Below are 52,838 nucleotides of genomic sequence, written 5' to 3' on the forward strand. Positions count from 1 at the left end.
AAACCTGGCTACGTCGCGAACTGTTCGATGGCGATCGGCCGTCTGACCGGTTCAGGGAAGCAGGACCGTACCCATGCCCAGCACCGCGCAGATGGCCAGGATGCGCAGCATCGGCCATTTGAGGGTGAACGTCATGACCAGCGCGGCCACCGTGATCGCCAGAGCCACCGGGCTCACCGTGCCCGGTTCGGGCAGCTGGACGTGGAGCGGGCCCGCCTCCCAGATGAAGGTCCTGGCGAACAGGGTGTGCTCGGCGAAGTACAGCGCCAGGTTGGCGATGACCCCCACGACCGAGGCGGTGATGCCGGTCAGCGCGGCGCTGATGGCCTGGTTGTGCCGCAGCCGCTCCACGTACGGGGCACCGAGGAAGATGAACAGGAAGCACGGCACGAACGTGACCCAGGTCGTCAGCAGCGCCCCCAGCAGCGCGCCGCCCCACGGCGGCAGCGCCCCGGGATCGCGGTACGCGCCGAGGAACGCCACGAACTGCACCACCATGATCAGCGGCCCCGGCGTGGTCTCCGCCATGGCCAGGCCGCGGACCATCTCGCCGGGGCTCAGCCAGGCGTACGTCTCGACGGCCCGCTGCGCCACGAAGGCCAGCACCGCATACGCGCCGCCGAAGGTGACCAGCGCGGTGCCGGAGAAGAACAGCCCCTGGGTGGTGAAGACGCTGTCGGTCCCGGTGAGCAGCGCGACCGCCGCCACCGGCAGCCACCACGCCACCAGCCCGACCGCCAGGACCCTGCCCGCGGAACGCCGGCTCGGCCGGGCGTGGTGCAGCGCGTCGTCGGGGATCAGCGGAGCGGGCCCGCCGTCGCCGCCGTGCCCGTTACCGGTCTTGAAGGCGTGCGGCGCCAGCTTGTGAGCGGTCCGGCCGACGAGCGCGGCGACGGCGATGACGACGGGGAACGGCACGCCGAACAGCGCCAGCGCGGCGAAGGCGGCCACGGCGGTGACGACGAGGATCGGGTGCGTGAGCGAACGCCTGGCCACCCGGATGACGGCCTGAGCCACGATGGCCAGCACCGCCGGGGCGATCCCGGCGAACAAGGCGGTCACCACCGCGGTGTCCTGCCACAGCACGTAGACCGCGGACAGGGCCAGCAACGCGAGCATGCCCGGCAGCACGAACAGCGTCCCGGCCACCAGGCCGCCGCGCGTGCCGTTCAGCAGCCAGCCCACGTAGATGGCCAGTTGCTGGGCCTCCGGGCCCGGCAGGAGCATGCAGTAGTTGAGCGCGTGGTTGAACCGCTGCTGGCCGATCCAGCGCCGCTCCTCCACGAGCGTGCGCTGCATGACGGCGATCTGCCCGGCCGGACCGCCGAACGTCTGCAGCGAGATCAGGAACCAGGCGCGTACGGCCTGACGGAACGGGATCACGTCGGCATGGACGTCGATGCTCACGGCCACCTCATGAGGGCAGGCGAACGGACCGGAAGATCCGCCACAAGGTCAGGTCGTATCCGGTCTTGGCGACTCCCGCGATCACGAACGGCAGCGCCAGGCCGAGAGGCAGCAGCAAACCCGCAAGTGCGGGGCCGGCGGGCCGGGTGAAGTAGCGGGCGGTGTTCGTGACCGCGGCCGCCGCGGTCCGTTCCTCCGCCGGGACCAGCGCCATCACGTACGCCTGCCGGGTCGGCACGTCCATCTGCGACAGGCACGCCCGGGCCAGTAGCAGCGCGATCGCCCACGGCAGGGCGGGTGCGAACGGGACGGCGGCCAGCAGGAGGTTCGACGGCAGATGCGTGAACACCATCGTGCGCAACAGCCCGATCCGGCCCGCCACCACCGGCGCTGCCAGCAGGGAGGCGGTCTGCAACACACCCAGCGCGGCGAAGGTGATCCCGATCGTCTGGGTGGTCGCGCCGTAGCGCACGCTGAGCCAGTAGCCGATGTACGCCTGCACCACGAACCCCCCGGCCAGGCTGTCCGCCGCGAACAGTGCGGCCAGCCGGGCCACCCACCCACGGGACCGGGCAAGCAGCCGAGGACGGGTCAGGCCCGTCGCCGGCGCCTCGACGCTCGCGGGCAGGAGGGCCGCCAGCGCCGCGCCAGCGACCCCGGCCACGATCAGCACACCGCCGAGCAGCCGGCGATCCGCGGGAAGCGCCCCGAGCAGCGCACCCAACGTCCCGGCGGCCGCCGCGACCGCGTTGTACAGCCCGAACCCGCGTACGACCTCCCGCCGCGGACGCCCCGTGCCCGCCAGCATCACCTGCTCCAGCGTGGTGAACGGCCCGGACTCGATCACCTCGACCGACAGCGCGCCCGTCATCACCACCGCCGCGAGCAGCCACATGGGTGCCCCGGCCGCGATGACGATCCCGCAGCAGGTCAGCGCACCGTAGAGAGCCGCGTACGTTCGCCGGCGTCCGACCCGATCGGCCCAGCGTGCCAGCGCAAGGCTGGAGGCGAACGTGCCGGCCAGAACGGCCGCCAGCACCAGCCCCACCTCGGCCGGCGACAGCCCGTCGGCCCGCAGGATCACCCCCAGCTGAACCGCCGCCACGCCGTACCCCAGACCGCGTAGCGCCTGGGAGGCCAGCAGGATGCCGACAACATTGCGGATCACGACGGCTCGCGCCCCAGCAGCAGCGAGCGCCGGTAGAACTCGTACAGCCCGTCGAAGACCGGCCCCGTGATCTCCAGGACGCGCGGGTCGTCACAGATCATCGACAACCCGCGCAGAACCACGTCCAGTCCTGCGGCTTCTGGCGCGTCGAACTTCTCGTCGTCGATGTCGGCCTCGTGTACGATCTCGGCCAGCTTCCACAACACCGGATCGTCCAGTTCGTACCGGCGCAGGATCGTCTCGAAGCTGCAGTCGCCGCCGTGGTGCGACAGCTCCACCCCGCGCATGTCGAACGGCGTGGCATCGGGCGGGACCTCGGCGGGATCCCCCACGAACACGAACTCCGCCTCGGCATCGACCTGGCGACGGATCAGCCAGGCACACGCGGCCCGGTCGATGTGCACTCCCGCACGCGTGGCCCACCTCATACGGCGCCCTCCGTCGCCTGGGCCAGAACGCGTACCGCCTGCTGCGCGGCCTCACGCTCGGCGGGCGGAAAGTAGTCGCGGCGGCCGATCCTGCGCAGCTCGGCCTGCAGCCGCTTGACCGCCCGGCTGCGCTCGCCGGGCCGCGCCCGCGCCGCCGCCCCGGCCTCCGTGATCACCGCGCGGTATTCCTCCGCCCGCGCCAGGCGCATGTCCGCGGCGATGGCCCTCTCCTGCGCCACGTTTCCGGCAGCGGCCAGCCAGATGCTCGTGCTGCCGCCCATCTCGCCGATCTCCTCGGCGATCCACTCCAAATGCTCACGGGTACGCGCGTCGGCAGGCAAAGCGACCAGCCCGTCGCCCAACCGCGCCACCCCGAGCCGGTCCAGCTTGCGCCAGATCGTGATCCGCAACGTCGAAGGCCGGCGCGGGATCCGGTACGCCAGCAGCACCCACTGCCCCACCGTGCCCGCCATCAGACCTCCTTCGCTGCAACCACAGTTACAGTAACCATGGTTGCACTCCAGCGTCCAGGCGAGAGCCGTCAAAAGTGGGCAAGATTGAGCTCACGCCGGCGGTACGGGAGTCACGTCCCGAGGTCTGGCATCACGCGAAAGACAGTCGGCGGCCCTTGAACCGCGGGTGCTTGGTCTCCCAATATCGCCAGCCTTCGACCCTGGCGGGCACGTTGGCGATTCCGGAATCGATCCGGACGTGGCGGCACGTGCCAAGGACGGCCCAGGCCGACCACCCGATGCGGTAGCCAAAGACGCGGTACGACAAGTTGCCGTACATGTCCTTGCTGACCTTTCGCTCATATTTGTGCCCGCCGAAGACCTTGTGCGCTTCTTGAAGATGGGAAAACCCCATCCTTCGTAGTTTGCGCACCAGGTCGCCGGTGCTGATCTCGGCTTGCCCGTCGTTGAATCCCTCGATGGCGGCGCGCACCTGGTGCTCCCGTGTGACCTGCACCTTCATCGACCCGCCGGGGCCGTCGATGTAGCGGGTGCGGGGCACGAGAAAGTTCCTCGGGGAAAGCCGATCGGCTCTGATGAAGGTTCGCGGCGAACACCGGCCGCGGCCAAGGTCGAGGCTGTCGTCCTGGTGGTCGACGCTGTCTGCGTGCGCCGAAAGAGGCAAGGCGGCGGCCACGACCATCGAAAGGCAGCCGCCCATGGTCGACATGGTCATTCTTCTGGTCGAGAGACGCGCCTTCGGCCTGCCGGGAGCGGCTACGGCTGCCGTTCGGGGAATTGGCGTGAGCATGTACCACTCCTCCGAAATACCGGCCATGATCGCGACTGCCCCGGAGAGCGACGTTCTCCGAGACTCGTACGATGTTTCCAGCCGCCGTCAGCTGCTCCGTGACGCCACGCCGCAGGCTTATCCCATTCAGGAGAAGAGCCGGTGAAAAGTGTGAAGATCAAGTCGTCTGTCCACTAAGAACAATGCTGTCCCGTCAGCCACCCGTTCACGACGCCGCCCGCACGGGGCCGTTCGCAGGTTGGTCGCCACACTCGCCTCAGCCGCCACGGGGAGATCCTGGAAGCGGCAGCCCGCAAACCTTTACCTGGCTCCGAACCTGCTACCAGCAAGGCGCTTCGGGCCCGATCCACCGGGGATCGGATTTGCCCCACTTGCACCACCCATGGGGGGATATATACCTTTATGTATCCGTGATAAGCGCAGCGGCCGGCATTTCCGCCGCTGCGTTGCCGTTTCGTTGACCAGACCGTACGCCGCCCCAAGCGCTGCGTACGGCCGCCGAATCCGCATCCCCTGCGGAACCGGGGACCCATTCTCTTCCGGGGTGAATCGGACGCCAGCCCAGGCTGCGCCCGTAGGGCACTTCCACGCCCGAACCCGTCAGCTAACCCGGTAGGCGGCATGGAAGCAAGGAGTCAATACCCTCATGCCCAAGCCCCGGCTTGCCGCACTCACCCATGCCCTCAAGAGCCACCGCGCTCTTCCCGCCAAGCGCCTGAGCCTCGCCATCACCGGCGCGCTCCTGGCCGGGACCGCCGCCTTCACGGGCGCGACCGGCACCGCGCTCGCTTCGACCGCCGACCACGACTCGCGGCACACAACCCAGCAGGAGACCAGGGCGTTCACCTACGGCGTGGACGTCTCCAGGTACGAGGCCCAGTACGACTGGGCCGCCAGCCCGGCCCAGTTCGGCATCATCAAGGCCACCGAGGGCACGTCCTTCCGCGACTCCTCGTTCGCCCGCCACTGGCGCGAAATGGGCAAGAAGGGGATCGTGCGGGGGGCGTACCACTTCGGCCACCCCCGCAACAACCCCATCGCCGAGGCGGAGTACTTCCTCGCCATGGTGAACTCGCAGCCTGCCAAGGCCGGCGACCTGCTGGTCCTGGACCTGGAGGCCACCGACGGCAGGTCCGTCGCCGAGGTCAACGCCTGGGCCAAGGCCTGGCTGTCGCACGTGAAGGCCAAGACCGGAATCACCCCGATGATCTACAGCGGCTGGAACTTCGCCAACACCTACGGCAAGGGCCTGGCCCAGTACCCCTTGTGGGTCGCCCACTACAGCAAGGCCAAGGGCGCCATCACCCCGCCCGCCGACTGGAAGTCCTGGGCCATCCACCAGTACACCGACTCCCCCATCGACCAGAACGTCTCCGCGCTGACCCCGGCCCAGCTGCGCGGCCTGGGCCGCCCCGCCGTCTGAGCCGCCGCACCACCGGGTCCCGCCGATCTCCCTGGTTTCCGTTGTCAGTGAGCACCGGATCCACGGCGGGTCCCGATGTCGTGACGACGGCGGCGGAGTCGTCGCCCCTCGCGCCCCGGGCAAGAATGGGCACGTGATCGAGAACGCTTTCCGGATCGACGACATCCCCACGAAGGAACGATTCGACCGCTGGCGCGAGCGCATCTGCAGCGGGTCGGACTTCGAGATGACCAGCGATCACGCGCAGGACTTCTACGCCGACGACCACGAGACGGAACTCGGCCCCCTGCGCGTGGCCAAGAAGACCTTCGCGCCCATGCACATGTGGCGCAACCCGACCCCCACCCGTGACTTCGCGCACGACGAGGCGTACCAGCTCCAGCTCCCCTTACGGGGCACCCTGCGCGCCACCTGGAACGACACACAGGTCGCCTCCGGGGTGGGGGACCTGTTCGTCCACGACATCTCGCGCCTGCAACAGTGCGACTTCCTGACGCCCGACGGCAGGACCCCGTTCCAGCACGCCACCGTCATCATCCCCAAGCCGCTCCTGTCGCTGCCGACCGGCCGCATGGACCGGATCCTCGGCCGCAGCATCCCCGGCGACGACGGGATCGGCGCCCTGCTGGCCGGTTTCGTCGCCACTCTGACCGGCAAAGGCGCGGGCTCCTACCGCCCCGCCGACGGCCCGCGCGTGGGCATGGCGCTCCTCGGCCTGGTCGACGCGCTGTTCGCGCACGCCCTCGAAAGCGACTCCGCCTTTCCGGCCCGCGCCCTCACCCTGCGCGTCCAGGCCTTCATCCAGCAGCACCTGCGCGAGCCCGGCCTCACCCCCGGCGCGCTCGCCGCCGCGCACCACATCTCCCCCAGCTACCTGCACCGGCTCTTCCAGGAGCAGGGCACGACGGTCTCCGCCTGGATCAGGACCCAGCGCCTCGTACGCGCCCGCCGCGACCTTGCCGACCCCGTCATGCGCGACACCCCCATCCACGCCATCGCCGCCGGCTGGGGCTTCTCCCACCCTGCGGACTTCAGTCGCGCCTTCCGCAAGGCGTTCGGCATCTCACCCAAGGACTTCAGGCACGACGCCCTTCGCTGAGTCCGGCACCGAGATGGTGTGCGTGCCACAGCCGGCCCCGCGCGAGAAGCGTCAGCCGGCCGGACACGGGGACGGGTCTATTTCACGATCAGCACCGACTCGGCGCGGGGGACGAGTTCGCCGATGATCGGGTGGCCCGGGATCTCGCCGGCGACGAGCAGCCCGCCCGAGGTCTGCGCGTCGGCCAGCAGCAGGCGTTCGTCTTCCGGAAGGTCACCGAAGTCGCAGTGAGGCGCCACCCAGTCCAGGTTCCTGCGGGAGCCGCCGCTGACGTACCCGTCGCGGACGGCCTCCCGGGCGCCCGCGACGTACGGGATCGCGGTGCTGTCGATGACGGCGGTGACGCCGCTCGCCCGGGCGAGCTTGTACAGGTGGCCCAGCAGGCCGAAGCCGGTGACGTCGGTGGCGCAGCGCACCCCCGCCGCCACGGCCGCGCGGGCGGCGTCACGGTTGAGCGTCGTCATCACGGCGATCGCCTCGGCGAACACCTCACCGGTGGCCTTGTGCCGGGTGTTCAGCACGCCCACGCCGAGCGGCTTCGTGAGGGTGAGCGGGACACCGGGCGCGCCGGCGTCCACGCGCAGCAGGCGGTCGGGGTGGGCGCGGCCGGTGACGGCGAGGCCGTACTTGGGGTGCGGGTCGTCGATGCTGTGACCTCCCGCGAGATGGCAGTCGGCGGCCCGGGTGACGTCGAAGCCGCCGCGCAGCACCTCGCGAGCCAGTTCGAGGGGCAGGACCCCGCGCGGCCAGCCGAGCAGGTTGAGCGCCATGACCGGCTCGCCGCCGACGGCGTACACGTCGGAGAGCGCGTTCGTGGCGGCGATCCGGCCGAAGTCGTAGGCGTCGTCGACGACGGGAGGGAAGAAGTCGGTCGTCGCCACCATGGCGTACGCGTCACCCGGCACCTGGACCACGGCCGCGTCGTCCCCGTGGTCGATGCCCACGAGTAAGTCCCCCGCCGGGGATGCGCCGGAGCCGGTACGGGCGAACCCGGCCACCAGCGTCTCCAGCTCGTTCGGGGGTATCTTGCAGCTACAGCCACCGCCGGTGCCGTACTGCGTCAGTCTGAGCTCGTTCATGAAACTATGATCACCTCTGGAGGCGTATAGGTGCCTGGTGGCCCTCCTGGTCTTCAAAACCAGTGGCGTTGAGGATCTCAGCGCGGCGGGTTCGATTCCCGTCCGCCTCCGCTCATCGAGCAGCGGGGGAAGCCGTCAGTGGATCAACGCAGTCGCGTGCCGCGGACCGACAGCATGCTGTCCGACCCGCGGCTCGTCGCCGCCCAGGAGGCACTCGGGCGCGAGCTGGTCAAGGCCGCGGTGCGGACGGCGCAGCAGCGGGTTCGCGAGGGCGTGCTCAAGCCGGACGAGGCGGTTGACGCGGTGCTGACGCTGCTGCCGGCGACGGCCAGCGGCATCGGCTCCGTCATCAACGCCACCGGCGTGATCGTGCACACCAACCTGGGCCGGGCGCCGTTGTCGCGTGCCGCGGTGGCGGCGATCGGGGCCGCCGCCGACTACGCCGACGTGGAGTTCGACCTGGCCGAGGGCGGGCGGGCGCGACGGGGCCGGACGGCTCTCGCGGCGCTGGCGGCGGCGGTCCCGGAGGCGGCGGCGGTCCATGTGGTCAACAACAACGCCGCGGCGCTCGTACTGGCCGCGACCGCCCTTGCCCAGGGCAAGGAGATCGTCATCAGCCGCGGCGAGCTCGTGGAGATCGGCGACGGCTTCCGCATCCCCGAGCTCCTCCAGTCGACCGGCGCCAGGTTACGCGAGATCGGCGCCACCAACCGGACGTCCCTGCGGGACTATCTGGACGCCTGCGGTCCGGAGACCGGATTCATCCTCAAGGTGCACCCGTCCAACTTCCGCATCGAGGGCTTCACCTCCGAGGTGTCCGTCGCGGAGCTGGCCACGGCGGGCCCACCGGTGGTCGCCGACATCGGCTCGGGGCTCCTGCGGGCAGAGCCGCTGCTGCCCGGCGAGCCGGACGCCGCCGGCACCCTGCGCGCGGGAGCCGCGTTGGTCACCGCCAGCGGGGACAAACTGCTGGGCGGCCCGCAGGCGGGGCTCCTGCTGGGCGACGCGGCGCTGGTGGACCGGCTGCGCCGCCACCCCCTCGCCCGGGCGCTGCGGGTGGACAAGCTCACCCTCGCCGCGTTGGAGGCCACGCTGCGCGGCCCGCGTCCGCCGGTGCAGGTCGCGCTGCACGTACCCGCCGAAGAGCTCGCCGAGCGCGCGCGGCGGCTGGCCGGGCGCCTGGGCGACCGCGCGGAGGCGGTGGAGACCGTCGCCAGGGTCGGCGGCGGCGGCGCCCCCGGAGTGGAACTGCCCAGCGCGGGAATCGCCGTGGACGGCCGGCTGGCCGTACGGCTGCGCACCGGCAACCCCCCTGTGGTGGGCCGGGTCGCCGGCGGGCGGCTGATCCTCGACCTGCGCACGGTCGACCCCGGCCAGGACGAGACCATCGCCGCGGCCGTGGAGCGCGCGTGCATGTGATCGCCACCGCCGGCCACATCGACCATGGGAAGTCGACGCTGGTCAGGGCGCTGACCGGGATGGAGCCCGACCGCTGGGCGGAGGAAAAGCGCCGCGGCATGACGATCGACCTCGGGTTCGCCTGGAGGACGCTGCCCGGGGGTGAGCGGATCGCGTTCGTCGACGTGCCGGGGCATGAGCGGTTCGTCACCAACATGCTGGCCGGGGTGGGGCCGGTCCCGGCGGTGATGTTCGTCGTCGCCGCCGACGGTGGCTGGCAGGCCCAGTCCGCCGAGCACCTGGCCGCGCTCGACGCCTTGGGCGTGCGGCACGGGCTCGTCGTCGTGACCCGCTGCGACCTGGCCGACCCCGTGCCCGCGGTACGGCAGGCACGGGAGCGCCTCGACGGCACCGGGCTCGCGGGGGCCGAGATCATGACAGTGAGCGGGCTGACCGGCGCGGGCCTTCCCGAACTGGAGGGGGCGCTGGCCGAGCTCGTCGCCGGGCTGCCCAGCCCGGACGTCGAGGGAGCGGTCCGGCTGTGGATCGACCGGGTGTTCACCGTCAAGGGCGCGGGGACCGTCGTCACCGGCACGCTCACTCAGGGGACTCTCCGCATCGGCGACGAGCTGGACGTCGACGGCCACCGGGTCAGAGTCCGCGGGCTGCAGACGCTCAACCGGGAAGCGGACGTGGTCCACGCGACCGCGCGGGTCGCCGTGAACCTCCGCGGCGTCGACCGTGCGGCCCTGTCCCGCGGCATGGCGCTGGTGACGCCTGACGCCTGGCTGCGGACTCAGGTCGCCGACGTCCGGCTGGCGCCGGACGCGGGCCGGCGCGGTGCGGCCACCCTGCATGTCGGTTCGGCGGCCGTGCCCGTCCAGGTCCGGGCGCTGGGGGCCGGCACGGCCCGGCTCACGTTCGACCGGGCCCTGCCGCTCAGGACGGGCGACCGCGCCCTGCTCCGCGAGCCGGGACGGCACGAGATCACCGCCGGCGTCCACGTGCTGGACGTGCGCCCGGCTCCGCTGCGACGCCGGGGGGCCGCCGCCGCGCGGGCCGCCGAACTCGGCGAGGCCGGCCTGCCCGACGCCGTCACCCTGCTGCGCTGGCACGGCGTCCTGTCGGGGGCCGAGCTGTCCGCGATGGGCTGCCCACCGGCCGGCGAGCCCGTGACCGGCGACTGGTTCGCCGACCCCGAGCACTGGTCGGCTCTGCGGCGCAGCCTGGCCGACCACGTCGCGCGCCGGCCCCCGCTCGATCCGGGTGTCACGCTGGAAGCCGCCGCGCAGGTGCTCGGGCTGCCGGACCGCAGGCTCGTGGAAGCGCTCGTCGCGCCGCCGCTGGCGCTGCGGTCGGGGCGCGTGGTGCCGGCCGGCGACGCCTTGCCCGCGCCCATCGCCAGAGCGGTGGCCGAGCTGACCGCCCACCTCGGCGAGCGGCCGTTCGACGCCCCGACGCCCGAGCGGCTCGCCGAGCTCGGCCTCACCGGCAAGGCGCTGGCGGCGGCGGTCCGCTCGGGCGCGCTGACCTCGATCGGGAAGAACGTCGTGCTCCTGCCCGATGCGCTGGACCGGGCCGCCGACACGCTGGCGCGGCTCGCCTCGCCGTTCACCGTCAGGGACGCACGGCTCGCCCTGGCGACCAGCCGCCGCGTCGTCCTCTCCCTCCTCGAACGCCTCGACGCGCGCGGCGTCACCCGGCGCATCAGCGACGACCTGCGGATCTGTCAGGCCCGTCACGGCTCGGCGACACCTGCGGCCCGTACGGACGACCGCCCGCGCTGAGAGCGCTGGGAACCGGGCTTTCGGTCAGCTGTCAGACTTTTTGGACACCATATTGACAGCCATGATCAAGGCGGCTCACACTGAATTCGCGCACCGGGCGGCGTACCCAAATTTCCGGATATCCCGTGAAATGCCCGGTGATGTTTCGTTTTCGGCGGAGGCCTTATGTCAGGTGAGCAGCGTCGTTTCCTGTCCAGACGAAACCTTCTCAGAACCGGCACAGTGGCGACGGTCTCCACAGTAGCCGCCGGGGCTCTGGCGAGCGAGGCGCTCGCGTCGGCCACGACGGTCGAAGAGACCGCCAGAGTGACCGAAATCGCGTCCGGCACGGTCACCGCCGTGGCCGAGCGCGACGGCCGTACCTTCAAGAGCGTCTCCTACACCGGGTTTCCCGAGGGCGTGCTGCCGCGCGTCGGGGACCTCGTCACCGTCACCGACCGGGTCTCCGAGCTGGGGCTCGTGGCCCTGCCTCTGTGCGCCTGGACCACGGGTACGCCGAGCCGCGACAGCAAGGGCGTCGTGAGCCTCAACGGCGTCAAGGCCGCTCCCTCACAGCAGCTCAGCGCCGCGGGACAGAGCTCCGTCCTCGTCGCGCTCATGGGCACGACACTGCCGGACGCTCAGGTGCTCGACGTCAGATCGCCCAGCACCGCCTGATGCCTGAACTTCTCTCCCTCCTGGTCCGGTTCGCCGCGGCCACCCTCCTCCTCTACGCCGGAACCCGAAAGCTCGCCGAACCGCGCGAGTTTCGCCTTACCCTGGCCGCCCTGGCGGTTCCCGGGAAAGGCGCGCTGGCGTACGCCGTGCCGTTATTGGAAATCGCGACCGCGATGATGCTGGCAGCAATGCCATGGCCCGTGCTCACCGCTCTCATGGTGGGCGTTCTCGGGCTTTCCTTCGCGGGCGCGGGCGCCATGGCGCTGCTCGGCGGCAAGAACATCGGGTGCGCGTGCCTGGGCCGTTCTTCGCGGCCGCTGGGCGTCAGGCAGCTCGCGTACCTGCCCCTGTGGGGCGCCCTGGCCGTGCTGGTGCTGATGGACCAGAGCGGGCTGCGCGCCGAGCAGGGATTGTGGACTCTGGCAGCCCTGGCACTGGGCCTCGCCGTCCTGGCCGGGCTGCGAGGCCTCCCCCTCGCCCGGGAGAACCGCGTGTTCACCCGGGCCGTCGTCAACAAGGACGCTTCGTGATCGCACTCACCATAGCCGTCTGCATTCTCACCATCGTTGTGTTGATCTGCGTCCTGGCGCTGGTCGACCAGTACCGCACGCTCGAAGTGGTGCGCACCGAACTGGGGCTGAACGACACCCCCGAGGCGCTCGCCCTTCCCGAGGGACTGCCGACGCCGCCGTCCTCAGCCGGGCTGCCGGCCGAGTTCGACGGGCACGAGCGCCTGATCGTGCTGTTCCTGTCAACGATGTGCTCCACCTGCCAGACCATCGCCAAACGGCTCCGCGGCGAGGTGCCGCACGGTGTGCGGCTCGTCATCGAAGCACGCTCACACGAGGACGCCGAGACGTGGCTGGCCGCGGCGAGGATGCCCGCCGACCGGGTCATCGTCGACGAGGAGGCCAAGATCGCCACCGCGCTCGACATCACGGTGGCACCCTCGGCCGTCGTGTTCCAGGACGGGAGAGCCGTGTCCGCCCAGACCATCCCGTCGTTCCGGCAACTCGAAGCACTCCTGGCCGCGCCAGAACTCATCACCATCCCCTGACAGACAAGCGGGAGTGGCATGACCACCATGCAGAACGCCGAGCCGGAGACCATCCGCACCATCAAGGAACCACTACGTCGCGCCGGCATGTACACCGCCGCCGGCGCCATCATCGCCGGGCTGGCCACCCTCCTCCAGCCGAAGGAGGCCAAGGCCGACCCGCTCGGCTCGCCGTGCTGCGCGCTGGCGACGAGCCGGTGGTGCCCGTATCCGGTGGACCGGCCCCGCTGGTACTGCCCGTCCGGATACAAGCGCACCTACTGGACCTGCAAGGACGGCAGCGGCCGCACGGTGTACTGCGGCGAGTGCACCACGTCCTCCTCATGCTGGTCCGGCTCGTACTACTGCTCCATCTGGTACTACTGATCCAGGCATGCTGACCTACTGGGTGCTCTCACTGGCGGCTGTGGCGGGCTTCGCCCAGCTGTACAGTCCTTGAGGCCAGTCATTCATCGGAGTGATCCGCCCCTTCGTGCAAGGGGATTCTGAGCTCGGCCGGCAACGAGCCCGGTCGTTCATCCTCATTCTCACCGCCGCGCACGTCTCGACCGCGACTCTGACGGTGTTCGTCCTGTCGCAGTTGGGTCAGCTGGTCTCCGGTGTGCTTTCCGCCTCCGCGGTCACCGTCATCCTGGGCGTCGCGAGCGTCGCCGGCCTGGTGGTCGACATCCTCGCGGCCGCGCGGGGACGCATGTCCTTGGGCCTGCGTCGCCAGACTGCCAAGGAACTGGCGCACACGACGGACACCTGGTGGGTGACACCGCTGCTGTGGGGTGGGGACACGGGCATCATCGGTACGACCTACCGGGTCTCGTTCACGTCGTGGGTCGTGCTGCTCGCGGCCCTCACGGGAGCGGCGCCTCCATGGCTGGGCGCGGTCTACGGCCTGGCCTTCGCGATACCGCTGATCCTTTCCGTCAGCCTCGGCAGCCCGACCAGCACGGGGCTCATGCGCAGCCAGCGCCTGTGGACCAACGTTCGAGGCGCGCAACTGCTCGGAATCGTCGTCATGCTGGCCCTGCCCCTGTGGACGGCCTGGACATGGTGACACGACGTTTCCGGTCGATCATCCGGGTCGCGGCATCCGTGGCCGTCGCCGCTCTGTGCGGCGGCGGGTGCGGTGCCGCGGCCCGGCCCGATGCCGAAGGAGAGGCACCTGCGGTGTGTGACGACACCATCCGCGCGGCGAAAGAGCTTCCACCGGCGCTCCTGGACGCCGGCATCGAACGAGCCGTGGGCGAATCCGATATCTGGTTCATCGCGCCGGATGACGCCACCTGGGGCGCTTCCGTGGAGCCGGCCGGCAGCGGGTTCTACGCCAAACGCCCGCTGTGGACGTCCAGCGACCAGCCGCCGTCCGTGACGGTCACGGCGGTCGGGACGGACGCCAAGGGACAGGCCAGGCTCAGCCCCACGTCGGAGGGGCTGCCGGGGCCGCTGCCGATGGGCGTCAATTTCCCCGCACGCGGCTGCTGGAAGATCACGGCCACGTCGGAGAAGGGCCGAGCGGAGATCATCGTCAAGATCTGAAAGCCCTCGAGCGCTCCCGGAGAGGACTAAGATCACGAACGTGCCCGGTGGCACCATCGGTCTTCAAACCAACGGCGCGTTGGATCCCCCCACTGGAGTCTCGTGAGCATCGACACGTTACTGGCTCGGGCACGTACCGGGCTGCGCCGCCTGCCGCCCGCCGAGGCCTGCGCCGCGGCGAGCCGTGGCGAGGCCTTCATCGTGGACACCCGGCCAGAGTTCCAGCGCCGCAGCGGCGGCGAGGTGCCCGGCGCCATCGTGATCGAACGCAACCATCTGGAGTGGCGGCTCGACCCGCGCTGCGACGCGCGGATCCCCGAGGCCACCTCGGCGGACATCCGCTGGATCATCCTGTGCGACGAGGGATACTCCTCCAGCCTCGCCGCCTCGTCCCTCAGGCAGATCGGGCTGGCGAACGCCACCGACGTGATCGGCGGCTTCCAGGCGTGGACCGCGGCCGGGCTCCAGGTCACCCGGCTCGCCGCCCCCACACGGCCGCGAGGTCCGGGCGAACCCGGCATCGACGAGAGGCTGACCTCCGCCTGTGGGTGATCGCTGATCGACCTGTCATCCGGATTCACCCGATTCCGGATTGCAGGAAGGCGTGGATGACCCGGCGGGATGCCACGAGGTAGACGGCCACGATCGGCAGAGTGGTCAGCATGGCCGCGGCGATCAGCGGCCCGGGGTTCGCGCCCTCCTGGTTCAGGAAGAGCTGCAGCCCCGTCTGGATCGTCGTGTGCTCCACGGTCGGCGCCACGAGCGTCGGCCACAGGTACTCGTTCCAGATGTTGATGAAGGTGAGGATCGCGATCGCGCCGAGCGCCGGGCGCAGCAGGGGGATGGTGACGAATCTCAGCACGGACCACTCCGAGGCGCCCTCGACGGTGGCCGCCTCGAAGAGGCTGGCCGGGATGGCGCGGACGTGCTCGCGCAGCAGCAGCACCGCGAGGGCGCAGCCGGACAGCTGCGGGATGATCAGCCCCCAGTACGTGTCGCGCCAGCCCAGCCCCGACACCATGAGAAACTGCGGCACGATCACGACCTGCGGGGGGATCAGCAGCGCCCCGGTGACGAGCGCCGTGGCCAGCCGTTCGTGCCGCAGGCGGAAGCGCGCGAAGGCGTGCGCCGCCGGGATCGCGACCAGGAGCTGCACGAGCGTGCCGCCGCTCGCCATCGCGAACGTGTTGACCAGCACCTGCCCGATGGGAAAGTCGAGCAGCGCGACCCGGTAGTTCTCCAGGACGGCGGGCGAGGGCAGCGGCTCGGTGCCGTAGATCTTGTTGGCCGGCTTGAAGGACGCCGACAGCGCCCACAGCACGGGGAAGATCATCACTGCGACCGACGTCAGCAGCGCGGCGTGCCAGCCCAGCCGGCGCACGCCTCTGTCATACGCGCGCACGCCGACTCCTTCCGACGAGGGTGACCGCCCCGAGGGCCAGCACGATCACGACGCCCGCGGCGGAGGCGGTGCCGATGTCGAAGAAGGTGAACCCGTAGGTGTAGAGCCGGTAGTAGATGTTGTCGGTGGCGCCGTCGGGGCCGCCCTGGGTGAGCACCGCGACGTTGGTGAACACCCACTGGCCGGCGAGCACGACGCACAGCAGCGTCAGCAGCACGGTGGTGCGCCGCAGTTGCGGGAGCACGATGCGCCGGGTGGTCTGCCACTCGGTGGCGCCGTCGACCCTGGCGGCCTCCAGGCAGCTGCGGTCCAGCCCGGTCAGGGCCGCGCCGAACAGCAGCATGTTCAGCGCCGCGATCTTCGCCGCGGTGATCACGACGATCACCGGCAGAGCGGTTCGGGCATCGCCCAGCCAGTTCGGCCCTGGCAGTCCGAGCCCGCCGAGCACCGTGTTGACCAGCCCCTGCAACGGGTTGAGGAGGAACCGCCAGGAGATGGCGGTGGCCACGGGCGCCAGCATGACGGGCAGGAAGAGCAGGGTCCGGTAGACGTTCGAGGCGCGTCCGGGCCGCTTCCACAGCAGGATGGCCAGCCCGAGCGGGATCACCGTGGCGAAGGGCAGCATGGCGAGGATGTACAGCAGCGTGCGGACGACCGCGTTGGCGAACTCGGGCTGGGTGGCCAGCCGCACGTAGTTCCCGGCCCCCTCGAACGCCCGGTCGGGCGAGGTGAGGTCCCACGAGAAGAGGCTCAGCACCCCGGTGGCGACCATGGGGGCGTACATCCAGACGATCAGCGCCAGCAGTGCCGGAGCGGGGAAGAGCCAGGCAGCCGCGGGGCTCATCCGTACCGTGGTCATTGCTGGGGCAGCGCGCGGATCTTGCCCGCCACCGCGGCCAGCGTCGTGGCGGGGTCGGCGCCGCGGAACACGATGGGCTCGACGGCCTGGTCCTGCAGCATGACGACCGCCTCGTTGGCCCGCTTGCCGGCGAAGGAGGTGTACGGGGCCACCGTGCCCAGCTTGGCCAGCGACGGCTTGAGCAGCTGGTTCTTGGCGAAGTACGGGCCGAGATAGCGGTCGTCGTCCACGATCGACTCGCGCAGGGGCAGGTAGCCGATCTTCGAGGTGATGATCGTGTAGCCCTCCTCGCTGCTCAGGAACCGGATGAACTCCCACGCCGCCTGCCGGTGCGCGGCGTCCTTGGCGAGCACCGCGAGCCCGGCGCCGGAGTAGGTGGGGCGCGCGGGTTTGCCCGCGAAGCCGGGGAAGGCGCCGGTCCGCAGCTCGAACGTGCCGGTCGCCGTCTTCTCCAGCGAGGCGAGCAGGGCCGTGCTGGTCACCAGCATGCCGAGCTTGCCGGCGGAGAAGGCCGCGACGGCGTCCTCGGTGGCGACGGCGGGCTGCGCGCCGGAGGCCGTCAGGTCACGCATCGCGCTCAGCGCCTGGACGGCGGGAGGCTGGTCCAGGGTGACCGATCCGTCGGCGCCCACCAGGCCGCCGCCGTTGCTGGCGATGATCGACTGGGTAAGGAAGTCCGACTTGCCGGAGTTGGCGATGTCGAAGTAGGCCCCCTGGGCGCCTGCTTTCCTGATCTTCAGGGCCGCTTCCTTGACGTCCTCGACGGTCGCCGGCGGCTTGGCCGGGTCCAGCCCCGCCCGGCGGAACAGGTCGGCGTTGACGTACAGCATGGGGACGGACATGGTGTACGGCATCGCCCACACCTTGCCGCCCTTCGCGACCGCCTTCATGATCGCCGGTGAGATCCCGGCAACGTGCCGCGACCAGTCGGGGGCCGGCGGGATGTCCTGGACGGGCACCAGGGGCAGGCTGGACATCGCCTCGCCCATCTTGCTCCAGCCGATCTGGGCCACGTCCGGCGGGCTGCCGGCCGCGGTGTCGGTGCGGAGCTTGACGAGCACATCCTTCGTCGCCACTCCCTGCGGCTTGACCCGGATGTTCGGATGCGTGCGCTGGAAGGCGTCGATGAGTTGCTGGGTGCCCTGGCCGCCGAGGTCCGGAGTGCCGTAGTTGTACGAGAGAAAGCTGATCGTGATCGGGCCGTCGGCCTTGGGGGCGGCGGCGGTCGCCCCGCAGGCCGCGGTCAGGCCGAGCAGCACGGCGACGGCCACCGGCCGGGCCCCGGCACGGGCGCTGAGCTTCATGCGTCGTCCTTCGAGATCTCGTACGAACTGCCTGGAGCGGCCACCAGGACGGGGCCGCCGAACTCCCCGGCCGCCTCCGCCGCACGCGCGGCGAGGAAGGCGGGCTCGGCCGAGGGGAGGTGGGTCAGGACCAGCCGGCCCGCACCCGCCCGGTGCGCGGCGCGCGCGGCGTCGGCGGCGCTCAGGTGCCCGTGGTCGCCGGTGTCGGTCTCGACCAGGGACGCCTCGGCCAGGAACAGGTCGACGCCGCCGGCCAGGGTGACCAGCGCGTCGGTCACACCGGTGTCGCCGGTGTAGGCCAGGCCGGCCTGCGCGGACTCGACGCGTACGCCGCAGTTGGGCAGGGCGTGCCGCAGCTCGTGCAGGCCGATCACGCAGTCGCCCACCTCGAACGTGTCGCCCGGCTCGTACTCGATCACGTCGAAGGCGACCTCGAACGCCTTCTCCAGCAGCGGCAGGGTCGCCAGCGGGAACAACGCCGACAGCGCGTCGAGGAGCCCGCGACCTCCCACGGGGACGTACAGGGGAATCGGCGGCCGGAAGTCCACGGTCGCGGAGGCGGCGAGCGGGTTCCCGAGTTGGTCGGCGATGATCTTCTTGCCGATCGGCAAGAGGTCGTGGCAGTGGTCGTTGTGCAGATGGCTGAGGACCACGGCGTCGAGCGCCGCCGGCGGGCACACGCCGCTCAGCGCGGTGGCGATGCCTGGTCCGCAGTCAAGCAGGATCTTCGTGGAGTCGGTGGTCACCAGATAGCCGGAACTCGCCTGTCCGTCGGACGGCATTCCCGCCCGGCAGCCGAGCACTGTCAAGCGCATGATGGGGGTCCTGTCTCTCCGTGTTCGCAGTCGAAAACGTAGGCGGGCCCCTCGAGAGCGGCAACGAGCGGATCGCGAACGCGCGATCGGCTCAGCCGATCGCCGGCGGATCGCGAAACGTGCGATCGGCACAGCCGATCGTCAGGCGAACGGGCCGGCGTGCCGCAGGCAGTCCAGGAACGCGCGGACCGTGGGGCGGGTGTCTCCTGATCGCCAGGCGACGCAGACGCCCAGCATCGGCGTGGGATCGACGAGCGGCAGCGCCACGAGGTTGTCGGCCATCGAGTGCGGCAGCCGGATCCTCGACGCGAACGCGACGAGGTCGCCGCCCTGGACCGTGATCGCGGTCGCGGTCGGATCGTCCATCTCCTCGACGACGTTGAGGGGCGTGCCGGACCGGACCGCCGCGTCGACGATCGCGTCGTGCATCGCCGGGCTGTGCTCGCGGCGCAGCATGACGCAGGGCTGCCGGGCCACCTCTCCCATCGGCACGACGTCGCGTCCCGCCCAGGGATGGCCGCTGCGCACGATCGCCACCAACGGCACCTTGAACATCTCGCGCGAGCCGAACTCCGCGGCGGGCGGCCGGCCGAAGAGCAGGCCGAGATCCAGCTCCTTCGCCTTCAGCGCGGCGAGCTGAGGACCGGTGAGCTTCTCCCACAGGCTGGCCTTGACCTGCGGGTATTCGGCGCGCAACCGGGCCAGCGTCTTGGGCAGGACCAGCTGCCCGGCGGCGAAGTTGAACCCGATGCTGATCGCCTCCATGGCCCCGGCGGCCGTCTGCCTGGCCGCGCGCATCGCGTGCTCGGCCTGCTCGATCACCCGCCGCGCCTCGACGCGGAAGGTCTCCCCGGCGGGCGTGAGCGCCACCCGGTGGGAGGTCCTGGCGACCAGTTGCACGCCCACCTCGCGTTCCAGCTGCCGCAGTCGCTGGCTGACGGACGACTGCGCCAGGTGCAGGCGCTCGGACGCGCGTCCGAAATGCAGTTCCTCCGCGATGGCGAGGAAAACGGTCAGCTGCCGGAGTTCCATATCAGCCCCTCCGGGCCCAGGCTAGGAGCGCAGGGCGAACCCGGCATGAGCCTCAGGTTGAGCGACAGGCAACAGCAGATGAGTTCGGCCCCGCTCCACGGCCCACCGCTCGACCCGCCGGCGCAGCGAGCGGCTGGGCGGCAGCGGTGACCACGACCTACTGCACCGGCCTTCGAGGAGGTCCGCTGCCCTGCTCGCGGGCGGTCAGCCGTTGACGGCGGCGTGCTCGCCGACGTACGCGTCCCTCATGGCCAGCCGTACGCCGGTCAGGCGCGCCTTGACGGTCCCGTCGGCGGTGACGAGCGCCGCGTCCACCTCGGCCACGAAGGTGGCGTGCTTGATCATGAGAGCCCTTCATTATCCGTCCGCTGCCTGCGACTTTGACCTGCCGCGACGGGCCGGCACATCCGTGCGGCTCCCCTGACCGCCACGGAGGGGCACGGATTCGCCACGAAAGGATCACCGAGCCACAATGGGAGGCATGGTCCCCAGCGAGCCTCACGAGCTCTCGCCTCGCGAGGTCGAGGTGCTGGCCGGGGTGGCCGAGCAACTGACCAACGCGCAGATCGCCCGCCGGCTGCAGGTCTCGGTCCGTACCGTGGAGAGTCACGTCTCCTCGCTGCTACGCAAGTACGGCGTGGCCAGCAGGACGGCCCTGGCGGCCATGAACCGGCACCGGTCGTCGTCCTCGGTCAAGCCGGGGCACATCGCGCAGATCCCGGTCAGCCACACCTCCTTCGTCGGACGCCGCGAGGAGCGCCAGGAAACGCTGGCGGCTCTCGCGCACGCCGCGCCGGTCTGCCTGGTGGGGCCCGGCGGCGTCGGCAAGACCCGGCTGGGGGCGGTCGTGGCGCAGGCGGCCTCGGCGTCGTTCCCCGCCGGCGGGGCGTTCGTCGATCTTGCCCCGATCGGCGCGGGGTTCGTCCTGCGGGCGGTGGCCGACGCGCTGGGCCTGGCCGAACGTCCTCCCCAGCCGCTGGCGCGGGCGGTCGCGGACCGGCTCGCGCTGGGACGGTCGCTGCTGGTCCTCGACAACTGCGAGCACCTGCTGGAGGAGGTCGGCGACCTGGTCGAGAGCCTGCGTGCCGCCTGCCCGCAGGCGGGCATCCTGATCGCCAGCAGGGAGCGTCCGGGCCTGGCCGGCGAGCGGGTCATCACGGTGCCGCCGCTGGCGGGCGAGGCGGAGTCGCTGTTCCTGGAGCGGGCGCGCGCGGTCGATCCCGCGTTCGCCGCCGAGCCCGCCGCGATCGCCGAGGTGTGCGCCCGGCTCGACGGGCTCCCACTGGCGATCGAGCTGGCCGCCTCGCGCGTGGCCGCGCTCGGGATCGACGCCCTGCTGGTCGGCCTGCAGGATCGGCTGCGGCTGCTGTCGGGGGCGCGCGGCAGGCCGCAACGGCACCGTTCGCTGCGCGCCGTGATCGGCTGGAGCTACGACCTGCTGGAGGAGGAGGAACGCAGGCTGCTGCGTCGCCTGTCGGTGTTCGCCGGCGGGTTCGACCTGGTGGCGGCCACGGCGGTCATGCCGGACATGGCGCCGAGCGCGGTGGCCGACATCATCGGGCGGCTGGTCGACAAGAGCCTGGCGGGGGTCGCGGGCGGCAGCAGGTGGCGGTTGCTGGAGACCATCAGGGTCTTCGCCGCCGACCGGCTCGCCGACAGTGGCGAGACCGAGGAGGCGCTGGGGCTGCGGCTGCGCTGGGCCGCCCGTACGGCGGAGACGCTGGAGTCGCAGCTCGGCGGCAACTGGCAGGCGCAGTTCGAACTGGTGGCCGACGACCTGCGGGCCACGCTCGCGGACACCCCGGCCGCGCCGGACCGCGACGCGCACCGCCTGGCCCGATCACTGGCGCACCTGACGTTCACGCGACGCAACCACCGGGAGGCGATCGACCACTACCTGGCCGCCGCCGACCGCGCCTGCTCCGCCGCGGACTGCCATCAGGACCTCCTCAACGGCGCCGACGCCACCGTCTCGATCGCCGACGGGCGGCCGGCGCTGAGCCTGTTGCTACGGGCCGCCGAACAGGCGGGTGATGCCGGCACGCGTACGGCCACGCTCGCCTCGGCGCTCACCCTCACCTACCGCTACCTGGGCGGGGACGACCTCGTTTCCGTACGCGCCCACGTCTCGGAGTCGCTCCAAGCGGCGGGCTCGGTATCGAGTGATGCCCGTACCGCGGCGTTGCTCGCGACGGCGTGGGCCTGGCATCGGGGTGGCCCGGAGCTGGCCCGCTCCGCCGCCGACAGCGCCCGCGCGTGCGGCGACACTCTCGTTCTGCTGGGCGCGCTGGACGTGCTCACCCTCGCCCATGCGCAGGCCGGCCGCATGCGTGCCGTTCAGCGGATCTGCCAGGAGCGGCTCGCCCTCATCGAGGGGCTGCCGACACATGAGCCGGCCGCCGCGGCCGAGATCGTCGACACCTTCCACTCCGCCGCCCGTGCCGCGTTGTGCGTCGGGGACCTACCAGCCGCGATCGCCCTGGCGGGCCGGGCCGAGCGCGAGGACCCCGTCGGCGAGCACCCGTACCTGTCCATTCCCAAGCTCATCAGACCGCTCGCGTTGAGCGGACGGTTCCCGGAGGTCTTCGAGCAGGCACCGGCCATGTGGCAGTCCTGGCACCAGGCGGGCCGGCCGCGCAGCACCTGGCTGTCGACCGGCGTGTACGCCGTGGCGCTGGCCCATGGGCTGGCGGGCAGCGGCGAGTTCGACCTGTGGCGCTCGCGCGCCCTGGAGATGGCCGGGGCCCAGGACGCGGCCACCGCACCGGTGCTGGCGGCCTTCGCCGTGTTCGTCGACGCGCGGGTCGCCGTGCACACCCGCGCCTACGGCCAGGCCGCCACGCTCGTCGACCGCGCCTTCGCCTCCTTCTCCAGCCGCTGGTACGAGTCCTACGCCCGCGCCGCCGGCGCCGAACTGGCCGTCGTCGCGGGCCTGCCCGGGGCCGCCGAACAGGTCGCCGCCGCCTTGCCGTACGCGCGGCAGAACACGTGGGCCGCCGCGGGGCTGGCCCGTGCCCGTGGCATCCTGCACGACGACCCTGACGCGCTGGCGGAGGCGGTCGAGCTGTGGACGTCGATCGACGCCCGCTTCGAGCGCGCCTGCACGCTGCGCCTGCTGGCCGGCCAGGAGCAGGCTGACTCCCCGTCGCGTGGACGCCGTTGATCGGGGAGAACACCGCGCGAGTGATCCGCGACCTCGGCATCGGCACCGTACCGGTGGGTTCCATGGCCGCCACGGGCCACGTGAGTGCCGGCGGTCACCTATCTGGGGGCGAGCTGGTGGTGCGACACCACGACCTGGCCGTCGAGCACGTGTGAGTCGACGAGCCGCAGCTTGTGGCGCTGCTCCGGCGCGGCGAACAATCGCCGGCCGCCGCCGAGCACCACCGGGTGTACGGCGATGTGGTACTCGTCGATGAGCTCCAGCTCGGTCAGCGCCGCGGCCAGCGCGGCGCCGCCGGTGAGGAGCAGGTCCCCGCCCTCCGGCCGCGCCTTGAGAGCGGAGACCTCCTGGGCCAGGTTGTCCTTGATGACGCGGCTGGTCCACTCGTCGCCCGGGTAGGTTCGGGAGAACACGATTTTCGGTGTGGCACGCCAGAACGGCGCGAAAGCGGCGACGTGCGCGTCGTCCGACATCGACTCGGCGTTCGGCCAGAATCCCACCATCATCTGCCAAACCGGACGCCCGAACAGCAGGGTGTCGACTCCCTTGTCCAGATTTTCGGAGTACGCGGACAGCTCCGGGCCCATCACCGGCCAGTCGAACTCCCCGTTGGGCCCGTCGATGAACCCGTCCACCGATGCGTGCACCCAGTAGATGATCTTGCCCATTGTTACCTCGCTTGTCTGTGCGGTCATAGGTAGGTCGGAGCCGGCTGCTGTTCGTTGACGCGCGGCCAGAACTTTTTTCGTGCGGAACAGAAGCTGTGGGGATCCGGCAGGAGGCACGATCGGGAGATCGTGCCTCCTGCGGCTGGACGTCGACATCAGGCCGAGATCATGATGATCCACCAGTCGGGTTCCACGACGCCTCCCTTCCGCATCGTTGTCGTTGCCTGCGACTTTGGCCGGACGCGACAGGCGGGGACATCCGTGCGGTCCCCCTGACCGCCACGGAATGGGCACGGATTCGCCACGGAAAGACCCACGGAGCCAGGCCGATCAGTCGGAAGGGCGGCACGGAGACCCTGGCCGCCGACGGGATCCACCTCCTCGTCCCGCCGACCCTCTCGGATCTCGATCAATCCTGAGGGTCCGCCGGTCAGGACTTGAAGGCATCGATGACGTCGTCCCCGTATGGGTCCCGCGCCGTCCCACCGGCACGTGGAGCCTCGATGGCGGTGGCCTCAACGTTCCAGCCGGCGCCCGCCCTACCACGCTGAGCTGCGGCTTCACCCAGATCTGGAGTCACGTCGGCTGATCAGGCGCTCGAGCTGCGGTGTCATCGGCGCCGGGCTGGTTCCCTGGCCGAGGGCCGGAAACCAGCCGCGGACACCGACTGGCGATAGCGGATGCGCGCGGGTAAACCGTCCCAACCGGGGTGGCGCCGAAGCTCATGCGGCCTCTCCCAGGGAGCGATGGGCCGACGACCGCGTCTCCGGGCTGCCCCGGCGCTCATGGAACGAAGCGGCCCGGGCGGGCGCCCGGGCCGCTTGCGCCGCCGTGGGTCAGAAGTAGGGGGTCCAGCCGGGGCCGATGGCAGTGGCGGGGCCGAACTTGTTGCCGCCTTCGCCGTTCCAGACGTAGAGAGTGCCGCCGGTCATGGCGGCGAGGTCGTCATGACCGTCCCTGTTCACATCGCCCAGAGACGTGAGCGTGCCGTCATAAGGCGCCCAGCCACCACCGATCTCTACTGCGGGACCGAACTTGTTACCACCTTCACCGTTCCAGATATGCAGCGTGCTGCCGCTCTTGATGGCCGCGATGTCGCCGATGCCGTCATTGTTGAAATCGCCGCCGACGGGCTTGCTGAACGCCGACCAACCGCCGCCGACGCGGACGGCCGAGCCGAACTTGTTGCCGCCCTTGCCGTTCCAGATGTAGAGGGTGCCATCGGTGATGGCGGCGATGTCGTCGTGACCGTCCTGGTTGACATCACCCAGAGACGTGAGCGTGCCGTCATAAGGCGCCCAGCCACCACCGATCTCTACTGCGGGACCGAACTTGTTACCGCCCTCACCGTTCCAGACGTACAGCGTTGTGCCGCTCTTGATGGCGGCCAGATCGCTGATGCCGTCATTGTTGAAATCACCGGCGACCGGTTTGCTGAACGCCGACCAGCCACCACCGATCTCCTGCCGGGCGGCGAAATTGTTGTCGCCCTTGCCGTTCCAGATGTTCAGCGTGCCGGTGGTCTCGGAGAAGATGTCACCGATACCGTCAGCGTTGAAATCCGCGCCGGACGTGTTGCTGCAGCCGTTCCGGCTCTCGACGTTGCGCCACTCGCCGCCGGGGGCGGGGCCGTACGCCTTGCCGTCGAACCTGGCCGTGACGCGCTCGGCGCCCTCGAACCCCCAGGAGACGCTCCCGTCGCCGTCGGCGTCGTAGCCCTGCTCGTAGTGCAGGTGCGGGGTTCCGTTCGAGGTGGGGCCGGTGTGCCCGACCCGCCCGATCGTCTGCCCCTGCGTGACTCTGTCGCCCACGCTCACAGCGCGCGACTGCAGGTGAATATAGGTGGTGAAGTTGCCGCCGCCGTGGTTGATCTGGATCATGTTGCCGGCGTTGCTGTGGTAGTACGACTGGTTAACCGTGCCGGAGGCCGGGGCGACCAGCAGCGAGCCCTCGGTGTCCGATTGCGGCTCGCGGACCATGTCCACGGCGGGGGCGTGCGTGGAGTCCCAGGTGTTCAGCCGCCACTTCTGACCGCAGGGGAAGGGCAGCTGGTAGTTCGGGGCTGCTGCGGCGGGAGCCGATATCGCGACCAGGCCACCGGCTATGACGGTCAGGAGCATGGCCGCGTTTGCTAAGCGCCTTCTCAGCATGTCGTTCCTTTCACACGAGGGTTCGGGAAGGCTCTTGACAGTAGGTTTTGGCGGTATAGACCCGGTATGTTGCGGAAATGCCGCGGTCAGAGCTGCGGAAAGCGCGGTGTGGGTGCCAAGCACTCGGCCGTCCTGTGCGACCCTGCGTGTACTCGTGGATCAGCCCGCCGAGGCGGTCACGTCGGATGACCATGGCGAGCGTTGGGGATGAGGATCCGATCGAGGGGTTCGCGGCGCAGGCCGCCGCCGGGTGGAGGGGCGGGTGGCGGGCCGACCATGGCTACGGCGTTCGAACGTCCGCCGCCGTCGTACCAGAATGCCGCGCGATCAGGCCCTACCGCGCCGGGGCCGCCTCAGGCATCCCCAGTCGCGTCCGCCAGGTCTGGGGCATTCTCGGCGTGGCCTTCTCACCTTCCTGACGTACGACGCAGAAAGGTCCATTCGTCCAGGCCGGCGCTTTCCACCGCAGTCGGTTGCGAGACTCCCCTCCGTCAACGCTGTCGTCCCGGTGTCTGGGCGCTCAGGACTCCGGAAGGAGGTCACCCAGATGATGCCAGGCCGAGTCCGTGTCGGTACGCGTCCAGGACGAGGCCGTGGAAATGATGGACCGCGTGCTCCGACAGCCCGGACCCTCCGGGATCGTAAACGATCTTTCCCTGGTTGAACGCGGGAGTGCGCATTCCGCGCTGGACGCTCTCCACCAAGGCGATGTCCTCCACCTGGAGAACCTCGTCGATGTAGCGGATGCTGTCCAGTTCGGCCGCGTTGGGCTCCGTGGTCTCCAGGTAGAAGTCCCAGGTCTCACGCGTTCGTTCCGGCCCGTCGGGGATGATCTGCAACACCATGAAGTTCCCACGGCCGGGGTAGCGCAACAGGCAGGTGTTGGGCCACAGCCACCAGACCGCGTGCTCGGTGACCGTGGCCTCCGACACGTCGTAGGCGGAGTTCTCCGTCGTGCCCGCCTGGGCCATGTGGCTGGAGTAGATCCCGTACGTGGTGACCTTGTAGGTGCTCATGTCGACCAGGGACACGAAGTCTTTGTGGGCCACGTGGCAGTGGTAGCACTCCAGGAAGTTGTCGACGACGTTCTTCCAGTTGGAGGCGATGTCGTAGGTGAGCCGGCGGGCGAGGGTCAGCTTGGCCACGTCCGGCGCCCGCGCCTCGATCTCCGCCTCCAGATCCCCGGCCTGCACCTGGAGAGGGACCGCCTCGGGGGCGAGGTTGACGTAGACCATGCCGCCGAACTCGGTGACCTGGATCCGGTCCAGGCACACCGTGGAGGGATCGAAGCCGGGCATGCCGCCGGTGTTGCGCGCCCGTCTCAACCGGCCGGTCAGGTCGAAGTTCCAGGCATGGTACGGGCACACGATGCTGTGCCGGACGCCGGCACCGGACAGCAGTTCGTGCGCCCGGTGCTTGCACACGTTGTAAAACGCCCGCAGGGTGCCTGTCTCGTCCCGGACGGCGACGATCGGCATGCCGGCGACCGTGCCCGTCACGTAGCTTCCCGCCTCTCGCAGCTTCTCCACGTGGCACAGCCACTGCCACGTACGAGCGAAGACGGCTCGCTGGTCGACGTCGAACCACTTCGGATCGGTGTAGGCATCGGCGTGCAAGGACAGCGACAGTGCGGGATCAGGGTGGTATCCGGCCGAGATGTGATCGAAGGCGGGGATCGAATCCGGTGTCACCGTACCTCCAATATGGGCACCGAAGGCCTGTGTGCCCGGGCGGGTGGCGAGCGAGACGGCGCAGAGGTGGTTCCGGTCCAGATTGAGATTAATGATCCAGACGGTGACGGTTCAAGACCCCTGACCTCGGCGCGGTCGACATCGCACCGACGAAGGGCCCTCTCCTCAAAGCCGTGTCTAGGATCCAAACATCCCTATGGGACTACGGAACCGCGACGCCGGCCTTCCACACAGAACCGGTTCCCCTCAGGATCGGCGAGCACTACGAACGCGGGCAGTTCAGGCCGCGCATTCTCTGGGTAGTGCGGCCAGTCAACACGTTGCGCACCCAGCGCGACCAACCGATCGACCTCTTCGTCGAGGTCGCGATCCCCCGCGTTGAGATCGAGATGTATCCGGGGAAACTCCTCAGCAGGACTCTCGCTCAAGTCCATGGCAAGGGCGACGCCGGTCATGCCGGGCGGAGGCTCCACGACGATCCAGTCATCGCCCTCAAAGCGTGATGGCCGCCGTACGTATCCGAGCGCTTGTCGCCAGAACTCTCCGGCCCGGGCATCATCCGTGACGCCCAACGAGATCTGCCCGATCGTGGTCATACGCGGAGGCTATCGAGGCGCCGCGATCGGGACTGTAAAGCCGGCGGCGGATCCGATGATCAAGGAAGGGACACTTGATGTCCGAGCCTCCCGCCCGCGCCGCTCCAGTGCAGCCTCGATCCGGGTGACCGCCTGCTCCCGGTCGCGCTGTCTTGACCGCGGCGGCCAGGGCCTTGGATCTGCGGGGTCCGCAGCGGCAGCGGGGGTACCTTCTTGGCCGGGTCGCCATGGCGCGGCAGCTGCGAGGCGGCGTGTGCGCAGATCCAGGTGAACAGTGCCGATATTGGTGAGCTTCTGGATGGCTTCTATCGGTTTGCTGGGCTTGCTCTACAGCGGCGGTTTCTAGGGTCGTAGTCGTTCCCTTGGCGCTTGCGACCGCACGATGTGCCTCGCGGCGCCGTCCCCCACCTTGATGGAGGCTTCGTCGATGAAGGCCACAACCCGGGTCCTTGCCGGTGTTCCGCTTGCCGTGGTGCTGTTCGGGCTCATCGGCTGCGGCAGCTCGCAGCAGCCCGCTGCAGCACCGGCGGCCGGCGCGCAGGCCCAGCAGGACGGCGGCCGGCCCGCCGAGCAGGCGGGCGAGAAGAAGGAAGAACCGCCACTGACCGGTGAGGTCAAGCAGAAGGCCGAGCAGGCGGCGCTGGCCGCCTACCCGGGCACCGTGCTGAAGTCCGAGCACGACGCCGAGAAGCCCGGCATGTACGCGGTGGAGGTTCAGCAGGCCGACGGCAGCGCGGTCGAGGTCTACCTGGACAAGAGCTACAAGGTCGTCGACACCAAGAAGGAAGGCACCGAAGAAGACGAGGACTGACCGGCGGCCGCTCGCCTGCCCGGTGGGCAGCGCCGCCCCAGGCGTGACGACTGTCATCAGCTGCGATGGAAGGAGAACAACATGTCAGATCCCCGCGCACCCCGTCCGCCGCGTCCGGGACACGTGTGCTCCCGCTCCGCCGGACCGTCGCCGCGCAGGCCTGCGGCGAGGCGGCCGGCCAGTCCGCACGGCAAAGCGTCGGCGATGGCCGCCGTGACGGCACCGACTCCAGCGTGCGCCGCTGGACGGTGCTGGCCTTCGCCGTCGCGGCGGTGGCGGTGCCTGGCTTCACGGTGGTCATGACGATGGTGAGCGAGTCGGCCTCGCAACCTGGCCCGTCGGTGACCTGGTCACGGGGCGACATACCGATCGGGGTGTCGCAGGAGTCGTCGGCCGACCCTGCCGACAAGGTTGCCGCGACGCCCGATCAACGGTCGCGCTGGCCCGCCTTGAACACGCCGCCACCGCGCCCGAGCCGGTCGACCTGGACGCGGTGCTCGCCGACCGGGCCGCCGCCTGGACGGCCCTGGCCGCCGAACACCACGTGCACATCACCATGACCGGCCCGCCCGCGGGAAAGGTGCAGGCCGTCCCGGGAGCCCTGGAGCAGATCGTCGACAACCTGGTCTCCAACGCGCTGCGCATCGCACCGCCCGCGAGCACGATCACGCTGCACCGCGAGCCCGCCACCGCAGCTGACGGCACCCCGTACGTCCAGCTGCATGTGATCGATCAAGGGCCGGGCATGACCGCGGCCGACCGCGCCCGCGCCTTCGACCGGTTCTGGCGCGCCCCTGGCACCACCCACCACGACGGCACCGGCCTGGGACTGCCGATCGTCCAGCAACTCACCCACGCCGGCGGCGGCCGGATCACCCTCAACCCCGCCCCCGGCGGCGGGTTGGACGCCACCGTCTTCCTCCGCCCCGCAGCCTCGGCGGCCACGCCTAACCTTCCGGCCCAGCACCGCCTGCCGCGCCGATCCCGCGCCGGCATACGTACCCGTTGAGGTTCCGCACTGCCCGACGCCTCACACCATGAGCGGCCGGGGCCGACTGTCGGTCAGGAGGTCAGGAGGTCATGCGGGCCTGGCGCCACATGGTGAGGCCGAGGGCGACGCTCCACAGGGGCATGACGATGGAGGCGAGGAGTCCGTACAGCAGGACGCCGGGGAAGAGCTCAGGCTGGAACAGCAACGCGACCGCGGCCGCGAAGCTCAGCGCGCCGGCGAGCAGGCCGGCCCAGGCCAGCCAGGACGGGTAGCCGTCGCGGCGCAGGGCTGGGGCGAGCAACATCAGCGGGACGGCCCACAGGATGGCGATCGAGAAGAGCGAGGTGCCGCGCAGCATGGCGAAAGCGGTTTGCGCGGCGTGTTCGAGCTGGGGCTGTTCGGCCGGTGCGGCTGCGGCGTAGGCGTGGGCGAGGTCCTGGCCGGTGACGCCGTCGATGGTGAAGTCGGTGATGAAGAGGGCCGCTCCGATGAGGGCGGCGGCCCGCGCCAGGCGGCCGAGTGCGGCTGCGGTGGAGTGGGTGAGCGTGCCGGTCAGGTTGACGATGCCGGCGGTCCACAGCAGGACACCGACCACGGTGGCGAGATGGACACCGGCGTAGAACGAATGGTGATCGATGAACTGCAGCGCCGCCGCGGCGTCGGCGGCGGGCAGGTCGCCGTGGGCGAACCGGAAGACGGCGATCATCAGCGCACCGGCGATCATGGTGAGGCCGCCGAGCCGGAGAGTGGGCCGGCGGCTCTGGAGCAGGGCCGTCGAGGTCATCGTGGGTCGCCTCCTGGCAAGGGGGGTCTGGATCCGATGCCAGCAGCTTGACGCCCGGGTCCCCATCACGTCGCCGGTCCGAGGGCGGCTTTCCGCTTACGCGTTCGGCCGTATGCGCGAGCATCCGCGTACGTAGCCGGACGTAGGCGTCAGCCGGAGTGTCCGGGGCGGACCAAGCCGGCCTCGTAGGCGAAGACGACCAGTTGCGCGCGGTCGCGGGCGGCGAGTTTGACCATGGCCCGGGAGACATGGGTGCGGGCGGTGGCCGGGCTGATCACCAGCCGCTCGGCGATCTCGTCGTTGGACAGGCCACGGCCGACGAGCGCGACGATCTCCCGTTCTCTGTCGGTGAGCAGCGGCAGGGCTCGCGCGGCCGGCCCGGCCGGTGAGGGGCCTGTCGCGAACGCCGCCACCAGGCGGCGTGCGGCCTGCGGGGCCAGCAGGCTGTCTCCGGCCGCGGCCACCCGGATCCCGCGCAACAGCTCGGCCGGTTCGGCGTCCTTGAGCAGGAATCCGGCGGCGCCGGCCCTGATGGCCTCGAAGACCAGTTCGTCCTCGTCGTAGGTGGTGAGTACGAGCACCCGCACCGCGGAGAGATCCGGGTCCGCCGCGATCGCTCGCGTGGCCTGCAGCCCGTCCATCACCGGCATCCGGATGTCCATCACGATCACGTCAGGCCGCTGGGCACGGGCGGCGGCCACCGCCTGCCAGCCGTCCCCGGCCTCGGCGACCACTTCCAGATCCGGCTCGTACGCCAGCAGCGCGCGCAGCCCGGCACGGATCATGACCTGATCGTCGGCGAGCACCACCCGAAGCACGCTCACGCCGCCCCTCCCAGCGGCAGGCGGGCATGCAGGGCGAACCCGGCACCGGTCTCCGCACCCGCACGCATCTCGCCACCTATCGCCCTGACGCGCTCGGACATTCCCCGCAAGCCGTGACCGGGAGCGCCTACCGGCCCCGAGGCGGCCACGCCGTCGTCCGTCACATCGATCTCCAGCCAGTCGTCGACGCCCCTGAGATGTACCCGCGCGTGAACCCCGTTTCCGGCGTGACGCATCACGTTGGTCAACGCCTCCTGCACCACCCGATAGGCGACAGAGCCGATCGCGTCGGGAACCGCCAGGCCGTCCAGGGCGATGTCCGCCTCGACACTCAGGCCGCTCGCCCGCGCGCTCACGAGCAACGCCTCCAGGTCGGCGACGCCGGGCGCCGCCTCCTCGCCCGGCTGCCGGACCACGGCCAGCGCTGCCCGGGCCTGTGCCAGGGCGTCGGTGCTGATCTGGCGGATCCCGCGCAGCGCTTCCCGCGCCTGCTCCGGCTGCCGGTCCACCAGGTGCAGCCCGACACCGGCCTGCAGGCTGATCGAGGCCAGGCTGTGAGACAGCACGTCGTGCAACTCCCGGGCGATCCGCAACCGTTCCCGTACGACCCGAGCCTCGGCCTCCTGTTCGGCGAGCCGCCGGCGGGTGTGCGCCCACCGTGCGGCGACCACTGCCACGACCGTCCACGCCCCTGCCACCGCCAGCATCCTGCCCAGATGCCAGCCTTCCGGTGGGCCCGTGGCGACCGCGATCGCCCCACCGCCGACCGCGGCGAGCGGAACCCATACCCTCGCCCTGCTGACCTGCGAGACCAGGACGCCCAGCCCGGCGAACGCGCCCAGGTACACCGGCCAACCGGCGAACCGCATCCCCAGAAAGGCCGCCGCCGCACCCACCGCGAGCGAGAACGACAGCAACGGGGCCACCCGCCGCGCGGCAAGCGCGGACCCGGACAGCACCAGCAGCGCCGCCCCGAGGGCTGTCATCGGCCGGGCCTCAGGCTGGACAATGCGAGCCTCGGCAGAGACCGCGACCATGAACGCCGACAGCATCACCGCCGCGGCCACGTCCAACCCGGGCAGGGCACGCATGAGCAGCCCTGCACTTCCAGCGGCACGATCAGCAGGCTTGGTCACGCAGAGCCTCCTCCAGCACCGCCCACGATTACGCCATCATTCCGCTTCTTGAGGGCCGGCTTCTTGAGGGCCGGCTTCCTGAGGGCCGGCTTCCTGAGGGCCGGTGGATGCTCTGTCCAGCCCGGTTAGCCGGGCCAGAACGGCGAAGCCGTCGTCGGTGCCGGGCCAGTGCCTGCGTACCGCGGGCAGCCCGGCGCGGCGTACGACAGAGCGCAGGACGGCGGTGACGATGATGGCGTCGTCAGCGTAGCCGAGCAGGGGGATGAAGTCGGGCACCAGGTCGATGGGGAGGGCCAGGTAGGCCAGCAGCAGCGCCAGCCGAACCCGCACGCCGCGCGGCAGGTCGGGGTCGGCCGCCAGGCGGCGCACCAGCCGCAGCACGTCCGGCAGCAGCCGCAACGCCTCACGCAGCAGGCCGCCACGGGGCCGGACGATCGCCAGCGCGCCGATCAGGACCACCCAGGCGACCAGCAGCGCCACGACGATCCCGATCAACAGGTCCCAGCCCCAGGAGCCGGTCATGCCTCCTCACCCTCACGTACAGCTGATGGCCCGATGCCGATCGGGGCGGCGGGGGCTTCAGCCGCCAGCGCCAGCTGCTCAAAGGCAGCCAGGTCCGCGGACGCCTCTTCGACCGCCGCCCGCGCCGCCACGCCGACCGGAGCGGCGAAGTAGTCCCGCGCGTCGATCTTGGCCATCCAGGAGCGGAAGCGCTCCAGATCCGCCTCCGACTCCTCGACCTCGGCGTAGGTGGCCCGGCCCCGCTCCCTCTCCTCGGCCAGCTCGGCGCGGAAGGCGGGCAGGCGCTCCAGCACCTCGGCGTACTCGGCGTCGCGGGCGGCGTTGAACTCGCCGATCACCTGCCGCTCCTCAGCCGCTTCGGTGAGGTCCAGGCGCAGCAGCCGGCCCGTGCCGCCCTGCTGACGCACCCGATCCAGCAACCGCCGCACCTGCCGCAGCGTCTGCTCCCGCTCAGGCAGCAGACACACCGACTGCTGCAGATACAGCGCGCCCATCGAGCGCAGCTTGCGCCACACCTGCACCCGCACAGTGGGAGCGGCCCCGGCGGTGGACACGCTGACCAACAGCCAACCCCGCTCCTCTGTATTGCCCGTCACGCGCTCATGTTACATCCGTAACATCTCACAGCATGCACTCGTTGATGAGGCCGCCAAGGATGGTTCGGCGGGCCAGGTCGACCGGGGATGGCGGTCCGGTTTCGGCTTGAGATAGGCAAAGTCGCCCGATACTGCGGTGCGGCCGGGCGGTGTTGTAGTGCTCCAGATACTGGGTGAGGATCCGGCGCAAGTTGCGGGGGCCTGAGTGGTCCACGGGCCTGTGGTTCCCCGTCCTCGCACCACAGGCACAGGTCGGAGTCGACCCAGTCCCGCCCCGCGGGCTCGGGGACGGCCGCGCCGGCGGGGACGTCGCGCGGGACGTCCTGGACATCCTGGGGGACGTCTTGGCCGGCGTGGTCGGCGTGAGCAAGCCGACCGCCACTGGCCCCAAAACTCCGCCACCTCAGCTCGGCCGCCGAGCTGTGCCCACTCCAACGGGGTGGCGTCGTAATCGTGATCCCGTAGTCACGGTGGCGATCAGGGCGATGTCGTTTCGGTCGTGGTCCGGCTCGCATAGTGGCGAGCGAGGGCGTGGAAGGCTTCCTTCGGCTCCCACGGCATGCCGGCGTAGGTGGTGCCCTGGGCGCCGTCGAGCATCTTGACGATGCCATAGGAGCCGATGTCGAGGTCGTCCGTGGGGTTGGCGCGGTGCGGGAGCTCGAACCCGGCGAAGCTGAACCAGAAGACGGTGTCCATGCCGACCTCGTCGAAGATGGCCAGCAGGTCGTCCATGTAGCGGACCTGCTCGCCCTCGTCGCGTTCGGTGCCGGGCTTGACGCGGCCGTTGTCGACTACAGTCCAGCCGCCCGCGCCCCAGTCGGCCGCGCCGCGGAAGGTGCAGCAGCCGGCCTCGGTGACAGCGACGGGCTTGCCTTGGGTGAAGTGCTCCTGTACGTCCTGGCGGAAGGTGGCGGCGTTGTGCCGGTTGCGGTAGGCGTCCACGCCGATGATGTCGAAGGGGGTCCAGTCGACGTGCTCGATGGGGATGGAGGCGTAGCTGATCGAGCCGCCGAAGCGGGGGCGTACGGAGGCGGCAACCTGGGAGAGGAATGCGTTGACGGGGCCGGGGAGAGCGGCCAGCGCTGCGGCGCGCTCCTCGGGTGTGGCGCGCAGGGCCTGCATGCGTTCGGTGAAGGTGTCGCCGGGCAGGTAACCGCGGGCGAACAGGCTCAGCTCGCACCCGGTGACGAGCACGACGTCGGCGCCCTGGCGGCGATGGTGAGTCGCTCGGGGTCGCCGCCGGTGATCCGGACGGCGTTGCAGTGCAGGTCGTCGGCGATGATGCGCATCTCACGCGCCACTGTCGCGGGGTCGAAGAGGCTGCGGCTGCTGTCGCCGTTGGGGAAGGTGCCGGTGTCGTACTGCACGCCTTTGCCAGGCATGAAGGCTCCCTTAAGGGTCAATATGTACCTTAAATCAGAGCATAAGATACATGACGTGCCTAACACGGAGACGGACGGTACTCGGGGCAGACGCCGCCGGGGCGCGGAACTGCAGGCAGTCCTCCTGGAGGCGGCCTGGCAGGAATTGTGCGCCGTCGGCTACCACGCACTCACCTACGATGCCGTGGCCGCGCGCGCCCGGACGAGCCGGACGGTGCTCTACCGCCGCTGGCCGCATCGACGTGACCTGGTGCTGGCCGCCATGCGTCACCAGGTGCCGGCACCTCCGCCCGTACCTGACACCGGCTCTTTGCGCACCGATCTGCTGACCCTGCTTCGCCTGGTCAGCTCGCGCATGATCGAGCTCATCCCTGTTCTTCAAGCCGTCGGCGACGGCCGGACAGATGACAGCGATCTCACCGACTACCTGCGCGAGCGCGTCAGCCAGGCCGGCATGCGCGAGATGGACGCCCTACTTCAACGTGCTGTGCTACGCGGCGAGATCAACCACGCCCGTACCCCGGCTCGAGTCGCCGCCGCACCCTTCACGCTCGTCGCGGTGGAGACGCTCCTCCACCACCGCCCGCTGCCCGACGCCGCACTCGCCGAGATCGTCGACCAGATTGTCCTGCCCTTGCTCGCAAGCCACGATCGAGACAACGCATAGGAGGGGCTCTGTCCCAGCGGCGGGACCAGGAGTTGCCGAGGAAGGGTAGACGAACTGGGTCAGCCTGCCGCCTTGCCTGCCAGGATGATGCTGGTGACAGGAGCCGCACCGAACTCGCGACGGGCCGCCCTGCCGTCGAACAACCAACGGCGCGGGCCGAGATGCCAGAAGCGGGAACCTGATTACGCACTAATCGGCTTGCGCCTCAAGCAGCTTGAGGTACCACAGTGGCCCCATGAACGACTACGAGCTGTACCCCATCGGCGACGCCGCGCGCCGCAGCGGCCTGAGCGTGAGCGCCGTCCGGTTCTACGCCGACACCGGGCTGATCAAGCCCACGGACCTGAACGAGGCCGGCCACCGGATGTACGACATCCACGCCATCGCCCGGCTGGAACTCGTCCGCACCCTGCGCGAGCTGGACACCGACCTGGAGGAGATTCGCCGCCTGCTCGAAGGCGGCACGACCCTGCACGACCTGCTCACCACGCACCTGGAGTTCGTCGAGCGCCAGGAGCGCACCCTGCGGGCCAGGCGGGCGGTGCTCAGAACCCTGATCAAACAGGGCGGCACCGCTCAGGCCGACCTGATGCACAAGCTCGTCTGGATGACCGACGAGGAACGCGAACAGACCATCGACGATTTCTGGAACGACGTCGGCGAGGACCTGGACGTCCCCGAGGGCTTCGTCGACCGGTTGCGGACGATGCGCCCGGTCCTGCCCGCGGACCCCACGGCCGCCCAACTCGAGGCGTGGATCGACCTGGCCGACCTGGTGTCAAACCCGGCGTTCCGCGACACGGTCCGCACCTACCTGCAAGCCACCTGGTCCACACCGGAGGCCCGAGTCCTGGCGACCGAGCCGTTCCAGGACTTCATGCACGTGAGTGGGGCCCCGCTCATAGAGGAACTCCTCGCCGCGTACCGCGCCGGAGAGTCTCCCCGGTCCCCCTGGGCCCAGCAGGCTGTCACACGCTTCATGGAAGCGGCCACCGCGCTGTCCGACACACCGCTCACCCCCGAAGTCCGAAACCGGATGGCCGACGGATACCGGCAGATGCCCGACATCATGCGCCAGATCGCCGAAGAGGAAGCCACCTCCGAGAGCCCCGTCTACGACGACGCTCACGGCCGGTACCTGTCCCTGGTGGCGCTGATCAACGGGACCGCGACTGAGGAGCGCCATGACTCCGTGCCCTATGCCTGGATCGCCGACGCCATGCGCGCCGTGGACCCGTCAACTCCCTAGCTGGTCTGATTGGTGTGTGGCTTGAATGGCCGAGGCCACGCCCGGGTGGATGGCGAGGGCGGTCCACCCACCGATGATCAACTCGACCTTGAACTTGGGCTTGGGCTGCACCAGCGCCACCCCATCCCGTGCAGCACACCCATGCTCCCACCGCAAGCCCGGAGCCGCTGTCACTTCTCAGCGACATCGTCTTCCAGCAGAAACGATCGCTGTCGCAGCAGACCGGCAAACGCTGTCACCAGTCGCCGACAGAATCACGAGTCCGAACCCATGTCTCCGACGACGGGACCGTCATCATCATCGACGACCGCGCGCCCCAGGAGGTCCAAGAGCCGGCGGCCCGCCGTTCCGCCGATGCCGTATCGGCCCTCATCACCCGAGATCGTGAATGTGGTTTTCGGGCGTATGAGGGTTGAGGGCCGACCTTGGCGACCTTGGCGATCGTCACCGCCGCCTCACCCGCCCTGGACGGGGAGACTCGCCCGCGTCAGGCGCGTCCAGCAGGCGACCCGCGAGAGCAGTGAGGCTGAGCCCTTTCAGGTCGGGGATCAGGACGCCCGCGATCTCGTCGACATGCCGGCGCCACGTGTCGGGCACGGCGGCGGCTCCGGACGCCGCGCCGCACAGCGCGCCCACCATGGCAGGCATGCTGTCGGACTGACGCGCGACCAGCGCGGCCGAGCCGAGGGCCGTCGCGAGGTCGCCGCCCGCCAGCTCGGCCAGGACGAAGGCCGTGGGCAGGGTCTCGGCGGCCACTCCCCCGTGGCTGTAGACGGCCGGGCTGAGCTGCTCGACCAGGCCGGGGACGGCGTCGAAGGCCGAGCGGGCCGACTCGCGGATGCGGGCCGCCCTGGCGAGGTTGCGGGCGGTCCAGCTCCCCTCGGGGATGGCGCCGGCCGCCTCTTGCAGCGCGTCGCGCAGGGAGGCGCCACCCACCAGCGACGCGATGGCCACGGCCATGGCCTGGGCGGCCCAGACCCCGTCCTCGGCGTGGGTGATCTCGGCATAGCGCGCCGCGACCTCGGCGGCCGTGGCCGGGTCGCCGGCGTAGTAGAGGCCGATCGACACCGCGGCGGGCACGGCGCTGTCGGAGTAGTGGACGGGATTGTCGTTGCCGGTGGCGGGCGGCGTCAGGCCCCTGGCGCTGTTGATGATCGCGGAGCGTTCGGCCACCCCGGTCCAGACGTCGTCCGACATGTGCTTGCGCCATTCGGCGAAGAGCGTGGCCGAATCGTGTCGCGGCGCGCCGAGGAGCACCAGCGCGGCCACGGCCGCGGTCTCGGCGTCGTCCGTGGGAGACAGCGGGAGGTCGTCACCGATGCCGGGCGTGAACGGCAGCAACGGGCGCGAGACCCGCTGTTCGTCCAGCGCGGCCGACAGCCGCCAGCCGGTGGCTCGCACCCACGCCGATCTGGCCCTGCGGTGGAACTGGGCCGGTAGTCCCGCGGCATCGCCCGCGGCCAGCCCGAGCAGGGCGCCGACCGCACGCTCCTGCCGCATGCCCTGGGTGCCGGCGAAGTCAGCGCGCATCGAGGGCCACCTCTCTGGGCGCCGGGCCCGGTTGTCCGGCGGCATGCAGCCGGTCGGCCAGCTCGACGAGGTCCGTGCCGGCGGTGGCGGTGATGCATCGTCCGCTCACGTGTGCCACCTGCGTCCGCCACCGTTCGGGGATGGCCTGGGCGCCGTGCAGGGCGCCCGCCATGGCGCCGACGATGGCGGCGATGGTGTCGGAGTCGCGGCCGATGTTGACCCCCGCGAGCACCACCCGGGTGAAATCCCCCTGATGGGCGGCGAACAGGCCGAAGGCCAGCGCGACCGCCTCGGGGGCGGCGTCGGCCCAGGGGTAGTGGAACAGCGGGATCTCCGCGTACAGCGCTTCCTCCGCCGCCTCTGGTGAGCCCGCCGCGGCGGCCACGTCGAGCGCCCGGGCCACCAGCCGGGCCGACCACGAGTCCGGCGGCAGCGCGCGCACACCCGCCTCGATCACGTCGCGGTGGTCGCGCGCGGTCATCGCGACGGCGACGGCGGCGGCGACCGCCTGGGCGCAGAAGACGCCGTCGCGGGCGTGGCTGACCGAGGCGTCGACGGCCGCGATCCTGGCGGCCTCGTCGGGGTCGCCCATGCAGAGGATGCCGACGGGGGCGACCCGCATCGCGGCGCCGTCGCTCCACATCTCGTAGCTGTCGCTCCCGCTCTGCGGCGGCCGCAGCCCCGAACGCAGGTTGGCGAGGGCGACCATCTCGCTGAAGCCGGCGCCGTGGAAGCCGCCCTGCTGCGCCGCGACCGCGTCCAGCCAGACGCCGGCCACGTCATCGGAGGTGATGCCCCTGCCGTGGGCGAGCAGGCCCCGGGCGCAGAGGACCGCGTACTCGGTGTCGTCGGTGCCGGCCGCGTCCTCGGTGAGGAAGTCGGTGACCCTGCCAAAGCGTGCTCGGATCTCAGCGGGTGTCATGCCTTCGGTGGGCGCGCCGAGGGCATCGCCGACCGCGAGGCCGAGGAGCGCGCCTCGGCACCGGTCCAGGGTGGTCACTCACTCTCCAAAAGTCGCATCGTTTTGCATGATGCCGCACACGCTAGCAGCGCACGCTCTCTCACGAACAGGAGTCTTCCTGCGACGATCCCTGGAAACCGGATCGTTACTCTGCCCTCTTGACCGGAGAACGGAGCGCACTCCATGCTACGACCCAAATCGTTTTGGATTTTGGGAGCGAGATGAAGGAAGCAGGCGGGCGCCCTGACATTGCCGCCGTCGCCGCGGCCGCCGGAGTCAGCGTGACGACCGTGTCGCACGTGCTGACCGGCCGCAGACCGGTCAGCGCCCGCACCAAGGCCAAGGTGGAGGCGGTCATCGAGGAGCTCGGCTACCGGCCGAACCCGTCGGCCCGCAGCCTGCGCACGCACCGCAGCGAGTCGATCGCGCTGATCGTCCCCGACCTGACCAACCCGTTCTATCCGCTGGTCGCCGCGGGGCTGCAGGACGTGCTGATGTCGAACGGCTATCTGCTGTCCGTCACCGACGCGGTGCTGCCCGGCCGCGCGCTGCCCGAGGTCATTCGGCACGTTCTGGCCCGCAGGGTCGACGGCATCGTGCTGGCCACCTACGGCGCCACCGACAACGACATCGACAAGATCCGCAAATCCGGCACCAAGCTCGTACGGCTGGGCGGCCGGTTCCGCGCCGAGGTCGGCGACATCGTCAGGGCCGACGACGCCAGCGGCGTGCACGACGTGGTCAGCCACCTCATCGACCGGGGATACCAGCGCATCGCGTTCCTCAACGGCGAGCCCCACGCGCACCCGAGCCAGATCAGGCTCGAAGGGTACGAACGTGCGCTACGCGAGGCCGGCCGGCCGATCCTGCCCGAGCTGATCCACTCGGGCACGTTCACCCGGGCGGGCGGCGTGGAAGGGGCCAGAGCCCTGCTGTCCCGCTCGCCCCGCCCCGACGCCCTGGTCTGCGCCAACGACCTCATCGCCGTCGGAGCGCTCGACGTGACCAGGCAGCTCGGCCTGTCCGTCCCCGGCGACGTGGCCATCACCGGCTACGACGACATCGAGGCCGCCTCCCTCATCACCCCCGCCCTCACCACTGTGCTCAACCCGGCCCGCGAGATCGGCAGGACCTGCGCACGTCTTCTGCTCGACCGGCTGGCCGGCGAGTACGACGACACGGCCCGCGAGATCGTCCTCGCTCACCGGCTCATCGTCCGCGACTCGTCCTAGCCGTCCGTAAGGAGATCCCCCATGTCCGTCAATCTCGCCCGCCGTGACTTCCTCAAGCTGAGCGGCGCCACGGTGGCCGCCGGTTGGGCGCTCGCCGCGTGCGGCAGCTCGTCCTCGTCCTCCGGCGCCAAGAGCGTCACCTACTGGGCCGCCTTCGCCACCCCCGACAGCGAGAAGTACTTCCGCCAGAACCTCGTCGACGCCTTCAACAAGAGCGCCAAGGACATCCGCGTCAAGATGGACGTCAAGCAACTCATGACGCTGGGCAACCTGACCAACACCGCGGTGGCGGCGGGCAAGGGCCCCGACGTCGTCTACGCCGACGGCCCCTCGGCCGCCCTGTCCTTCGCCAAGAGCTCCAAGACCGTGACGCTCGACGAGTACGCCACCAAGTACGGCTGGCAGGACAAGCTGCTGCCCTGGGCCTACGAGGTCAGCAAGATCGACGGCAAGCTCCACTCCGTGCCCGTGGGCTACGGCTCGCTGGTGCTCTACTACAACCCCGACACCTTCGCCGAGCACGGCTGGAAGGTGCCGACCACGCTGGCCGAGTTCGAGACCGTGTGCGCCGCCGCCAAGGCCGCGGGCCTGATCCCGGTCGGTGCGGGCAACAGCGGCTACAAGGCGCAGAGCGAGTGGTACCTGACCTGCGTGCTCAACGCCGCCGTGGGCCCGAAGGCGATCCACGAGGCGCTCACCGGCGCGCGCAAGTGGGACGACAAGGTCTTCGTCGACGCCATCACCATGTTCAAGGCGCAGATCGACAAGGGCTGGTGGGGCGGCGGCGCCGACCGCTACTTCACCAACACCGACACCGACATGTTCACCGGTCTGGCCTCCGGCAAGGTCGCGATGTACATGACGGGGACGTGGAGCTTCGACTCGGCCGACACGTTCTTCACCGGCGGCAAGAAGTGGGACTGGGCGCCGCTGCCCTCGCTCGCCGACGGCGTGCGCCCGGGGGTCTTCCCACTGGCCATCGGCACCACGCTGTCGATCAACGCTCGTTCGGAGAACCCGGCGGGAGCGGCCGAGTTCATCGACTACCTCATCGCCGACCCCAAGCGCATGCTCGACTTCCTCGCCACGACCGGCACCAACCCGCCGCCGCTCAAGGTCTCCGCCGACGCCTATCCCGCCGGGATGGACGAGCGGGTCGCGCGGCTGTACAAGGCCATCCCCGAGACCACGAACCTGGGCTACGCGAGCTGGAGCTTCGTCCCGCCGAAGACGGACACCTATCTCTACACCGAGTTCGACAAGGTCGTCACGGGCGCGATGTCCCCCGCCGACTTCTGCGCCGGACTGCAGAAGACCTTCGCCGCCGAGCTCGCGGCGGGCGCGGTGGCCAAGCCGTTCGCCCCCGAGTCGTGAGCGGGTCCCGTGCCCGCGCCCGGCTGACGGCCTGGCTGTTCATCGCTCCGCTGCTGCTCGTGAACCTGCTCGTCGTCGCCGGCCCCGGCCTGATGTCGGTCTACTACTCCTTCACCGACTGGGACGGCCTCGACGAGGCGCACTTCGTCGGGCTCGCCAACTACGTGGCGCTGTTCGGCAGCCCCGACTTCCGCGGGGCCCTGCTGCACAACCTGCTCTGGACGGCCTTCTTCCTGGTCGTGCCGATGTCGATGGGGCTGCTCGGCGCGTTCCTGCTGTCCAGGATCCGGCGCGGCCAGATGTTGTTCCGGTTGCTGTACTTCATCCCGTACGTGATCGCGACCGTCGTCTCGGCCGCCATCTGGCGGCAGATCCTCAGCCCGACCAGCGGTCTCGCGCCCGCCCTCGGCAGCCTGGGCCTCCCCTGGCTCAACGACGTGAACTTCCTCGGCGACGGCCGGCTCGCCCTCGGCGCGGTGGCCTTCATCAACAACTGGCAGTGGTGGGGCTTCCTGGTCGTCATCTTCCTGGCGGCCATGCAGTCGATCGAGCCGTCGCTCTACGAGGCCGCCAGGATGGACGGCGCCGGGAGCTGGCGGGAGTTCTGGCACATCACGATGCCGTCGATCCGCCCGACCTTCATGTTCCTGTCGCTGATGACCGTCATCTGGTCGTTCCTGGTCTTCGACTACATCTACATCCTGACCCAAGGAGGTCCCGCCGGCGCGACCGACGTGCTCAGCACCGTGATGTACCGTGCCGCGTTCAGCGAGCAGCAGGCCGGCTACGCCGCGGCGATCGGTGTCATCCTGGCCCTGATCAGCGCGGTCACCGTCGGCGGCTACCTCTACCTGCGCCGCCGCCTGAGGTGGGAGATATGACCCGGCGCCCGTTCGCCTACCTGATCCTGACCGTCCTGGCCGTCTACGCCCTCGGCCCGATGCTGGTCTTCGTCCTGGCCTCGCTGAAGACTCCGAGCGAGATCAGCGACAGCCCCCTCGGCCTGCCCGGCGAGTTCCGCTGGGAGAACTTCGCGACGGCCTGGGCCGATGCGCACATGGGCGCGGGGCTGGTCAACAGCGCGATCATCGCCGTGTCGACCGCGGCGGGGGTCTGCGTCATCTCCGGCTGCGCCGCCTACGCGCTCGGCCGGCTCGACCTGCCCAAACCCGGCCTGTTCATCCTCTACCTGCTGGTCGCCAGCTCGCTGCCCATCCAGCTGTTCCTGGTGCCGCTGCTGTCCCTGTGGACGAAGATCGGGCTGTACGACAGCAGGTTCGGTCTGATCGTCATCTACTGGGCCATCTACAGTCCGTTCGCCACGTTGCTGATCCGCTCGTTCCTGCTCGCCGTCCCCCGGGAGTACGAAGCGGCGGCGCGTCTCGACGGCGCGGGAGAGGTGCGGCTGTTCACCCGGATCGTCTTCCCGCTGATCTGGCCGGGCGTGCTCACGGCGGGGCTGATCGCGGGGCTGCAGGCGTACAACGAGTTCCTGCTGGCCGTGACGTTCATCCAGGACAGCGACAGCCTGCCGGTCTCGCTGTCGCTCTACTCCTTCCAGCAGGGCTTCTCCCCCGACTGGGCACTCGTCAGCGCAGCCGGTCTGATCATGGTTCTGCCGCCGCTGGTGCTGTTCCTCGCTCTGCAACGCCGCTTCGTCGAGGGTTACACCTCCTCGGGGATGTCAGGCTGAGCGCCCAAGTCGCTCAGCGCGCCCCAGACCGTTGATCCCGCAGTGTGCGTCAGGCAGACGTGATCGAGGAGGCAGGAGTCGTCCGGCCCTGACGTCCCGCCCAGCTCCCCTGGGCGGGCTGCCCGTCGCCTTCGCCCTGACCGGCGCCAAAGCCGACGCCTGGCCCTGACCAGCGCGATCTGGCACAACCACAACACCGGCCGGCCCACCGCCCGATCGCTCACCGCCTACGACCACTGATCCCACAGCACCCCTTGGAACCAACCATCCAGACGTCGGCCACGAGCCGCCGCGCCGTGTCGTCGGATGTATATTTACCAAAATGCCGAACGACCAGCGCACGTCACTGGACCTTCACGAGCAGCCTGGGCATCTCACCCGCCGTCTCCAGCAGGCGCACAAGTTGTTGTGGGCAGAGCTGGTCGCCGATGATCTGACTTCACCTCAATTCGCCGTGCTCAACCTTCTTGAGCAGCACCCGAACATCGACCAACGCCGTCTGAGTGAGCTTGTCGGGATGGACCGCTCGACCACTGCTGAGATCGTCCAACGGCTACTGGCGCGGCAGCTGCTGACAAGGGTGAAGGACGTCAGGGACGGCAGGCGCAACGTGCTGCAGTTGGATCCGCGGGGAGCCCAACTCTTGCGCCGCACGCTGCCGGCCGCGGCCGAGGTCAGCAGGGCACTCGTCGCGGTTCTCAGCGATCGGGATCGCCGGGAGTTCCTCCGCATCCTCAACCTCTTGGTCGAGGCTCACAGCGAGCGGTTGAGCGACATCTCGGTGTCGTGAACACGCTGAGCTGAAGGAGATCACAGCGAGACAGGCCGAAGGAAGCCTTGGCTGATGCCCCGTCCGCCGATATGCTCAGTGTACTGAGTATCTTCGAAGAAGGTCGTGAGCATGGCTTTCGCGGAACGAGTCGTCATCGTCGGCGGTGGAATCGGAGGACTCGCGACAGCGCTGTCCCTGTCTCGGTCAAGGGGCGCCGGACATATCAAGGTGCTGGAACGAGCTCCTCAATTTGCTGAGATCGGGGCAGGTCTGCAACTGGCGCCGAACGCGCTGCACGCACTGGCCCAGATCGGGGTCCCCGAGGAGGCGATCGCTGCGTGCGGGTTCCATCCGAGCCGTCTGGCGCTGATGGATGCGTTGACCGGACAGTTGATCACCGCCCTGGACGTCGGCGAGCCCTTCCTGCGCCGCTACGGGCGACGCTACACCGTGATGCATCGCGGTGACTTGCTGCAGCTCCTGCTGGACGAGGCCGCCAGCCGCAGCAACATCGAGCTCTGCGCGGCGACGACCGTTGTCGGCGCCGCCGGCAACGGCCGTGCCGCGACCGTCGACACCGCGGACGGCGCCAGTCACCACGCTGACCTCGTCGTGGGCGCTGACGGTCTGCATTCGGTGCTCCGCGACATCATCATGGGTGAGAGCGAACTCGTCTTATCCGGCTACGTGTCGTATCGGGGCGTTCTGCCCTTCGACCGGCTCGCCGATGTCGCCGGCGGTGAGGATATGTTGATTTGGTGCGGGCCGGGGATGCATCTGGTGCAATACCCGATTCGGCGGGGCGAGCTGTACAACCAAGTTGTGTGTTTCTGCAGCGACCGATACAGCCCGGAGCATGACAATTGGGGAACAGCCGGTGAGATCGACAGTCACTATGAGAATGCGTGTCCCGCAGTGCGTGCCGGCGTCGAATTGATCGACCGTGAACGTAGCTGGAAGATGGCCGACCGCGCGCCGGTGGCTTCCTGGATCAGCGGTCGGCTGGTACTGCTGGGTGACGCCGCCCACCCCATGCTGCAGTACGTCGCCCAAGGCGCCTGTCAGGCCCTGGAGGACGCCGCCTGCCTCGGCCAGTCGCTGGCGCGGTCGGCGACCGTGGATGACGCGCTGTCCACCTACGTGAGAATCCGGGCGCCGCGCACGGCGCGCGTGCAGCGCAGCGCCCGCATGTTCGGACAGTTCCTGCACCTCGACGGCATGGGTGCCGCAGTTCGCAACTTCCTGCTGCGGAGACGCTCAACCGACGACTACTCCGAGTCCGAGTGGCTGCACGGCTATCGCTGAGGGCCGGTCGGATTCACTCGTTCAGCAACGCGCGGTGTCTATCGCCTGGCGTCGGCGGGGTTGCGTTCGAAAACTCATGTCCATAGGGCGATGCGGCAATTAGGTCACCGGTGCCCCCGCTGCAACCGATCCAGGAATTCGACCGCCTCGTCGACCTGACGCGCGGACCCGCTCCCGCGGGGGATATGGCATCGCCCAGCCAGTCACCGAACATGGGATTGCCGGAGTTGCCGAACGGGTGGTGGCCGGGCATCGTTCCTTTCACATCCCCCGACAGATCTGGCGGCCCGCGCCGAGTTCCGCCCACCACCGAGCGGCGCTGCACGAGTGGTGAGAGGCGCACGAGACCGCGGAGGACCTCCCCCTCGAGTTCCCAGACACTTCCCTGGTGTCATGCGGGCCAGGTCGCGCTGCCGCACGGCATAGCCGGAGTCGTCCTGCGGCCACCAGGCCGGCGCGCTCTGCTCGACGGGTCTGTAGTGTGCGGCAATGACAAGAAGCGAGCGGCTCCCGGACCAACTGGACCGGCACTGGCACAAGAACCTGCGGCCTCGGCTGGACGGTCTTACCGATGAGGAGTACTTCTGGGAGCCGGTGCGCGGCTGCTGGAGCATCCGCCTGCGGTGGGTCCCGAGCGGTTTCCCATGGAGGGCATCGTCCTGCACGTCAACCGGGAGCTGATCCATCACGGCGCCGAGATTTCCCTGCTGCGCGACCTCTACCGCTGGCAGGACGGAGCCGTACCGCACCGAATATGACTTTCCGGTAACCGGCGATCGAGCTTCGGAAACCTACGTGGACTCCGTGACGCTCCACGGCTGCTGCCGCCGAGAGGCCTCACGATCTTTAACCGCCGTTCTGCGCAGGTAGAAGGCCCTGGCATCCCGGGCGAGCGCCACGCCAGGGCCTTCTAGCTGCAGGTTCGAAGTTGGCGAAGCTTCCATGAACACCACCAAGGCCGCCTCCCAACGCGCTCAACCTTCGGTGAGACAGGACAGTTCCAAGGGTTTCCGAATCAGGTTCGTCTTAGTTTGGGAACTCTGATGCCGTGGCGGTTGAGCTGGTTGATGAGGCTGCGCAGGTCGAGGGGCTGGCCGAGAACCCGGCCGGGGAACAGCCAGCGAGGCGCGGCAAGCCCGTGGAAGATCATGAGGCGGGGTGGTGGCTGAGCGGCCAGTTCGCGGAGGAGGGCGCCGAGCCGCGGTGGCAGATGCACGAGGTGACGGCTGGCGGTCAGGTAGGTGTGGCCGTCCTTGTCGATGATCTGGCCTGCGGGGAGATGGCGGATCCGTTGGACTTGGAACCCGAACAGCGGGACAAGAGCCCAGGCGGTGCGGACGCCGATAGGCAGGCCGTCGTCGGTGAGGCAGCGTTGGAGGAGCCGCCACCGCTGGTCGCGTCGAGGAACTCGGCGGGTTCCTGGCGTGGAATGACCAGGAGCAAGAGGCGGTGGCTGAGGCCGCGATCGGCGGTCCGGTTAAGGAAGTAACTGAAGCGGTTGCGGCGCTGGGTCTGTTCCTCGTCGAGCCGGCGGTCGAGGTCGTCTTGGCGGAGTTCGGCCAATGTCGTGCCCTGCCGATCGAGCCAGGCCAGGAGGTCGAGGGCGATCAGGATCCGGCGGCGGAGCTCGGGGCCGATCGAGGCGGGGAACTGGCGCTTTTGGCGAGGCTGCGGGCTCGTCGAAGTAGCGACCCATGCAGGAACGGGCGGACGAGGTTGGCAGCTGGATCGGTTTGTCGGCCGGCTGGTGCTCAAGCCAGGCAGGGACGCGTTCGACGTCCTGGTCGCGCTGGGGCAGGATGCCGGTCTGTGTGAATTACCTTGAACGGCTCGTGGACTTGGGCGAAAGCCTCAGCGAGGGGCTGCAGCGTCGTCACCAGAACGACGCTCGCGGCTGCGCGTTCACCCACATGGAATGTGCGCGTGTGACATTATGACCTTCATGATCAACTTCTCGTGGTACCGGCGATTCTGCGATGAGTCCAATGCCGCCTTCAGGAAATTGGGCCTGGTGGACGAAGAACAGTATGCGCGAGCGATGCGTGATACGCGGACCGTTCCACTCCAGGTAGGCGATCAGATCGTGCCCGCACTCTGCCCGATCGAATACGCGACCGGTTACGACGGTCCGCGCACGCGTAAACTGACATCGCACGACGCCACGTTCCTCCTCACGGTTCCTCCCGCGTTTCTCTCGGGGCTCGATACGGAGCGCCTGCCAGCCGAGTTCGCCGTGCTCGTGGAGAGCGACCATGCCGACACGGAGACCTATAAAGAGGAACTCAGGAAACGCTTTCCCCGGTCGACCGAATGCGACTTCGCGGATCCACGCGCGCGCGCCGGCGCCGCCTCGATGATCGCATACGCTGCGACGTTCCGCCCACGCGAGGAAGCCGAACCGAAGGGCGAAGAAGGAGCCGTCTTATTGGACCCGCACGCTTTGGGCGACGATGCGCGCGTGGCGAACGAGCTATGGGATCTCTATAGTGACCGTTTCGCGTGGCTCGGGAAGCACCATCCCGTCTCCATGGAGGAGTCGCAATCAACCTTCACCGCCGCCCTCTTCCACGAAGATACTCGAACGCTCGTGAAGTTCGAACAGAACCGGCCGGTGTGTGTAGGCCTGTTCATGGAGGGCCTCGATCATTGCGACTGGCTCGCGCCATCATTCCGGCAGAACCTCCAAGAACAGGCCGCGGCCCGGAACGAAGGCATCCGCTATTTCTACGGCATCGCCAGCAGCGCACGGGCGGGCGAGGCGTACGCGGAGGACGTCATGGCGCTGCTGGGCAAGGTGATCTGGGAATCCGGCAAGGCATGCCGTCTGGTGTTCGAGTCCACCAATCTGTCCAGCGACTACATTCCCGTCCTCGTCGAACGTCGCGCACAGGAGAGCCCTTACATCGACTTCACGCCAGGAAGCGTCGCCACGCTCGGGCGAGTGGACTACTGGTATCTCACGGTGAACGGATGGTGTAGCGCTTGAGCCGACCGGCCGGACGCAGCCTGTTCTTGTGGAAACGCAGGCCGTCGATGCCGAGGTCCTGCTCCAAGTTGATGAACCGCAGGCCCTTGTCGGCAAGGTAGCCGAGAACGGCGTGGTAGGTCGCGTCGAACAGGCCGTTGATACCTCGATCGTACTTGAGGTGATTGACGATCGCCCAGCCTGGTTGCGGCGGGAGATGAAAGACGGCGAAGCTCACGAGCTTGCCGTCGATCCACAGACCGACGCACTCGAAACCGATGACCGCAGCGAGCGAGAAGGCGCGCTCGATCGCGCGACGCTCCATGTCGTCCGGGTCATTTCGCAATCCACCACCATGCCGTCGCCATTCGTCCAGGCGGTTGAATATCAGGTGCTGGGACGCGGTGTCGCTCGGGTCGATCACGTCCAGCCGCGCCCGCCCGCCATGGCGGCGCCAGAAAGCACGGTTCTCCTTCCGGAGCCTCGCAAAAGAGTTGTCGGACATCTTCAGCGCCATCGCGATGTCGAAAACGTAGTCGCTGCTGTCCGGATCCTCCACCACTTCGGCATTACCCCGAATCTCGCGTGTCGCACATTCAGGAACCATGCTCAACTCCTGGGCGATGCCATGCCGGTCTTGGAACGCGAAGACGGACCGCGCGGCCTCGTCACAGCCATCGACGCCCAACATCGTGTAGGACTTCCGGCCCTCGAACACATTGGTGAACCGTAGGATCAGGCAGTCGCCGTGCGTACTGACCTCCAGATCGTTCTCCATGTCCAACCATATGAGCAGGTTGTTGAAGCTGAAGTCGGCGTACGGCTCGACCTGCCTGTAGGTGGCCACATAGCGCTGCTCATCGCCTGCGGTGAGCCGCCGGAAGGCGGGGAACGAGGGGAAGATCACATAGGTGCTAACGATCAAGGCTAGGAAGAGATGCGTCCCAAAGACGGGTGCGCAGTCCCCAAGCTTGCCAAGCGACCCCGCTTCTGCGCAGGTGATCGTACCGAGGCGGCATGGCCTTTCCCCGGCTTCCCCGAAAACTCGCCGCACGCCGAAGGTCCCGCCGTCCATCTCCTCCTCTGCCCCGGCATCTCCCATCTCCCCGACGGAGGCGGCGTGCACGAGGGGGTGTAGACCCCAGGCTCGCGGGCCCACTGCTGGTCGCCCGGACGTCGCCGGCTGGGGCAATCGGGCCAGGTCGACCAGGAAGGGCGATTGACCCGCTCCGGCGACGCATCACCGCCGAGCACGACCCCGCAGCGGCTGACCAGATCAGCCCAGCGCCGGTATCGGCCCCAACCGGCATCGCGAGTTCGGCCTGAACACCCGGGCGTGCCTTCGACGCAACATTCCTTATCGAACTCGACCCGACGGCGAGAGTTCCAGCTCGCTTCAATCTGCCGGCTTGCCCTCGCGGCTTGCCTGAGCCGTGTGCGGCGACGAGTCGCACGCGCGGTTCTTAGGGGGACCGCCGCAGCGATGCGGCGGTCCTACCCGACCCGACCCGACCGGCCCTCCCCCCTGCAACACCGCGCTCTTCGCCTGGCGGCGAAACTCGGCACGGGTGATCCGGCTGCGGACTTCACGGTCCCGGAGGGAAGACGCCCTGGCCCGGAGTGAGGATTTCGTCGGGGTCGTAGCGTTCACGGGCCGCCTCGAAGGCGGCCCATGAAGGGCCGTAGTGGGCGCGCCACTCCTCAGGCGTGGTGGGTATGGAGCCGACCGGGTACTGGTAACCCCCGACGGCTTGGGCGCGCAGGAAGAGGGAACGGTTGGCCTCCACCATGTCCTGCGGGCTCTCGGCTCCGTGCGAGGCGGTTCTGAGCAGCGTGAAGAGGAAGACCGTCTCCTCGTCGGGCATGCGCAGCAAGGGCAGGTGCAGGCGGGCGCGGGGGAAGGGATAGAGCAGGACCACGCCACTGGCGCCGACCTCGGTCTCGGTCAGGTCCTTGATGGCGGCCTCCACGAAAGCGTCGGTGCGGCTCGCGGGCAGGAACATGTTCCACCAGGGGTGCGGGCGGTACCACTCGCCAGCGGACTTCAGATCGGCGACGCCCGCGGCGAGCCGGTTGAGGAAGTCGAAGTAGGGCATGTCCTGGATCTGCCGGTCGCCGGGCTGGTCGTCCAGCCCGGCGAGCAGCCTGGCGTCGTCGGGCGGGGTCGTGCCGTTGAAGAAGGCGACCGCTTCAAGCTGGTAACTCCAGCCGGCGGAGCCGGTCGGCAGCCCGAGCTCTCCCTCCACGTAGGCGAAGCGGCCGTCGTTGACCACCCGCCGCTGGTCGGCGGTCAGCGCGGCGACGCTCGGGTAGGAGAGCAGGTAGTGGCGGACCATCGCGGGGGCGGGCAGCAGGCGCACGGTGGCCTTGGTGATGATGCCGCACTGTCCTCTTCCAGCCAGCACCGCGCGGAAGAGGTCGGCGCGCAGCCCCGCGGAACACCTCCTCTGGCTGCCCTCCCCCGTGACGACCTCCAGCTCCACGACGCTGTCCGCCTGGGATCCGTGGTGGTGGGTCTGGCCGCCGACACCGCCCACCAAGAGCGTGCCGCCGACCGAGAGCTCCAGGTAGTCGGTGAAGACCGGAGGGGTCAGGCCGCGGGCCAGGGTCGCCTGCGCCAAGCTGCTCCAGAGCGCGCCCGCCTCCACGACGGCCGTGTCCTCCCACACCTCAACGGCGTTGAGCGGGGACATGTCGATGATCAGACCGCCCGCGACCTGGCCCTGGCCGAAGGTGGCGTGTCCCTGGCCGCGCGCGGCCACCTGCAGGCTGTGCTCCCGGCAGTACTTCATCATCTTCATGATGTCCGACACGTCGCCGGGCTCCAGCACGGCCCCGGGGGTCCGATGGACCAGGTGCCCGAAGTCGTCGGCCGCCTGGCCGCGCGAGGCGGGATCGGTCAACACCTTGCCCTTCAGCGGCGGCAGGTCGACCATCCCCTGAGACTGGGCGCCGTCGGTGACCCACGTGCGCGTGGACGGGTCGAAGCCGACCACGGCCGCCCCCGCCGTGAGGAACGCCCGTCTCCACGGATACCACGTCATACCCGATCCTTTCGCAGCCCGGTCACGTCGCGTCGATAATCGCCGACGGCACCCGGCGACGCCACCCGAACGAAACCGGAGGACAGCCACAAAAGGGTTACCACGGCGCTTCGGGCCTCGACAGGCGAGCCGTGGGCAGGATGGACCGATGAGTTTCGCGTGCCTGGCCGGCCTTCAATCGGCGAGGGGTACAAGGCCAGCCTGAGCCGGGTGCGGTTCAGCCCGACGTTCCGCCACAGCCGGAAGGCCCACGGGGACAACCACTTCACATCCGAGGTCTTCACGTCCGATGGTGCCGGCAGCGTCACCGGACTGGCTGGCACGTACCCGCGCTTGGCCGCGATGTCGTACAGCAGCCCACGCTGCAACAGGAAACTGAAGAACAGCCGATACAGCGGGGCGTACGTGCTTTGCGTCCCCAACGCCTTCACCGAAAACGCCGCCCGCCGAAAGCACTTGCTCAGCCGGGCATCCACCCCCCTTCGGGCGAAACGAGGATCGGCTGCCGCTCGCGCAACCCCAGCGCGCGTTCCCCCTCCGCCAGGTCCTCTCATCCCGCCGTCGGACCAGCGTCTGCTGGTGCGTCCTCATCACCAACCCAGAAGAGTCGCCGCTCGCCCACCATGCACGCCTCTCAGAGGCAACACAGCGTATGTCTGTGGAACACAAGTTCGTTCGGTAGCCCGGCCAGCCCTCTGATCTTGGATGACGTACGGGCGTAGCCCGTGCCCCTGAGATCTTCTGAGCCAGATCCCGTCCTAATCCGGCGCCCTTTACAAAGTAGACTCAGCGGGCCCCTTCGGGGCGTGGCACATGTGGGAAAATCCTGCTCGGTCGCTCGCCGACGTCGCCGAAATCATGGCGCAGCTGAGGCCGCAAAGTAGCTTGACGCTGGGAGCCGCTCTTTCGGGGCTGCGCATTGTCCGCCGCGAGCACGAGGGTCCGATTCTCCTCTTCCCGCCGGCTCCCGCGGGCGACCATCCACCCCCACCACCACGTTGGAGATCGGATGGAAGAGGTTGAC

Annotated in this window: 53 protein-coding genes, 1 tRNA gene, 1 pseudogene and 1 riboswitch; of the genes and pseudogenes, 27 read left to right on the forward strand and 28 right to left on the reverse strand. The window is 69.6% G+C overall.

The annotated features are described in order from the left end of the window. Nucleotides 1-51 precede the first annotated feature (51 nt). The 5 genes from chrA to ABZS69_RS43005 all read right to left on the reverse strand — a co-directional run bounded on the left by chrA (nucleotide 52) and on the right by ABZS69_RS43005 (nucleotide 4,185). Nucleotides 52-1,407 (reverse strand): chromate efflux transporter, encoded by a 1,356-nt coding sequence (gene chrA, locus ABZS69_RS42985; protein WP_355382820.1) that lies wholly within the window; start codon nucleotides 1,405-1,407, stop codon nucleotides 52-54. Between the two features lie 7 nt (nucleotides 1,408-1,414). Further along, nucleotides 1,415-2,575, reverse strand: a complete 1,161-nt coding sequence (locus ABZS69_RS42990) for an MFS transporter (RefSeq protein ID WP_355382823.1) — start codon at nucleotides 2,573-2,575, stop codon at nucleotides 1,415-1,417. After that, nucleotides 2,572-3,003 carry a chromate resistance protein ChrB domain-containing protein gene (locus ABZS69_RS42995; RefSeq protein ID WP_355382826.1) on the reverse strand — a complete coding sequence of 144 codons (432 nt, stop codon included), beginning with the start codon at nucleotides 3,001-3,003 and terminating at the stop codon, nucleotides 2,572-2,574. Before ABZS69_RS42995 ends, ABZS69_RS42990 begins: the two co-directional genes overlap by 4 nt. Next, the gene (locus ABZS69_RS43000) at nucleotides 3,000-3,476 is read right to left on the reverse strand and encodes a Chromate resistance protein ChrB (protein ID WP_355382829.1); all 477 of its coding nucleotides are present in this window, start codon (nucleotides 3,474-3,476) and stop codon (nucleotides 3,000-3,002) included. The genes ABZS69_RS42995 and ABZS69_RS43000 overlap by 4 nt, the downstream gene beginning before the upstream one ends. A 130-nt stretch (nucleotides 3,477-3,606) precedes the next feature. Further along, entirely contained in the window at nucleotides 3,607-4,185 is a 579-nt protein-coding gene (locus tag ABZS69_RS43005; protein WP_355382832.1) for a hypothetical protein, read from the reverse strand. Here ABZS69_RS43005 and ABZS69_RS43010 point away from each other — a divergent pair. The 3 genes from ABZS69_RS43010 to ABZS69_RS43020 all read left to right on the forward strand — a co-directional run bounded on the left by ABZS69_RS43010 (nucleotide 4,175) and on the right by ABZS69_RS43020 (nucleotide 6,788). Then, on the forward strand, nucleotides 4,175-4,411 hold the full coding sequence (locus ABZS69_RS43010; protein ID WP_355382835.1) for a hypothetical protein: 237 nt from the start codon (nucleotides 4,175-4,177) through the stop codon (nucleotides 4,409-4,411). The genes ABZS69_RS43005 and ABZS69_RS43010 overlap by 11 nt on opposite strands. A gap of 341 nt (nucleotides 4,412-4,752) precedes the next feature. Then, nucleotides 4,753-4,900, forward strand: a riboswitch (cyclic di-AMP (ydaO/yuaA leader). A gap of 12 nt (nucleotides 4,901-4,912) precedes the next feature. Then, nucleotides 4,913-5,689, forward strand: a complete 777-nt coding sequence (locus ABZS69_RS43015; protein ID WP_355382838.1) for a GH25 family lysozyme — start codon at nucleotides 4,913-4,915, stop codon at nucleotides 5,687-5,689. 133 nt (nucleotides 5,690-5,822) lie between these two features. Beyond that, a complete protein-coding gene (locus tag ABZS69_RS43020) occupies nucleotides 5,823-6,788 on the forward strand; it encodes a helix-turn-helix domain-containing protein (RefSeq protein WP_355382841.1) in 966 nt (321 codons plus the stop codon). A 77-nt stretch (nucleotides 6,789-6,865) separates the two neighbouring features. On the opposite strand, the gene selD is transcribed toward ABZS69_RS43020, so the two are convergent. Continuing rightward, nucleotides 6,866-7,867, reverse strand: coding sequence for a selenide, water dikinase SelD (gene selD, locus ABZS69_RS43025; RefSeq protein ID WP_355382844.1), 1,002 nt, complete (start codon nucleotides 7,865-7,867; stop codon nucleotides 6,866-6,868). Nucleotides 7,868-7,885: 18 nt separating this feature from the next. Here selD and ABZS69_RS43030 point away from each other — a divergent pair. The 10 genes from ABZS69_RS43030 to ABZS69_RS43075 all read left to right on the forward strand — a co-directional run bounded on the left by ABZS69_RS43030 (nucleotide 7,886) and on the right by ABZS69_RS43075 (nucleotide 14,848). Beyond that, nucleotides 7,886-7,979: transfer RNA gene (locus ABZS69_RS43030), tRNA-Sec, on the forward strand. 44 nt (nucleotides 7,980-8,023) lie between these two features. Then, complete coding sequence (gene selA / locus ABZS69_RS43035; protein ID WP_355382847.1) at nucleotides 8,024-9,286, forward strand: L-seryl-tRNA(Sec) selenium transferase; 1,263 nt, start codon at nucleotides 8,024-8,026, stop codon at nucleotides 9,284-9,286. Continuing rightward, complete coding sequence (gene selB, locus ABZS69_RS43040) at nucleotides 9,277-11,052, forward strand: selenocysteine-specific translation elongation factor (protein WP_355382850.1); 1,776 nt, start codon at nucleotides 9,277-9,279, stop codon at nucleotides 11,050-11,052. Before selA ends, selB begins: the two co-directional genes overlap by 10 nt. Before the next feature lie 306 nt (nucleotides 11,053-11,358). After that, a complete protein-coding gene (locus tag ABZS69_RS43045; RefSeq protein WP_355382853.1) occupies nucleotides 11,359-11,709 on the forward strand; it encodes a hypothetical protein in 351 nt (116 codons plus the stop codon). Next, on the forward strand, nucleotides 11,709-12,239 hold the full coding sequence (locus ABZS69_RS43050; protein WP_355382856.1) for a MauE/DoxX family redox-associated membrane protein: 531 nt from the start codon (nucleotides 11,709-11,711) through the stop codon (nucleotides 12,237-12,239). Before ABZS69_RS43045 ends, ABZS69_RS43050 begins: the two co-directional genes overlap by 1 nt. Next, a complete protein-coding gene (locus ABZS69_RS43055; protein WP_355382859.1) occupies nucleotides 12,236-12,766 on the forward strand; it encodes a hypothetical protein in 531 nt (176 codons plus the stop codon). Before ABZS69_RS43050 ends, ABZS69_RS43055 begins: the two co-directional genes overlap by 4 nt. A gap of 18 nt (nucleotides 12,767-12,784) precedes the next feature. Next, nucleotides 12,785-13,132 (forward strand): hypothetical protein, encoded by a 348-nt coding sequence (locus ABZS69_RS43060; RefSeq protein WP_355382862.1) that lies wholly within the window; start codon nucleotides 12,785-12,787, stop codon nucleotides 13,130-13,132. 106 nt (nucleotides 13,133-13,238) lie between these two features. Beyond that, entirely contained in the window at nucleotides 13,239-13,814 is a 576-nt protein-coding gene (locus ABZS69_RS43065) for a hypothetical protein (protein ID WP_355382865.1), read from the forward strand. Between the two features lie 113 nt (nucleotides 13,815-13,927). Next, the gene (locus ABZS69_RS43070; RefSeq protein ID WP_355382868.1) at nucleotides 13,928-14,296 is read left to right on the forward strand and encodes a hypothetical protein; all 369 of its coding nucleotides are present in this window, start codon (nucleotides 13,928-13,930) and stop codon (nucleotides 14,294-14,296) included. Nucleotides 14,297-14,398: 102 nt separating this feature from the next. Next, the gene (locus tag ABZS69_RS43075; protein ID WP_355382871.1) at nucleotides 14,399-14,848 is read left to right on the forward strand and encodes a rhodanese-like domain-containing protein; all 450 of its coding nucleotides are present in this window, start codon (nucleotides 14,399-14,401) and stop codon (nucleotides 14,846-14,848) included. A 25-nt stretch (nucleotides 14,849-14,873) separates the two neighbouring features. Here the strand turns inward: ABZS69_RS43075 and ABZS69_RS43080 are convergent, their stop codons facing one another. The 6 genes from ABZS69_RS43080 to ABZS69_RS43105 all read right to left on the reverse strand — a co-directional run bounded on the left by ABZS69_RS43080 (nucleotide 14,874) and on the right by ABZS69_RS43105 (nucleotide 20,053). Further along, nucleotides 14,874-15,698, reverse strand: a complete 825-nt coding sequence (locus ABZS69_RS43080) for a carbohydrate ABC transporter permease (RefSeq protein WP_355382874.1) — start codon at nucleotides 15,696-15,698, stop codon at nucleotides 14,874-14,876. After that, a complete protein-coding gene (locus ABZS69_RS43085) occupies nucleotides 15,685-16,542 on the reverse strand; it encodes a sugar ABC transporter permease (RefSeq protein WP_355382877.1) in 858 nt (285 codons plus the stop codon). Before ABZS69_RS43085 ends, ABZS69_RS43080 begins: the two co-directional genes overlap by 14 nt. 11 nt (nucleotides 16,543-16,553) lie before the next feature. After that, on the reverse strand, nucleotides 16,554-17,861 hold the full coding sequence (locus ABZS69_RS43090) for an ABC transporter substrate-binding protein (protein WP_355382880.1): 1,308 nt from the start codon (nucleotides 17,859-17,861) through the stop codon (nucleotides 16,554-16,556). Next, nucleotides 17,858-18,676 (reverse strand): MBL fold metallo-hydrolase, encoded by an 819-nt coding sequence (locus tag ABZS69_RS43095; protein ID WP_355382883.1) that lies wholly within the window; start codon nucleotides 18,674-18,676, stop codon nucleotides 17,858-17,860. The genes ABZS69_RS43090 and ABZS69_RS43095 overlap by 4 nt, the downstream gene beginning before the upstream one ends. A 141-nt stretch (nucleotides 18,677-18,817) precedes the next feature. Then, nucleotides 18,818-19,708, reverse strand: coding sequence for a LysR substrate-binding domain-containing protein (locus ABZS69_RS43100; RefSeq protein WP_355382886.1), 891 nt, complete (start codon nucleotides 19,706-19,708; stop codon nucleotides 18,818-18,820). A gap of 204 nt (nucleotides 19,709-19,912) precedes the next feature. Beyond that, nucleotides 19,913-20,053 (reverse strand): DUF6004 family protein, encoded by a 141-nt coding sequence (locus ABZS69_RS43105; RefSeq protein WP_355382889.1) that lies wholly within the window; start codon nucleotides 20,051-20,053, stop codon nucleotides 19,913-19,915. Nucleotides 20,054-20,189: 136 nt separating this feature from the next. On the opposite strand from ABZS69_RS43105, the gene ABZS69_RS43110 reads away from it, so the two are divergent. Beyond that, a complete protein-coding gene (locus ABZS69_RS43110; protein WP_355382892.1) occupies nucleotides 20,190-22,871 on the forward strand; it encodes a LuxR C-terminal-related transcriptional regulator in 2,682 nt (893 codons plus the stop codon). A gap of 98 nt (nucleotides 22,872-22,969) precedes the next feature. Here the strand turns inward: ABZS69_RS43110 and ABZS69_RS43115 are convergent, their stop codons facing one another. The 4 genes from ABZS69_RS43115 to ABZS69_RS43130 all read right to left on the reverse strand — a co-directional run bounded on the left by ABZS69_RS43115 (nucleotide 22,970) and on the right by ABZS69_RS43130 (nucleotide 27,976). Beyond that, nucleotides 22,970-23,539, reverse strand: a complete 570-nt coding sequence (locus tag ABZS69_RS43115) for a dihydrofolate reductase family protein (RefSeq protein WP_355382895.1) — start codon at nucleotides 23,537-23,539, stop codon at nucleotides 22,970-22,972. 836 nt (nucleotides 23,540-24,375) lie between these two features. Next, nucleotides 24,376-25,659 carry a VCBS repeat domain-containing M23 family metallopeptidase gene (locus ABZS69_RS43120; protein WP_355382898.1) on the reverse strand — a complete coding sequence of 428 codons (1,284 nt, stop codon included), beginning with the start codon at nucleotides 25,657-25,659 and terminating at the stop codon, nucleotides 24,376-24,378. A 569-nt stretch (nucleotides 25,660-26,228) separates the two neighbouring features. Continuing rightward, nucleotides 26,229-27,380, reverse strand: a complete 1,152-nt coding sequence (locus ABZS69_RS43125) for a ring-hydroxylating oxygenase subunit alpha (protein ID WP_355382901.1) — start codon at nucleotides 27,378-27,380, stop codon at nucleotides 26,229-26,231. Nucleotides 27,381-27,574: 194 nt separating this feature from the next. Further along, the gene (locus ABZS69_RS43130; RefSeq protein ID WP_355382904.1) at nucleotides 27,575-27,976 is read right to left on the reverse strand and encodes a VOC family protein; all 402 of its coding nucleotides are present in this window, start codon (nucleotides 27,974-27,976) and stop codon (nucleotides 27,575-27,577) included. Nucleotides 27,977-28,403: 427 nt separating this feature from the next. Between ABZS69_RS43130 and ABZS69_RS43135 the strand changes: the two genes are divergently transcribed. Next, entirely contained in the window at nucleotides 28,404-28,787 is a 384-nt protein-coding gene (locus ABZS69_RS43135; RefSeq protein ID WP_355382907.1) for a hypothetical protein, read from the forward strand. A gap of 493 nt (nucleotides 28,788-29,280) precedes the next feature. Next, nucleotides 29,281-29,796, forward strand: coding sequence for a sensor histidine kinase (locus tag ABZS69_RS43140; RefSeq protein WP_355382910.1), 516 nt, complete (start codon nucleotides 29,281-29,283; stop codon nucleotides 29,794-29,796). A gap of 61 nt (nucleotides 29,797-29,857) precedes the next feature. Here ABZS69_RS43140 and ABZS69_RS43145 read toward each other — a convergent pair whose 3' ends face one another. The 7 genes from ABZS69_RS43145 to ABZS69_RS43175 all read right to left on the reverse strand — a co-directional run bounded on the left by ABZS69_RS43145 (nucleotide 29,858) and on the right by ABZS69_RS43175 (nucleotide 35,022). Beyond that, nucleotides 29,858-30,562: a hypothetical protein gene (locus tag ABZS69_RS43145; protein WP_355382913.1), complete on the reverse strand. Its 705-nt coding sequence runs from the start codon at nucleotides 30,560-30,562 to the stop codon at nucleotides 29,858-29,860. Nucleotides 30,563-30,711: 149 nt separating this feature from the next. Further along, nucleotides 30,712-31,380 (reverse strand): response regulator transcription factor, encoded by a 669-nt coding sequence (locus ABZS69_RS43150; RefSeq protein WP_355382978.1) that lies wholly within the window; start codon nucleotides 31,378-31,380, stop codon nucleotides 30,712-30,714. A 2-nt stretch (nucleotides 31,381-31,382) separates the two neighbouring features. Continuing rightward, complete coding sequence (locus tag ABZS69_RS43155; protein ID WP_355382915.1) at nucleotides 31,383-32,522, reverse strand: histidine kinase; 1,140 nt, start codon at nucleotides 32,520-32,522, stop codon at nucleotides 31,383-31,385. Between the two features lie 36 nt (nucleotides 32,523-32,558). Beyond that, nucleotides 32,559-33,044 carry a DUF1232 domain-containing protein gene (locus ABZS69_RS43160; protein ID WP_355382918.1) on the reverse strand — a complete coding sequence of 162 codons (486 nt, stop codon included), beginning with the start codon at nucleotides 33,042-33,044 and terminating at the stop codon, nucleotides 32,559-32,561. Then, the gene (locus tag ABZS69_RS43165; protein WP_355382921.1) at nucleotides 33,041-33,640 is read right to left on the reverse strand and encodes a Chromate resistance protein ChrB; all 600 of its coding nucleotides are present in this window, start codon (nucleotides 33,638-33,640) and stop codon (nucleotides 33,041-33,043) included. Before ABZS69_RS43165 ends, ABZS69_RS43160 begins: the two co-directional genes overlap by 4 nt. A 477-nt stretch (nucleotides 33,641-34,117) precedes the next feature. After that, nucleotides 34,118-34,834 carry a hypothetical protein gene (locus ABZS69_RS43170; protein ID WP_355382924.1) on the reverse strand — a complete coding sequence of 239 codons (717 nt, stop codon included), beginning with the start codon at nucleotides 34,832-34,834 and terminating at the stop codon, nucleotides 34,118-34,120. Continuing rightward, nucleotides 34,810-35,022: a hypothetical protein gene (locus ABZS69_RS43175; protein WP_355382927.1), complete on the reverse strand. Its 213-nt coding sequence runs from the start codon at nucleotides 35,020-35,022 to the stop codon at nucleotides 34,810-34,812. The genes ABZS69_RS43170 and ABZS69_RS43175 overlap by 25 nt, the downstream gene beginning before the upstream one ends. Nucleotides 35,023-35,077: 55 nt before the next feature. Between ABZS69_RS43175 and ABZS69_RS43180 the strand changes: the two genes are divergently transcribed. Together ABZS69_RS43180 and ABZS69_RS43185 are read left to right on the forward strand one after the other, a co-directional pair. Further along, on the forward strand, nucleotides 35,078-35,689 hold the full coding sequence (locus tag ABZS69_RS43180; protein WP_355382930.1) for a TetR/AcrR family transcriptional regulator: 612 nt from the start codon (nucleotides 35,078-35,080) through the stop codon (nucleotides 35,687-35,689). Between the two features lie 235 nt (nucleotides 35,690-35,924). Next, the gene (locus tag ABZS69_RS43185; protein ID WP_355382933.1) at nucleotides 35,925-36,938 is read left to right on the forward strand and encodes a MerR family transcriptional regulator; all 1,014 of its coding nucleotides are present in this window, start codon (nucleotides 35,925-35,927) and stop codon (nucleotides 36,936-36,938) included. 444 nt (nucleotides 36,939-37,382) lie between these two features. Here the strand turns inward: ABZS69_RS43185 and ABZS69_RS43190 are convergent, their stop codons facing one another. Together ABZS69_RS43190 and ABZS69_RS43195 are read right to left on the reverse strand one after the other, a co-directional pair. Beyond that, nucleotides 37,383-38,468, reverse strand: coding sequence for an ADP-ribosylglycohydrolase family protein (locus ABZS69_RS43190; protein WP_355382936.1), 1,086 nt, complete (start codon nucleotides 38,466-38,468; stop codon nucleotides 37,383-37,385). After that, a complete protein-coding gene (locus ABZS69_RS43195; protein WP_355382939.1) occupies nucleotides 38,458-39,468 on the reverse strand; it encodes an ADP-ribosylglycohydrolase family protein in 1,011 nt (336 codons plus the stop codon). The genes ABZS69_RS43190 and ABZS69_RS43195 overlap by 11 nt, the downstream gene beginning before the upstream one ends. Before the next feature lie 182 nt (nucleotides 39,469-39,650). On the opposite strand from ABZS69_RS43195, the gene ABZS69_RS43200 reads away from it, so the two are divergent. The 9 genes and pseudogenes from ABZS69_RS43200 (at nucleotide 39,651) to ABZS69_RS43240 (ending at nucleotide 48,791) form a co-directional block, all read left to right on the forward strand. Continuing rightward, entirely contained in the window at nucleotides 39,651-40,661 is a 1,011-nt protein-coding gene (locus tag ABZS69_RS43200) for a LacI family DNA-binding transcriptional regulator (protein ID WP_355382942.1), read from the forward strand. A 21-nt stretch (nucleotides 40,662-40,682) separates the two neighbouring features. Beyond that, a complete protein-coding gene (locus ABZS69_RS43205) occupies nucleotides 40,683-42,035 on the forward strand; it encodes an ABC transporter substrate-binding protein (protein WP_355382945.1) in 1,353 nt (450 codons plus the stop codon). Then, the gene (locus ABZS69_RS43210) at nucleotides 42,032-42,916 is read left to right on the forward strand and encodes a sugar ABC transporter permease (protein ID WP_355382948.1); all 885 of its coding nucleotides are present in this window, start codon (nucleotides 42,032-42,034) and stop codon (nucleotides 42,914-42,916) included. Before ABZS69_RS43205 ends, ABZS69_RS43210 begins: the two co-directional genes overlap by 4 nt. Beyond that, the gene (locus ABZS69_RS43215; RefSeq protein WP_355382951.1) at nucleotides 42,913-43,728 is read left to right on the forward strand and encodes a carbohydrate ABC transporter permease; all 816 of its coding nucleotides are present in this window, start codon (nucleotides 42,913-42,915) and stop codon (nucleotides 43,726-43,728) included. The genes ABZS69_RS43210 and ABZS69_RS43215 overlap by 4 nt, the downstream gene beginning before the upstream one ends. A 322-nt stretch (nucleotides 43,729-44,050) precedes the next feature. Next, nucleotides 44,051-44,518, forward strand: coding sequence for a MarR family winged helix-turn-helix transcriptional regulator (locus tag ABZS69_RS43220; protein WP_355382954.1), 468 nt, complete (start codon nucleotides 44,051-44,053; stop codon nucleotides 44,516-44,518). A gap of 111 nt (nucleotides 44,519-44,629) precedes the next feature. Next, nucleotides 44,630-45,805: an FAD-dependent monooxygenase gene (locus ABZS69_RS43225; protein ID WP_355382957.1), complete on the forward strand. Its 1,176-nt coding sequence runs from the start codon at nucleotides 44,630-44,632 to the stop codon at nucleotides 45,803-45,805. A gap of 489 nt (nucleotides 45,806-46,294) precedes the next feature. Continuing rightward, nucleotides 46,295-46,563: pseudogene (locus ABZS69_RS43230) on the forward strand (hypothetical protein). Nucleotides 46,564-46,853: 290 nt separating this feature from the next. Further along, nucleotides 46,854-47,294 carry a hypothetical protein gene (locus ABZS69_RS43235; RefSeq protein WP_355382960.1) on the forward strand — a complete coding sequence of 147 codons (441 nt, stop codon included), beginning with the start codon at nucleotides 46,854-46,856 and terminating at the stop codon, nucleotides 47,292-47,294. 453 nt (nucleotides 47,295-47,747) lie between these two features. Next, nucleotides 47,748-48,791 carry a hypothetical protein gene (locus tag ABZS69_RS43240; protein WP_355382963.1) on the forward strand — a complete coding sequence of 348 codons (1,044 nt, stop codon included), beginning with the start codon at nucleotides 47,748-47,750 and terminating at the stop codon, nucleotides 48,789-48,791. Here ABZS69_RS43240 and ABZS69_RS43245 read toward each other — a convergent pair. The 3 genes from ABZS69_RS43245 to ABZS69_RS43255 form a co-directional block, all read right to left on the reverse strand. After that, nucleotides 48,763-49,896, reverse strand: a complete 1,134-nt coding sequence (locus ABZS69_RS43245) for a phosphatidylglycerol lysyltransferase domain-containing protein (protein ID WP_355382966.1) — start codon at nucleotides 49,894-49,896, stop codon at nucleotides 48,763-48,765. The two genes, ABZS69_RS43240 and ABZS69_RS43245, sit on opposite strands and share 29 nt — an antisense overlap. 460 nt (nucleotides 49,897-50,356) lie before the next feature. Beyond that, a complete protein-coding gene (locus ABZS69_RS43250) occupies nucleotides 50,357-51,814 on the reverse strand; it encodes an FAD-binding protein (RefSeq protein WP_355382969.1) in 1,458 nt (485 codons plus the stop codon). Continuing rightward, nucleotides 51,811-52,290, reverse strand: coding sequence for a hypothetical protein (locus ABZS69_RS43255; protein WP_355382972.1), 480 nt, complete (start codon nucleotides 52,288-52,290; stop codon nucleotides 51,811-51,813). The genes ABZS69_RS43250 and ABZS69_RS43255 overlap by 4 nt, the downstream gene beginning before the upstream one ends. Nucleotides 52,291-52,838 lie beyond the last annotated feature (548 nt).

Origin of the sequence: Nonomuraea sp. NPDC005650, from assembly GCF_040605375.1 — a bacterium.
GTDB lineage: Bacteria > Actinomycetota > Actinomycetes > Streptosporangiales > Streptosporangiaceae > Nonomuraea.

Bases quoted from the DNA above. Each gene is read 5' to 3' on its own strand.
- ABZS69_RS43120 (WP_355382898.1), bottom strand. From the start codon at position 25,659: ATGCTCCTGACCGTCATAGCCGGTGGCCTGGTCGCGATATCGGCTCCC.
- ABZS69_RS43225 (WP_355382957.1), top strand. From the start codon at position 44,630: ATGGCTTTCGCGGAACGAGTCGTCATCGTCGGCGGTGGAATCGGAGGA.
- ABZS69_RS43145 (WP_355382913.1), bottom strand. From the start codon at position 30,562: ATGACCTCGACGGCCCTGCTCCAGAGCCGCCGGCCCACTCTCCGGCTC.
- ABZS69_RS43060 (WP_355382862.1), top strand. From the start codon at position 12,785: ATGACCACCATGCAGAACGCCGAGCCGGAGACCATCCGCACCATCAAG.
- ABZS69_RS43205 (WP_355382945.1), top strand. From the start codon at position 40,683: ATGTCCGTCAATCTCGCCCGCCGTGACTTCCTCAAGCTGAGCGGCGCC.
- ABZS69_RS43115 (WP_355382895.1), bottom strand. From the start codon at position 23,539: ATGGGCAAGATCATCTACTGGGTGCACGCATCGGTGGACGGGTTCATC.
- ABZS69_RS43175 (WP_355382927.1), bottom strand. From the start codon at position 35,022: ATGCCTGGCAAAGGCGTGCAGTACGACACCGGCACCTTCCCCAACGGC.
- ABZS69_RS43105 (WP_355382889.1), bottom strand. From the start codon at position 20,053: ATGATCAAGCACGCCACCTTCGTGGCCGAGGTGGACGCGGCGCTCGTC.
- ABZS69_RS43135 (WP_355382907.1), top strand. From the start codon at position 28,404: ATGAAGGCCACAACCCGGGTCCTTGCCGGTGTTCCGCTTGCCGTGGTG.
- ABZS69_RS43015 (WP_355382838.1), top strand. From the start codon at position 4,913: ATGCCCAAGCCCCGGCTTGCCGCACTCACCCATGCCCTCAAGAGCCAC.
- ABZS69_RS43220 (WP_355382954.1), top strand. From the start codon at position 44,051: ATGCCGAACGACCAGCGCACGTCACTGGACCTTCACGAGCAGCCTGGG.
- ABZS69_RS43200 (WP_355382942.1), top strand. From the start codon at position 39,651: ATGAAGGAAGCAGGCGGGCGCCCTGACATTGCCGCCGTCGCCGCGGCC.
- ABZS69_RS43010 (WP_355382835.1), top strand. From the start codon at position 4,175: ATGGTCGACATGGTCATTCTTCTGGTCGAGAGACGCGCCTTCGGCCTG.
- ABZS69_RS43090 (WP_355382880.1), bottom strand. From the start codon at position 17,861: ATGAAGCTCAGCGCCCGTGCCGGGGCCCGGCCGGTGGCCGTCGCCGTG.
- ABZS69_RS43250 (WP_355382969.1), bottom strand. From the start codon at position 51,814: ATGACGTGGTATCCGTGGAGACGGGCGTTCCTCACGGCGGGGGCGGCC.
- ABZS69_RS43190 (WP_355382936.1), bottom strand. From the start codon at position 38,468: ATGCGCGCTGACTTCGCCGGCACCCAGGGCATGCGGCAGGAGCGTGCG.
- ABZS69_RS43160 (WP_355382918.1), bottom strand. From the start codon at position 33,044: ATGACCGGCTCCTGGGGCTGGGACCTGTTGATCGGGATCGTCGTGGCG.
- selD (WP_355382844.1), bottom strand. From the start codon at position 7,867: ATGAACGAGCTCAGACTGACGCAGTACGGCACCGGCGGTGGCTGTAGC.
- ABZS69_RS43110 (WP_355382892.1), top strand. From the start codon at position 20,190: ATGGTCCCCAGCGAGCCTCACGAGCTCTCGCCTCGCGAGGTCGAGGTG.
- ABZS69_RS43005 (WP_355382832.1), bottom strand. From the start codon at position 4,185: ATGTCGACCATGGGCGGCTGCCTTTCGATGGTCGTGGCCGCCGCCTTG.
- ABZS69_RS43240 (WP_355382963.1), top strand. From the start codon at position 47,748: ATGATCAACTTCTCGTGGTACCGGCGATTCTGCGATGAGTCCAATGCC.
- ABZS69_RS43095 (WP_355382883.1), bottom strand. From the start codon at position 18,676: ATGCGCTTGACAGTGCTCGGCTGCCGGGCGGGAATGCCGTCCGACGGA.
- ABZS69_RS43085 (WP_355382877.1), bottom strand. From the start codon at position 16,542: ATGAGCCCCGCGGCTGCCTGGCTCTTCCCCGCTCCGGCACTGCTGGCG.
- ABZS69_RS43050 (WP_355382856.1), top strand. From the start codon at position 11,709: ATGCCTGAACTTCTCTCCCTCCTGGTCCGGTTCGCCGCGGCCACCCTC.
- ABZS69_RS43215 (WP_355382951.1), top strand. From the start codon at position 42,913: ATGACCCGGCGCCCGTTCGCCTACCTGATCCTGACCGTCCTGGCCGTC.
- ABZS69_RS43000 (WP_355382829.1), bottom strand. From the start codon at position 3,476: ATGGCGGGCACGGTGGGGCAGTGGGTGCTGCTGGCGTACCGGATCCCG.
- ABZS69_RS43185 (WP_355382933.1), top strand. From the start codon at position 35,925: ATGAACGACTACGAGCTGTACCCCATCGGCGACGCCGCGCGCCGCAGC.
- ABZS69_RS43100 (WP_355382886.1), bottom strand. From the start codon at position 19,708: ATGGAACTCCGGCAGCTGACCGTTTTCCTCGCCATCGCGGAGGAACTG.
- ABZS69_RS43130 (WP_355382904.1), bottom strand. From the start codon at position 27,976: ATGACCACGATCGGGCAGATCTCGTTGGGCGTCACGGATGATGCCCGG.
- ABZS69_RS42995 (WP_355382826.1), bottom strand. From the start codon at position 3,003: ATGAGGTGGGCCACGCGTGCGGGAGTGCACATCGACCGGGCCGCGTGT.